This window comes from Candidatus Chloroploca sp. Khr17, from assembly GCF_004138165.1.
In the GTDB taxonomy this organism is placed as follows: Bacteria; Chloroflexota; Chloroflexia; order Chloroflexales; family Chloroflexaceae; genus Chloroploca.
The window spans coordinates 115,344-158,208 of record NZ_RYFF01000008.1 but is presented as its reverse complement, the minus strand read 5'-3'; the positions used below and the strand labels follow the sequence as shown (position 1 = coordinate 158,208).

Annotated in this window: 39 protein-coding genes, 1 other RNA gene and 1 pseudogene (1 of these 41 running past the window's edge); 16 read left to right on the top strand and 25 right to left on the bottom strand. The window is 56.3% G+C overall.

Annotated elements, in window-relative coordinates; all coding sequences use genetic code 11:
• The 7 genes from EKD05_RS27140 to EKD05_RS07380 form a co-directional block, all read right to left on the bottom strand.
• Nucleotides 1–150, bottom strand: a 150-nt coding sequence (locus tag EKD05_RS27140; protein ID WP_165360632.1) for a helix-turn-helix domain-containing protein, incomplete at its 3' end; no start/stop codon positions are given.
• 291 nt (nucleotides 151–441) lie between these two features.
• Nucleotides 442–1,488: a glycosyltransferase family 4 protein gene (locus EKD05_RS07405; protein ID WP_129671796.1), complete on the bottom strand. Its 1,047-nt coding sequence runs from the start codon at nucleotides 1,486–1,488 to the stop codon at nucleotides 442–444.
• Nucleotides 1,488–1,862, bottom strand: coding sequence for a 6-carboxytetrahydropterin synthase (locus tag EKD05_RS07400; RefSeq protein WP_129671795.1), 375 nt, complete (start codon nucleotides 1,860–1,862; stop codon nucleotides 1,488–1,490). The genes EKD05_RS07405 and EKD05_RS07400 overlap by 1 nt, the downstream gene beginning before the upstream one ends.
• Before the next feature lie 166 nt (nucleotides 1,863–2,028).
• The gene (locus tag EKD05_RS07395) at nucleotides 2,029–3,048 is read right to left on the bottom strand and encodes a zinc-binding dehydrogenase (protein WP_240695678.1); all 1,020 of its coding nucleotides are present in this window, start codon (nucleotides 3,046–3,048) and stop codon (nucleotides 2,029–2,031) included.
• Complete coding sequence (locus tag EKD05_RS07390; RefSeq protein ID WP_129671794.1) at nucleotides 3,045–3,740, bottom strand: RibD family protein; 696 nt, start codon at nucleotides 3,738–3,740, stop codon at nucleotides 3,045–3,047. The genes EKD05_RS07395 and EKD05_RS07390 overlap by 4 nt, the downstream gene beginning before the upstream one ends.
• The gene (gene folB, locus EKD05_RS07385) at nucleotides 3,737–4,108 is read right to left on the bottom strand and encodes a dihydroneopterin aldolase (RefSeq protein ID WP_129671793.1); all 372 of its coding nucleotides are present in this window, start codon (nucleotides 4,106–4,108) and stop codon (nucleotides 3,737–3,739) included. Before folB ends, EKD05_RS07390 begins: the two co-directional genes overlap by 4 nt.
• Nucleotides 4,108–4,962, bottom strand: coding sequence for a class I SAM-dependent methyltransferase (locus EKD05_RS07380; RefSeq protein WP_129671792.1), 855 nt, complete (start codon nucleotides 4,960–4,962; stop codon nucleotides 4,108–4,110). Before EKD05_RS07380 ends, folB begins: the two co-directional genes overlap by 1 nt.
• 108 nt (nucleotides 4,963–5,070) lie before the next feature.
• On the opposite strand from EKD05_RS07380, the gene EKD05_RS25685 reads away from it, so the two are divergent.
• Nucleotides 5,071–5,223 (top strand): hypothetical protein, encoded by a 153-nt coding sequence (locus tag EKD05_RS25685; protein ID WP_165360631.1) that lies wholly within the window; start codon nucleotides 5,071–5,073, stop codon nucleotides 5,221–5,223.
• 15 nt (nucleotides 5,224–5,238) lie between these two features.
• Here EKD05_RS25685 and EKD05_RS07375 read toward each other — a convergent pair whose 3' ends face one another.
• Complete coding sequence (locus EKD05_RS07375) at nucleotides 5,239–5,424, bottom strand: hypothetical protein (RefSeq protein WP_240695677.1); 186 nt, start codon at nucleotides 5,422–5,424, stop codon at nucleotides 5,239–5,241.
• Between the two features lie 328 nt (nucleotides 5,425–5,752).
• Between EKD05_RS07375 and EKD05_RS07370 the strand changes: the two genes are divergently transcribed.
• On the top strand, nucleotides 5,753–6,706 hold the full coding sequence (locus tag EKD05_RS07370) for an oxidoreductase (protein ID WP_129671791.1): 954 nt from the start codon (nucleotides 5,753–5,755) through the stop codon (nucleotides 6,704–6,706).
• A gap of 350 nt (nucleotides 6,707–7,056) precedes the next feature.
• On the opposite strand, the gene ssrA is transcribed toward EKD05_RS07370, so the two are convergent.
• Nucleotides 7,057–7,416: a transfer-messenger RNA gene (gene ssrA / locus EKD05_RS07365) on the bottom strand.
• A 383-nt stretch (nucleotides 7,417–7,799) separates the two neighbouring features.
• Complete coding sequence (locus EKD05_RS07360; protein WP_129671790.1) at nucleotides 7,800–8,801, bottom strand: energy-coupling factor ABC transporter permease; 1,002 nt, start codon at nucleotides 8,799–8,801, stop codon at nucleotides 7,800–7,802.
• Between the two features lie 257 nt (nucleotides 8,802–9,058).
• Between EKD05_RS07360 and EKD05_RS07355 the strand changes: the two genes are divergently transcribed.
• The 7 genes and pseudogenes from EKD05_RS07355 (at nucleotide 9,059) to EKD05_RS07325 (ending at nucleotide 16,574) form a co-directional block, all read left to right on the top strand.
• Nucleotides 9,059–10,825 (top strand): hypothetical protein, encoded by a 1,767-nt coding sequence (locus EKD05_RS07355; protein WP_165360630.1) that lies wholly within the window; start codon nucleotides 9,059–9,061, stop codon nucleotides 10,823–10,825.
• A gap of 50 nt (nucleotides 10,826–10,875) precedes the next feature.
• Nucleotides 10,876–12,051 (top strand): MFS transporter, encoded by a 1,176-nt coding sequence (locus EKD05_RS07350; protein ID WP_129671789.1) that lies wholly within the window; start codon nucleotides 10,876–10,878, stop codon nucleotides 12,049–12,051.
• Nucleotides 12,052–12,138: 87 nt separating this feature from the next.
• A complete protein-coding gene (gene cphA / locus EKD05_RS07345) occupies nucleotides 12,139–14,823 on the top strand; it encodes a cyanophycin synthetase (protein ID WP_129671788.1) in 2,685 nt (894 codons plus the stop codon).
• A 59-nt stretch (nucleotides 14,824–14,882) separates the two neighbouring features.
• Nucleotides 14,883–15,230 carry a Uma2 family endonuclease gene (locus EKD05_RS07340; protein WP_129671787.1) on the top strand — a complete coding sequence of 116 codons (348 nt, stop codon included), beginning with the start codon at nucleotides 14,883–14,885 and terminating at the stop codon, nucleotides 15,228–15,230.
• Between the two features lie 235 nt (nucleotides 15,231–15,465).
• Nucleotides 15,466–15,804 (top strand): DUF433 domain-containing protein, encoded by a 339-nt coding sequence (locus tag EKD05_RS07335; RefSeq protein ID WP_129671786.1) that lies wholly within the window; start codon nucleotides 15,466–15,468, stop codon nucleotides 15,802–15,804.
• Nucleotides 15,804–16,146: pseudogene (locus EKD05_RS27135) on the top strand (DUF5615 family PIN-like protein). Before EKD05_RS07335 ends, EKD05_RS27135 begins: the two are co-directional and overlap by 1 nt.
• Before the next feature lie 62 nt (nucleotides 16,147–16,208).
• Complete coding sequence (locus tag EKD05_RS07325) at nucleotides 16,209–16,574, top strand: hypothetical protein (protein WP_129671785.1); 366 nt, start codon at nucleotides 16,209–16,211, stop codon at nucleotides 16,572–16,574.
• A gap of 193 nt (nucleotides 16,575–16,767) precedes the next feature.
• Here EKD05_RS07325 and EKD05_RS07320 read toward each other — a convergent pair whose 3' ends face one another.
• The 8 genes from EKD05_RS07320 to EKD05_RS07290 form a co-directional block, all read right to left on the bottom strand.
• Nucleotides 16,768–18,543: an AIPR family protein gene (locus EKD05_RS07320; RefSeq protein WP_129671784.1), complete on the bottom strand. Its 1,776-nt coding sequence runs from the start codon at nucleotides 18,541–18,543 to the stop codon at nucleotides 16,768–16,770.
• On the bottom strand, nucleotides 18,536–19,552 hold the full coding sequence (locus EKD05_RS07315; protein ID WP_165360629.1) for a PD-(D/E)XK motif protein: 1,017 nt from the start codon (nucleotides 19,550–19,552) through the stop codon (nucleotides 18,536–18,538). Before EKD05_RS07315 ends, EKD05_RS07320 begins: the two co-directional genes overlap by 8 nt.
• On the bottom strand, nucleotides 19,542–22,310 hold the full coding sequence (locus EKD05_RS07310) for a Z1 domain-containing protein (RefSeq protein ID WP_129671782.1): 2,769 nt from the start codon (nucleotides 22,308–22,310) through the stop codon (nucleotides 19,542–19,544). The genes EKD05_RS07315 and EKD05_RS07310 overlap by 11 nt, the downstream gene beginning before the upstream one ends.
• Nucleotides 22,307–23,836 carry an ATP-binding protein gene (locus EKD05_RS07305; RefSeq protein WP_129671781.1) on the bottom strand — a complete coding sequence of 510 codons (1,530 nt, stop codon included), beginning with the start codon at nucleotides 23,834–23,836 and terminating at the stop codon, nucleotides 22,307–22,309. Before EKD05_RS07305 ends, EKD05_RS07310 begins: the two co-directional genes overlap by 4 nt.
• Before the next feature lie 93 nt (nucleotides 23,837–23,929).
• Entirely contained in the window at nucleotides 23,930–25,141 is a 1,212-nt protein-coding gene (locus EKD05_RS07300; RefSeq protein ID WP_205703874.1) for a DNA cytosine methyltransferase, read from the bottom strand.
• 144 nt (nucleotides 25,142–25,285) lie between these two features.
• Nucleotides 25,286–25,432, bottom strand: coding sequence for a hypothetical protein (locus EKD05_RS25680; protein WP_165360628.1), 147 nt, complete (start codon nucleotides 25,430–25,432; stop codon nucleotides 25,286–25,288).
• A gap of 101 nt (nucleotides 25,433–25,533) precedes the next feature.
• Complete coding sequence (locus tag EKD05_RS07295; RefSeq protein ID WP_129671780.1) at nucleotides 25,534–26,007, bottom strand: DUF3368 domain-containing protein; 474 nt, start codon at nucleotides 26,005–26,007, stop codon at nucleotides 25,534–25,536.
• Nucleotides 26,007–26,258, bottom strand: a complete 252-nt coding sequence (locus EKD05_RS07290; protein WP_129671779.1) for a UPF0175 family protein — start codon at nucleotides 26,256–26,258, stop codon at nucleotides 26,007–26,009. Before EKD05_RS07290 ends, EKD05_RS07295 begins: the two co-directional genes overlap by 1 nt.
• A 779-nt stretch (nucleotides 26,259–27,037) precedes the next feature.
• Between EKD05_RS07290 and EKD05_RS07285 the strand changes: the two genes are divergently transcribed.
• Nucleotides 27,038–28,021 carry an aldo/keto reductase gene (locus EKD05_RS07285; protein ID WP_129671778.1) on the top strand — a complete coding sequence of 328 codons (984 nt, stop codon included), beginning with the start codon at nucleotides 27,038–27,040 and terminating at the stop codon, nucleotides 28,019–28,021.
• 152 nt (nucleotides 28,022–28,173) lie between these two features.
• On the opposite strand, the gene EKD05_RS07280 is transcribed toward EKD05_RS07285, so the two are convergent.
• From EKD05_RS07280 to EKD05_RS07265, 4 genes are all read right to left on the bottom strand, one after another.
• Nucleotides 28,174–29,682: a c-type cytochrome gene (locus tag EKD05_RS07280; RefSeq protein ID WP_129671777.1), complete on the bottom strand. Its 1,509-nt coding sequence runs from the start codon at nucleotides 29,680–29,682 to the stop codon at nucleotides 28,174–28,176.
• A 153-nt stretch (nucleotides 29,683–29,835) separates the two neighbouring features.
• Complete coding sequence (locus EKD05_RS07275) at nucleotides 29,836–30,348, bottom strand: ubiquinol-cytochrome c reductase iron-sulfur subunit (protein WP_129671776.1); 513 nt, start codon at nucleotides 30,346–30,348, stop codon at nucleotides 29,836–29,838.
• Between the two features lie 9 nt (nucleotides 30,349–30,357).
• Nucleotides 30,358–31,695 carry a cytochrome b N-terminal domain-containing protein gene (locus EKD05_RS07270; RefSeq protein ID WP_129671775.1) on the bottom strand — a complete coding sequence of 446 codons (1,338 nt, stop codon included), beginning with the start codon at nucleotides 31,693–31,695 and terminating at the stop codon, nucleotides 30,358–30,360.
• Between the two features lie 120 nt (nucleotides 31,696–31,815).
• Nucleotides 31,816–32,568, bottom strand: coding sequence for a cyclopropane-fatty-acyl-phospholipid synthase family protein (locus EKD05_RS07265; protein WP_129671774.1), 753 nt, complete (start codon nucleotides 32,566–32,568; stop codon nucleotides 31,816–31,818).
• A 228-nt stretch (nucleotides 32,569–32,796) separates the two neighbouring features.
• Between EKD05_RS07265 and EKD05_RS07260 the strand changes: the two genes are divergently transcribed.
• Nucleotides 32,797–35,193, top strand: coding sequence for a YbaY family lipoprotein (locus EKD05_RS07260; protein ID WP_129671773.1), 2,397 nt, complete (start codon nucleotides 32,797–32,799; stop codon nucleotides 35,191–35,193).
• Between the two features lie 171 nt (nucleotides 35,194–35,364).
• The gene (locus EKD05_RS07255) at nucleotides 35,365–36,360 is read left to right on the top strand and encodes an MDR family oxidoreductase (RefSeq protein ID WP_129671772.1); all 996 of its coding nucleotides are present in this window, start codon (nucleotides 35,365–35,367) and stop codon (nucleotides 36,358–36,360) included.
• A gap of 135 nt (nucleotides 36,361–36,495) precedes the next feature.
• On the opposite strand, the gene pgk is transcribed toward EKD05_RS07255, so the two are convergent.
• From pgk to EKD05_RS07245, 3 genes are all read right to left on the bottom strand, one after another.
• On the bottom strand, nucleotides 36,496–37,698 hold the full coding sequence (gene pgk, locus EKD05_RS07250) for a phosphoglycerate kinase (RefSeq protein ID WP_129671771.1): 1,203 nt from the start codon (nucleotides 37,696–37,698) through the stop codon (nucleotides 36,496–36,498).
• A gap of 224 nt (nucleotides 37,699–37,922) precedes the next feature.
• The gene (locus EKD05_RS25675) at nucleotides 37,923–38,066 is read right to left on the bottom strand and encodes a hypothetical protein (RefSeq protein ID WP_165360627.1); all 144 of its coding nucleotides are present in this window, start codon (nucleotides 38,064–38,066) and stop codon (nucleotides 37,923–37,925) included.
• Nucleotides 38,067–38,140: 74 nt separating this feature from the next.
• A complete protein-coding gene (locus EKD05_RS07245; RefSeq protein WP_240695676.1) occupies nucleotides 38,141–38,809 on the bottom strand; it encodes an HAD hydrolase-like protein in 669 nt (222 codons plus the stop codon).
• Between the two features lie 227 nt (nucleotides 38,810–39,036).
• Between EKD05_RS07245 and EKD05_RS07240 the strand changes: the two genes are divergently transcribed.
• The 4 genes from EKD05_RS07240 to EKD05_RS07225 all read left to right on the top strand — a co-directional run.
• Complete coding sequence (locus tag EKD05_RS07240) at nucleotides 39,037–40,014, top strand: MoxR family ATPase (protein WP_165360626.1); 978 nt, start codon at nucleotides 39,037–39,039, stop codon at nucleotides 40,012–40,014.
• A gap of 1 nt (nucleotide 40,015) precedes the next feature.
• Nucleotides 40,016–41,443: a VWA domain-containing protein gene (locus EKD05_RS07235; RefSeq protein ID WP_129671769.1), complete on the top strand. Its 1,428-nt coding sequence runs from the start codon at nucleotides 40,016–40,018 to the stop codon at nucleotides 41,441–41,443.
• A 30-nt stretch (nucleotides 41,444–41,473) separates the two neighbouring features.
• Nucleotides 41,474–41,875 (top strand): hypothetical protein, encoded by a 402-nt coding sequence (locus tag EKD05_RS07230; RefSeq protein WP_129671768.1) that lies wholly within the window; start codon nucleotides 41,474–41,476, stop codon nucleotides 41,873–41,875.
• Nucleotides 41,876–42,127: 252 nt separating this feature from the next.
• Nucleotides 42,128–42,865: the 5' portion of a glycosyl hydrolase family 18 protein gene (locus EKD05_RS07225; RefSeq protein WP_240695675.1), read on the top strand. The gene runs 528 nt beyond the window's last position; only the first 738 of its 1,266 coding nucleotides appear in the window; the start codon lies at nucleotides 42,128–42,130; its stop codon lies off the right edge, out of view.

The following is a 42,865-nucleotide window of genomic DNA, read 5'->3' as shown; positions in this document are numbered from 1 at the left end:
CAGCCGAAGAGACGCGCCACGTTCCTCGTACGCCCGCTTGCGCTCGGCAAGCGTCTCGTTATACACCCAGCGGCACTTCTCAAGCTGCTGCTCAAGGATACGCCGTTGGCCGTTCGTGAGGTAGATGCGGTATTTGAAACTCTTTCGCATAGGTTAAGCATAGCACGTCCTTGTTTAAAACGCAAATTTGTGCTAGTCTGGACTAAAGCCGCTCAAGCGGGTGAAGCCCTTCTCTCCCAGGGCTAAAGCTCCTGGGGTTTACGCCCTCTTTTTCTAAATGCGTGCAAGCTGTGCTTGCACGCATTTAGAAGGTATGTATTTTTCAGGGAGGGCAGGCCCTCCCTGCGACCCTCCCAGCGCCCCCCGGCCCTGTAGGGGCACCCCTTGCGGGTGCCTTGGCGGGGTTCATACACGGAAGATGCAATCGCCCTGCGACCCTCCCTACCGCTGTCGCGCTGCGTGCAACGCTTCCAACACCCGTGCCGCCGTGTCGTCCCAGGTCGGCAGTTCGGCGGCACGGTTTCGGGCTGCCGCCGCCATCTGCATGCGCTGCGCCGGGTTGTTCAAGAGTTGGCGCAGTGCCGCGACCAGGTGGGTCAGGTTCCCTGATGCGGTCAGGATGCCTGCCTCGGGGCCGACCAGATGGGGGACGGGGCCGACGGCATAGCCGATAATCGGGAGCCCCTGGGCCAATGCTTCGGCAAAGACCAACCCGTAGCCTTCGTAGCGCGACGGCAATACGAACAGGTCGGCCCGGCGATAGGCCTCAACCAGTGCGGCGTCGCTAATCGGGCCGTGGACGACGATCGACGCGGTAGGTGCGCGCGCAATGGCAGCCTGAACCGTGCGGGTATAGGCCGGGTCTGCATCAGTCTCGCCGATCAACTCCAACCGCGCCCCCGCTGGTGCGGCCTGGCTCCACGCTCGTACCAGGTCGAGAATGCCTTTGCGCGGGATCCACTGCGCAACGCAGACCGCCGTCAGAGGGTGTTTGCTGGAACCCTCGCCTGGCGCGGCTGCTGGCGATGTGAGCCGATCGTAGCCGCCGGGCGCAACCGTGATCCGATCTGAGGCAACCCCTCGATCTTCAAGGATGTGCCGCCCATGCTCGCTGACGGTGATCAACCGGTCGGCCCGTAACAGTGGTGCCTCCAATTCAAGATCGCCAACCGTCGTACTGTCAACACCAGCGACACTGGGGAGTTCGTGGACCAGTGCCACCAGGGGGCGGACGGCGCGCCAGCGATCGGCCCAGTGGGCGCAGAGGCCGCGTGCCAGAGCATCAATCAGCAGCAGATCGTAGGCGCTCGGGTCGAAGCCGCCAAGTTTCGGGGCCGCAATGAGCTGCGCCGCGAGATCGGCACCACTCGGAACCAGCTCAGTGATGGTAACGCCGGCCTTCTGCAAGCGGGCGAAGACTTCACGGTGGTAGAGGTAGCCACCGGTCATACGTTGGGTGTCACCGACGGTCAGGCATGCAACATGCATCAGAGCTGATCCTCATAGGCGGCATAGGCATCGGGGTTTTCCCAGATCCGTACCGTAAGGGTGACGATTGGGCTGCCCTGCAAGGCCTGGGCCAGCCGCTGCCAGCAATAGTGGGCCAGGTTTTCGGCTGTTGTATTGATCTGCTCTAGCCCAGGCACATCGGCCAGGTCGCGGTAATGCAGGTCGTTGACGATGGCATCAAGCGCCGCTTGCAGGCGCGTGATATCGATCAGGGTACCGTCTGGTTGTAAGCGCGGCCCACGGATCGCCACCTCAATGCGGTAGGTGTGGCCGTGCATCCGTGTCGCCGGGCCAAAGTCGCCGATCAGGCGGTGGGCTGCTTCAAAACGGGCGCTTACGCCAATTTCAAACATCGTTGCCTCTCATACATAGTCTGTGAACGAAGTTTCCCGGTAGCGCCGCCGACCACGAATACTGATCACGAAGAAACGAAGATGGGCGTTGCGGTGCGGTATTCGTTTCTTCGTGCCCCCATTCGTGGACGGCCAACGACACCAGAAAACTTCCGTGACACACTACTCAATTATACGTGATAACGACCTGCACGACCTGTTCGGGTTGTTCGTCGATCAGCCGGTAGGCCTCGGCGATTTGGGTGAATGGTAGGTGGTGGCTGATGAGCGGTGCCAGTTGGAGTTGCGGCAACCAGGCGAGCACCGCCTCCCAGCGCCGATCATGATCCCAGCGCGCTGTCACTGCGGGACTGAGTTGGCCTACCTGTGACGAGCGCAGGGTGATCCGTCCGCGGTGAAAATGCCCGCCCAGGTCGAGTTGCACTGGTTTGCGTCCGTACCATGAACCGACGACCACGGTGCCTTCGGGCATCACGCAAGCGATGGCCGTCTGGAGTGCCACCGGTGAGCCACTGACCTCGATCACCAGATCCGCACCCCGGCCCCCATTCAGAGCGCAGATCTGCTCGGGAAGAGTCGGCACCGGAGCCAGCGCGGCATCGGCACCCACCTGCAACGCCAGCGCGCGTCGCGCCGGGACAGGTTCAACCGCAATAACTTTGGCCGCACCGGCTTGTTTGAGCAACTGCACGACGAGCAACCCGACGACACCTTGCCCAAAGACGAGCGCGGTTTCGCCAAGATTGATCCGTGCATCGTGAACCAGATTGAGCGCGGTTTCGGTATTGGCGGCGAAAACCCCCAGTTCCGGTGTAAGTTGGGCCGGTAAGCGCCGGCAGAGATCCGCCCCGATGCAGACGTGGCTCTGGTGCGGATGCAGGGCGAAGACACGATCTCCCGTTGCGAGCGACGTCACCGCTGAACCGACCGCCGTGATTTCGGCGACACAGGCATAGCCGAACTTGATCGGGAAGCCAAAACCGCCCACCAGGGTCGGCAGGTCAAGCGGCAAAACCGGGTCGACTTCGCCCCGGTAGACCAGCATCTCTGTACCGTGGCTAATCGCCGACGCATGCACAACGGCCTGCACCTGGCCCGGGCCGGGCGACGCGAGTGCCTCATCACGGAACTCCACCTGGCGAGGTGCGCTGAACCAGGCGGCGCGAGCCGTGGCTGGGGTCATCATGGTGAACCGGTTTCTGTTTCAGCGCTGGCTTGCCGGTAGTGTATCTGGCCTTGGATGATCAGATCAACCCCAGCGTGCGTCAGCGTGACTCCTTCCAGCAGACATGCGTCATCCAGGTGCTCAATGCCCAGGTCGCCAACTGCTGCGATCCCCGTGCCGAGGATCTTCGGGGCCACCGTGATCGCCAGGCGATCGGCGAGGCGGTGGCGCAACAGGCTGGTGATCAACTGTGCGCCGCCCTCAACCATCAGCGTAGCAATGCCTCGTTCGGCCAGGATCGCGAGCAGGTGCGCCAGATCGATCCGCCCATCAGCCAGTGCCGGCGTCTCGACCAAGGTGGCACCGCGCTCGGCAAGCTGCGCACGGCGTTCCTGCGGTGCGGCGCTGGTATAGGCGATCAGCGTGCCGACAGCGGCCCCGTCGCGCAGAACGGCCGCGTTGTCTGGCAGCCGCAAGCGACTATCAACAATCACGCGTAACGGATCGGTTCCGGGCACCAGGCGTACCGTCAGGCGAGGATCGTCGGCCAGCACCGTACCGACCCCGACCATCAGCGCATCGCTCGCCGCCCGTAGTTCATGGCTGAACCGCAGCGACTCAGCGCCGCTGATCCACTGCGAGCTGCCGCTACGCGTCGCCAACCGCCCATCGAGGGTCTGCGCATAACTCAGCGTGACAAGTGGGCGGCTCATCCGCGCCGCCGTACAATCTCGACGACCGAACCGTCGAGGATCGTATCTTCGAGGCGCACCCAGGGTTTCGTGACCTGCACCTGAACAGCCTGGACGCGAGGATGGTCAGCGAGCACAGCGGCAGCAATTCGCTCAGCGACAGCTTCGGTCAACTGCAGCGGTTCACCTTCGACAATCTGGCGCGTGCGCTGGTGAACCTGGCTATAATCAACTGTCTGCTGCAAATCGTCGGTGCGCCCGGCAGCCTGGAGATCGAGCAAAAGGGTCAGATCGACAATGAACTGCTGTCCGAGGCTCCGTTCCTCGGGTCGAGTCCCGTGGTAGCCGACAAAACGCATGCCGCGAAGATGGATTTTATCGAGTTCCATTATTCAGCCACCAATCCGTACATCAACGGAAGCTTGGGCACGTCATCAGGTGGATAATACCGGCGCTGATCATCGCGCCGCATCCGCGCAAAAGGCTTCTCGCCATTGACATAACAGAACTCTTGCAACTGGCGAATACGCAGACCCGCAGCGGCGAAGGCACTGACGACCTCGCCAATACCCCAACGATAGAGATGGCACTGGTGCGGATTGACAAAGTCGCGCACACCCTCGGCGAAACCACCGGGGCTGAGCCCGCCGGCGGCTGCCCCGACATAGTCGCCGACACCATCAAGCGTCAGCATCTGTCCCCCGTGGGGATAGTTATAACGTAGCCGCCATTCAGGATCGAACATATTCGACGTCGGATGAAACTCAACCAGCACAAACCTCCCCTGCGGTGCCAGGATCGCCGCCACACCGTTAGCGAAGGTCGGCAGATCGCGGAGCCAGCAGATCGCCCCATACCCACAGTAGATCCGATCGAAGGCGATGCCCGCACGGGCAGCCTCACTCAAATAGGCATACACATCAGCCTGCACAAAAGTGGCCTGTAAGCCGGTCGCCTCAGCCAGCGAGCGAGCATACATGATTGCGGCATCGCTCAGATCGACGCCGGTAACAGTCGCCCCAAGACGATTGAAGCTCAAACTCTCGTGGCCGGTATTGCACAACAGATGCAGCAGACTACAGCCCGTCATCTCACCGAGCAAGGCCAATTCTTCCGGAAAGACCGTCAAACCACCCGTGCGCAGATAGTCCGACAACCCTGGGCGATGGCTAGCATGGGCTTCAACCGCCGCATTCCATGAATGGCGATTCTGTGCTGCTGCAACGTCAGGATCTACCGTCACGCATTCTCCTAGTCTTCGATATTGGCGATGAGAGTGAGTATAACTTTATTGTACCACTGTCGAGAAGGCTTGCTGAAGCTGTACGTTACCCCTGGCAAAGCGCCAAGCGTGACGGCTGAGGTCGAAGCCCACCTCCGTGAAGCCCTCTCCAAGCCCTCTGGCTTCGCCTCCTACGGCGAGATCCAGGAGTGGCTCTGGCTGAACCAGGGTATTCGGCTGGCCTACTCCTTCGTTACTCGCTCCCAGCTTGTTGAGCGGTGAACGATACCAGCGGTATCACGGTGATAAATGTGCTAAAAGGTATTCACGCAACACCTGGCGGCTAATCCAGAGCGGTGTTCCCGCCTGCTCGTAGGCGGTAATCGTTGTTCTGGCGAGGTCATAGAATGGTGAGGAGTCTACGCTGGCATAGACCAGGATATTAGTATCCAAGAAGATTGGTTCAGCAACCACGGTCGTCATAGAGTTCCTCGCGTCGAAGGGGCAGATTGTCAGGCCAGGTGGGGAGATGGATGCTGGGCAATGGCTGTATCGGTGGGGCTTGCACTGCGTCGGCTGACTGCCGGATCACCTGCATGGTCAAATCATTGAGCAAGTACAGCTTCTCCTGGAGCGAGAGGCATTGTACTAATGCCCGAGCTTGCGTCAGTTGGTCTGTGCTCATCATTACCGGTGCCCTCTTTACTCATGCTATACTACCAATACGAAGAAGCCACAATGCAAGGTGGTCAGGGGTTTCGGCTCTGCTGAACCCCCTGACCACCTTATCTCTCTATAGGAGTTGTCAACGATGAGTCAGAAATGGACCCAACTGGATATTCCCGATCTTACCGGGAAAGTTGTTGTCATCACTGGGGCCAACAGTGGCCTGGGCTTTGAGTCGGCGCGCACGCTGGCGTCGAAGGGTGCGACGATCGTGATGGCGGTGCGTACGTCGGCCAAGGGCGAACAGGCTCGTGCCGCGATTCTCAAGGCCTATCCGAACGCGGTCATTGAGGTGATGCGGCTCGATATGGGCGACCTGAGTTCGGTGCGTGCGTTTGCCGATGCCTTTGTGGCGAAGTATGAGCGCCTCGATATTCTGTTGAACAATGCAGGTCTGATGGCGATCCCGCGTCAAGAGACGGTCGATGGTTTTGAGATGCAGCTGGGGGTTAATCATCTCGGTCATTTCGCGCTGACCGGGCGGCTGATCGATGTGCTTGTGAAGACTCCAAAGGCGCGGATTCATAATGTCTCTAGTAGCGCCAACTTTACCGGGCGGATCAACTTCGACGATTTGATGGGCAAACGCAACTACGGGCGTTGGGAGGCCTATGGGCAGAGTAAGCTCGCGAATATCTTTTTTACGTTTGAGCTGCAAAAACGGTTAAGCGCAGCCGGGTTCGATACGATTACCAACACATCGCATCCAGGCCTGGTGATGGGGAACCTGCAAGAGAATAGTGTTGCGCAGTCGGGGACACAACTGGAGGCGCTGCTCTATCGGGTGATTCAGCCCATCCTGGCTCAGGATATTGGCATGGGCGTATTGCCGATGCTCTATGGCATGACCGCACCCGACGCGAAGGGTGGCGTCTTCTACGGCCCCGAGACGTTCAATATACGGGGCTACCCTGCCGAGCAAAAAGCCAACAAGGCCGCCTATGATGCGGCAGCCCTCACGCGTTTCTGGGAGGTCTCTGAGCAACTGACGGGGGTACGCTACGCCGTGCTGGAGAAGGTGGCGACGACGGAGCTCTAAAAGTTCCTTCCGCCACCTCGCGCTGGGGGGCTACCGCTATGAACCCGATGCCGTGGGGCTGAAGCCCTCGGCTAGGTGCAGCGAAGCCCGCCTGCGCGGGCGAGACCGGATTCATTTCTGGAAGACCATCAGCCCGACGGTGCTCCGGTCAGGTGGACGTTGCACCAGCCCTAGCATCAGCCCTATCGGGCAATCGCAGAGATTGGTGTGATGGTATGATGATAGATGATGCTGTGAACGGTGGCGAAATCGTGAACAAAAACCAACACGCAGCACAGGCTTCGAGATGATGGAGAGGAAATTCTCCGCTCGAACTGTGCTGCGCGTCTGGTAGTCACAACGGACTCTGGTGGTGGAGATGGGGGGATTCGAACCCCCGTCCAGAAAGCTACGCCGCAGATATCCTACAAGCTTAGCCATTTGTTTAGAGCTCGCCCGCGCCTGCACAAGTAGCAAAGCAGTCTTTGGGCAAACCCGCTTATCTTTTCCCCAGGCCAGCAGGTGGTCACCCAGGAAGCACTCGACTTGTTGACGCCGGGTCACTGACCATCGAGTGAGTCAGTGAGGGCGCGCTACCTATTTTTAGGCAGCGAGGGCCATGCGGCCCGAGTAGTTGTTGTTGCCAGTTATTGGCATTGCCCTTTTTACGTGACTGGGCGTCACGGCTTGCAATCTACGACCTTCACCCCCTGTCGATACCAGTCATCCCCGTCTCTAGCCTATGTATTATAACGCACCTGGCGCAAACGTCAATGAGTCTTGCGAAGGAGTTTAGGGTGCTTGCCTCTTGCGTTGGAGCGTGCTACCAGGCCTACAGATTGCCCACATCCCCCCCTCCTGTCGGCGTAAACGCCTCGGCTACCCAGGGCGAAGCCGGCCTGCGCCGGCTGAATCAGGCCACGAAAGTGGCCTTTGCCAACCAAAAGCCGAGCCGTTCACGGCGACGGCAGCTTCTGCCATCACCCCACCCAGCGCTGGGGCGAGCTGGGACAAGGGCGCGAAGAGCGTCTTTGCTTGGCACCTCTGACGTCAGCAAGGTTGCGCCTTCGCGCCTTTGCGTCAAAAAAACCGTCTGGTGGGCAAAGCATAGCCTTTAGACTACATCTTGCCCGCGCTGGCGACGGCCAGTGCCAGTGAGCCAGAGCAACCCAACAAGCAGAGCAGGGATCAACAGGACACCAATCGTTCCCGCAAGAATCGTTGAGAGCGGACTATCAATCCCCGGAATTGTGTAGTCAGGCAGGATCGCAAAAGGTGCATCCAGAGCATACTCAAGAAAGCCCTGATCTTCGGCGACGCGCTCGAGGCCATCAGGATGCGGCGAGGCCAGAGGGGCCAAAATAGTTAGGGTCAGGGCAAGCACGATACCACCCAGCGCAACCTTTGATGGACGCATCCCTCCTGCGATCTGGATCTCCTCGCCCATCGGAGAAGCGAGCCCTGGCACGTGCTGCGGCCAGAACGCAGTCAAAAGCAGCAGGGTGAGCATGGTGATGCTCCCTTCGAGAATACCGATCGCGGCGTGAACCCCCAGCATTGCCGGAAAGACAAGGGCCGCCTCAACAACGCCCGACAGCGCCAACTGCAACGACGTCAACGCTGCCGCTGCCATCACCGAGACCCAGCCAGCCACAAAACCAGCCAGCGAAATACCCCAGGCATGCTGTTGTGTACGCTGCAGCAGTGGCTTCGCAACGCCATAGCCAAGCAACGCCGTCACAACCCCCATGTTAAAGATGTTCGCACCCAGAACCAGGATTCCGCCATCCTGAAAGAGGAGCGCCTGGAGCGCAACCACAGCAGCAACGACCAGCATACCCGCCCACGGACCGAGCAGCATCGCCGCCATTGCGCCCCCCAGTAGATGCCCCGACGTACCGTGCAAGACCGTCACATTCAGCATCTGACCAGCAAAAATACATGCCGCCAGGATCCCCATCATCGCCACATCCGGCTGCTCTTCACGCACCCGATACACCGCGTACCCCACCGTCCCCGCAGCAATGACCCACCACGCAAGAGCCACCGGCACCGTCAGCAAGCCATCGGGCAAGTGCAACCCGAGCACCATCGCCCCGTGCAACGACTGCAGCATGACCCCCTCCTCCTTGAGTAAGACCAGTTATCTTTGAGGTGTCCGCATCCGTGACATTAGTAGATGGTAGAACGCGAACAGGCACTGTATGGCAAAGTATAGTCTACTTTTGCTCAATTTGCACGAAGTTGCCTGCAAACGGGATGGTGTGCTCGGTAGCAAACACAGAGGCAAGCACAATCGAGACAGCTTGCGACAGGCAAGCCCCTGTGGTACACTGCACCTCGGTTTGGTCTGCAAGACGGGAGGCTTTTTGCGTGACACCGGACGATCAGCAGTCACCCGATTCGCAGTTTTCCGATCAATCCCAGAGTAAGCGTATCAGTCGTGATACGCTCCTTTTGCTTGGAGCACTTTCGTTTCTGATTCTGGCGGTGGCGTTGACTTTCCTCTTTACACCGGGTGGTCAGCCTGGCGATGAGGCAGGGGTACCCACCGAAGAGCTTACGACGACCCCTGATCCTGCGTATCCAGTTGTTTCACCAACGCCTGATCAGGGCGCTTATCCTTCTCCTGGTCAACCAACAGCGCCTGTCGCTGGCTTTGATCCTGCCTATCCCTATCCCATGCCTGTCGTACCAACTGGTGATCCTGCGCTCGAGACGACGGCAACGCCCGATGCTGCGGTTGGCGTTGACCCTCCCTCGCTGATCCCGACTGATGCGGCGTATCCAGGCCCGGATCTTGAGGAACCTACCCCTCTCGCCGGATATCCGGGGCCGGCTGGTGGGCAGCCTACGCCACTGCCAGGGTATCCGGGGCCAACTGGTGAGGGGACGCCGCCTCCCATGCCAACGCTTGCATTGACGCCGATTGTGCCAACCGCTGTGCCGCCACCCCCGGTGGTGCAGCCGACGGTCGTCCGCCCAACAGTGGTGCAGCCGACCGCTGCACCGCCACCCACGGCCATTATCCCGCCTACGTCTGAACCCTTCCCCCCCGGCGAAGTGACAGCGACACCAGAGTCCCCTGTCGATCCGCCTGCGCCGACGGCACTGCCGTTGCCAACCGAGACGCCGGGGCCGCCACCGCCACCGCCCTTCGATGTGGTCAGTGGCAATGTGCGCTGGTCACGCGCTGAGAGTCCGATTGTTTTGGAACGGGATCTTCAGGTTGCGCCCGGGAGCGAACTGGTCATTGAGCCGGGGGTTGAGGTGCGGCTTGCGCCAGGCGTCTCGATCTTTGTTGATGGTGGGCAACTGCTTGCCCTTGGTCAACCCAATCAGCCGGTGCGTTTTGTTGGTGCAACGGGCGCGCGCTGGAGCGGGATCTTTGGGCAACCGAATAGTTTTGTGGTGCTCGAACATACCGAGGTGCGCGGGGGCGGGCTTGGCGGCACCGTGATGGCGCTTGAGCGGAGCGAGTTGGCGGTGCGTGCGAGCCGCTTCACCGATAACGGTGGAGCGATTCTGCTGACTGATACCCGCCTCGAGATGCGCGATAGTGAGGTGACGGGCAATGATATGCCGTTTGGCCCGGCCCTTGAGGCGAGTTTTGGGCGGGGTAATTTTGTGACCTTGAGCAATAATCGCTTTGGGGGCAATCGTCTGAGTGAAGGCGCTCCACAGGTGCGTCTCAGCAATCGTAGTACCTTCGAGACGCTGAACCTCGCAATTGAGGGCAATCTGATCCGTGGTGGTGCACCGAATCTGCAACTGACGACCAATGGCCCACTAGTTGGGACAGTCGGGTGCAATGCGCTGATTGGTGATGCGCAAGGCTTTGGTCTGCGCACCCAGACGCCCCAGGTTGATCCCAATGGCGTGCCGCCGATGCGCCTGCGTGTTGAGAATAACTATATTGATGAGCACGTGCCACCGATTATTCCTGTCTATCTGCGCTATGGCCTCGGACGTGGGGCGACCAGCGAGGTTCTGCTCGATATGCGCAATAACTGGTGGGGGAGTGAGACCGGCCCCTATGAACCAGAAGCCAACCCGCTTGGGCGTGGCGACTCGGTTGGGGTCAATATTCTCTACGCACCCTGGTTGACGGCCCCACCGTCGTGCGTGCCGTCGCAGTAGGAGCACAAGAGCCGAGCATGCAACAGCACACTAGCTCAGGCAACGCAGCTATGCTTACATTGAGGCGACGTGCGCTGCATTTTGTCGTCCTGATGGGCATCGTCAGCCTGTTTGCTGATATGGTCTATGAGGGTGGGCGGAGTATTAGCGGCCCCTACATGGCGCTGCTAGGGGCAAGTGGCACGGTCGTTGGGCTCATGGCTGGCGTTGGTGAGCTGATTGCCTATGGGTTGCGGATCGTTTTTGGCTATCTGAGCGACCATACCCGGCGCTACTGGGCCTTTACCATTGCCGGCTATGGCCTCACAGCGCTCGCCGTGCCAGCACTGGCGCTCGCCGGGAGTTGGCAGATCGCCGTCTTGCTCTTGACCCTGGAACGGGTAAGCAAGGCGCTACGCAGCCCGGCGAAAGACACCCTCCTCGCCTACGCAACCAAGACGATTGGTCATGGCAAGGGCTTTGGGCTGCATGAGGCGCTTGATCAGATTGGGGCTGTGGCTGCTCCGCTGCTGCTCGCAGCTGTCTTGGCCTGGCAGGGAAGCTACGAACTCGCGTTTGCCTTGCTCCTCATCCCCGGCGGATTGAGTATTCTGGCGTTGCTAGTGGCGCGAGCACGCTTTCCCCAACCCGAGGATCTTGCTGGCACAACACCTGCGCTGAAGCCCCAAGGCTTCGAACGAACTTTCTGGCTCTACCTGATCGCAGTTGGCCTAATTGCCGCCGGATTTGCTGATTTCCCGCTCATCGCTTTCCACCTCCAACGCACCGAACTCGTTGCCTCAGCATTGATCCCGGTGCTCTATGCGCTGGCGATGGCGGTTGATGCCGGGGCTGCGCTGCTCTTTGGCCTGCTGTTCGACCAGATTGGTTACAAGGCGTTGACTCTGGCGGCATTGCTCTCGCTAGGCTTTGCCCCGATGGTTTTCAGCAGTAGCCTGGCATTAGTCGTCCTGGGCATGGTGCTCTGGGGCATTGGGCTTGGTGCCCAAGAGTCCATCCTTCGTGCAGCAGTGGCAACGATGGTTCCAGCCGAACGGCGCGGTACCGCCTACGGCCTCTTCAATGCAAGCTATGGGATGGCCTGGTTTCTGGGAAGCGCGATCCTTGGGTTGCTCTATGATCGCGCCCTGCCCATGATGATTGCGGTCTCGGTCGGATTGCAGGTGGTGGCGCTCGGGTTGCTGATCGTCGTGATGCGTTGGCAGCACCACGAACGTATTGCATAACCTCGGCGAATCTATGCGATAATACGAACAATGTGGCAGCACCGCTGCCACATCACTGTATGAGCCCAATCCCCTGCGGAGGCGTGTATGCGGGTGCTTGAAACGCAGATTTTTCGTGGCCCAAATCCTTATGGCTATCGTCCGGTCATTCGTCTGACTCTCGATCTTGAGGAGTTGGAAGAATATCCTTCGGATCGCATTCCTGGTTTTACTGATCGCCTGATTGAGTTGATCCCGTCACTGCAAGAGCACGGCTGCTCGTATGGCGAACCGGGTGGTTTTGTGCTGCGCCTGCGCGAGGGGACGTGGATCGGCCATATTGTTGAGCATATCGCGCTTGAGTTGCAGTGCCTCGCGGGGACCGAGGTGACCTATGGCAAGACCCGGTCGGTGCCTGATCAGCCTGGGGTCTACTTTGTGATCTATTCGTACCGTGAAGAGCGGGTCGGCCGCGAGGCCGGCAATCTTGCGCTGCGCCTGGTGCGTTCGCTCTTGCCCGCGCATCTGCCGAGTGCGTTGCAGGGCGACGAGCGGGCTAGCTTTGATTTTGTCCGTGAACGCGATGATCTGATCCGCCGCGCCCAGGATCTGATCCTCGGGCCGACCACGGCGTCGCTCGTTGATGAGGCCCGTAAACGAGGCATTCCTGCGATTCGCCTTGATGACCAGAGCCTGGTGCAGCTTGGGTATGGCAAGCATCAGCAGCGTATTCGTGCGGCGGTGACTGGGCAAACATCGTATATTGCGGTCGAGACGGCCAGCGATAAAGAGTTGACGATCCGCTTGCTGGGCGATGTTGGCCTTCCGGTGCCGCGCCATCGCCGCGTCAGAAGTGCCGAAGATGCCGCCGCCGCTGCCGCAGCGCTCGACTTTCCACTAGTCGTCAAGCCCCTCGATGTCAGCCATGGTCGCGGCGTTTCACTCAATCTCAATACGGTTGAAGAGGTTGTGCGTGCTTTTGAAGTCGCATGCGAATATAGTTCTGATGTTCTGGTCGAGACCTTTCTGCACGGCAATGACTATCGTGTGCTGGTGATCAACGGCGAGGTGGTGGCCGTCGCCGAACGTGTGCCGGCGCATGTGATTGGTGATGGCAAGCATACGCTTGCCGAGTTGATCGAACTGGTCAACCGCGATCCACGCCGAGGCTTTGGGCACGAAAAAGTCTTGACGAAAATCAAGCTCAATCATCAGAGCGATCAGCTGCTGGAGCGGGCCGGCTATACGCTTGAGACGGTGTTAGCGTCGGGTGAGCGTTTTGCCCTCGCGGCGACCGCCAATCTCTCGACCGGTGGCACGGCAATTGACCGGACAACCGAGATTCACTACGAGACCCGCGAGATTGCGCGGCGGGCAGCGTTGATTGTCGGGCTTGATGTAGCGGGCATTGATGTGATTACGCCTGATATTTCGCAGCCACTGCGCGAAGTCGGCGGCGGTATCGTGGAAGTCAATGCAGGCCCCGGTTTTCGCATGCACCTGCAACCCTCCGAGGGAACGCCGCGCAATGTGGCCCGTTTTGTCGTTGATATGCTCTTTCCGCCGGGGCAGCCGACGCGCATCCCGATCCTCAGCATTACCGGCACCAACGGCAAAACAACGACGGCCCGGATGGTTGCGCATATCCTCAAGATGCACGGGCAGCGGGTTGGCCTCACCACCACCGATGGCATCTATATTGATGGTGAACTCTACCTCAAAGGCGATCTCACTGGCCCGTGGAGTGCGCGGATGGTGTTGAAAGACCCGACGATCGAGGCGGCAGTGCTTGAGACGGCGCGGGGCGGCATCCTGCGCGAAGGGCTTGGTTTTGAGCGTTGCGATGTGGGCGCGGTGCTCAATGTCTCGAACGATCATCTTGGTCTACGTGGTATCCATACCGTCGAACAGATCGCCGAGATCAAGGGTCTGGTGATCGAGGTCGTGCGTGACGATGGCGCGAGTGTGCTCAATGCCGATGATCCGCTGGTGGCGGCGATGGCCGACCGCGCCGAAGGGCGGCTGATCTACTTTAGCATGCACGGCGGCGAGAGTGCGAGCGATCTGGTCAAAAACCATATCGCCAACGGAGGCACCGCCGTGGTCTTGCAACCTGGCGTGCGCGGCGATATGATCGCCATCTATGATGCCGAACAATACATCCCGTTGCTCTGGACGCACCTGATCCCCGCGACGCTCGAAGGCAAAGCGCTGCACAATGTTGCCAACGCGCTCGCCGCAACCGCGATTGCCTATGCGCACGGCGTGACGATCGAGAATATTCGCCAGGGCCTACGCACCTTCAACACCAGTTTCTACCAGGCCCCCGGGCGGCTCAACATCTTCGACGAGCACCCCTTCCGCGTGCTCGTGGACTACGGGCACAACCCAGCGGCCTTCGCGGCGATGCGCGAACTGGTCGAACGCCTACGCCCGTCTTATCCACGGGTCATTGGCGTCGTGAGTTCGCCTGGTGATCGGCGCGACCAGGATATCGCCGAAGCGGGAGGCATTCTTGGCACCATGTTTGATCTGCTGATCCTCAAAGAAGATGACGATCGCCGTGGCCGTGCCCCCGGTGAAGTCATCGGCATCCTGCGCGAGGCCGCGCTCGCCGCTGGCATGCCCGCCGCGCAGATTGTTGACGTGCCCAATGAACTTGAAGCGGTGCGGTACGCGATGAGCCGGGCCGAACCAGGTGAACTCGTGATCGTCTTTGCTGACAACATCACCGGGGTGTGGAAGGAAGTAATTTATCATCCTCGCGGGGCAAGTGAGGGCCGGATAGGGTAAAAGAAGCCTCTATGTAGATATATTGCAACCATGGAGGCTCGCGAGCAGGAGTACCGTATATGACCGCACAACCGCGACCATATATCACCGAAGAAGCCTATCTTGAGCAAGAGCGACGTAGTACCACGAAAAGTGAATATTATGACGGACAGATGTATGCGATGACGGGTGCCAAAGAACCGCATAACCTGATTGCGAGTAATGTTCTTGCTTCCTTGCATAGACAACTTCGGCGCAAGCCATGTCGCGCCTACCCAAGCGATATGCGGGTAAAAGTCCTGCGGACAGGCTTACATACGTATCCTGATGTTGTTGTTTGCGGACAGCCCGAATTTGTTGACGAAAAACGTGATGCTCTGACAAACCCTACCATTATTGCATGTACACTTTCACGAATGTTTACTTGAAGATACCTATGAAAAAGTAGAGCTTGAAGAAGATGCAGATAATCTTCCCCTTGATCCTCCAGCGGAGTAATATAGCAGTCCTAGACAATTTGTGTCTGAGGAGTGCCGGCTTTAGCCGGCTAAAGCCGGCACTCCTGTTTACAACCCAGATAGGGTTGCTATAGCGGCTCGCAGCAGACGTCGCTGGCGCGTCCCTGACTACATGCGTAATTGCTTATTTGGACAGGAGGTAGTTATGACGCTGGTTATGATGGCTCAACCTGTTCCCCTCACGATGAATGCTGATGGGGTCGTGCGTGTCGCCAATACCCGTATCACGCTCGATACGATCGTTGCGGCCTTTCGCGAGGGGGCAACCCCCGAAACCATCGCGCAGCAATATCCCTCGCTCGCACTTGCCGACGTCTACGCCGTTATCAGCTATTATTTGAACCATCTTCCCGAGGTGCATGCCTATCTCCACCAACGCGAACAGGTGGCTGTGCAGATCCGCCAGGAGAATGAAGTCCAGTTTGATCCGCAGGGCGTGCGGGATCGCCTCCTGGCACGTCGCACCACCACGGATCATCCATGATGCTGCGTCTGGCTGCCGATGAGAACTTCAATAACGATAGCGTGCGGGGAATCATCCGCCAGAGTCCCCACGTCGATATCGTACGCGTGCAAGATCCTGGCCTGACTGGCGCTGATGACCCAACCGTACTGGAGTGGGCCGCGCAGAGCCAGCGTATCGTCCTGACTCATGATGTGGCACTATGCTTATGAGCGGGTTCGCGCTGGTCAAACTATGCCCGGCGTTTTCGAGGTCAGTCGGAACATACCCCTTGGCCAAGTGATCGCAGACATTGTGCTGCTGGTCGAATGTAGCCTGGAAGGGGAGTGGGAGGGTCAGATACGGTATTTGCCGCTACGCTAACTGTGTAACCATGTACCATTTCCTGTCATTTCGATTGACTCGCGTGATGAGGAGGCATCGGCATGAATCAAATGACGCCCTATGATGCGGTCTTACTGCTGGCCAGGCAACTTGCGCCGACCGAGCAAGCGCGCTTAGCTGCCGCGCTTATTGGGGTGCCATCCGAGCCAACGCAGACCGATGCACCAGCGCGACGGCCAAGTCTCACCCCCGAGGTGCAACAGTTGCTTGTGGGGAAAACAGCCAACGATTTCGATGTGCCACCCAATGGCACGCCCGAGGATGCACGTGCGCTGGTGCGCTCATGGGCCGAAGAAGATCCCGATGCCACGGAAGAAGAGGGTGAGTCGTGGGAGGATGTGCTGCGTTCGCTCGACGCCAACCGTTGCTCGGCCCGCCGCTTGTTTCCTGAAATGTTGACCACTTGACGCGGCTCGCACCAGCCGAGCATTGGCAGAAGATCACAGGATAGATCAGTCGACCATGCACGATTCTTCGCGGGTGACGGTCAGCGTGGCATGTATCTTTGCCTTCCCCCGGGGCGTGCGCGTCTGCCATTCGGCCTCTGAAGCATGATCCGCCAGTGAAGTCGCCATCGGCGGTTTGCTATCCGGTTTCCTTTTAAGGTGCCAAGCAAGAAACCTCAAATATTTCAGTTGGGATACCCTGAATAGCCTTCCAGCAGGACTCCTTCTTGCACCATTCTGTAACATTACGACCATCAGGTGGATGTGTGATTACTTGATGAACTTCTCTCGAAATCATGTGAATCGCCTGTTGAAGCGACGGTGTAAGGCTTTGCTGCTTCCAGATCTTATCTAGATCTACTTTTTGCTGCGCTTTATAGCTCAGATATGCCAGGGTATAGGTCACAATATTCGCACGATAACCGCCAAACTTCTCACTCTGGACAATCTTCTCTGCAGTTTTGAACAAAATAGCTTTGGCGATGAGGTGAGTAAAATAGGTTTCGTCTGGCTCAGGGCGTCTCTTCTCTGTCAAGCCAACTGTAAACTTGGCAAAGTTTTTTTGGGCACCCAAACTGACGATATGAGGAAGCTGATCCCAAGTATGTTCAAATTTTGCAAGATCAGTTTTGGTAAATTTTTGAGCATTCGGATGTGTAAGAGTGAAAGCTTTTTGCTTGGCCGGGGTGGATTCGCGATTCTTGGCATCGGCGTACTGTCCTCGTGCACGTTCATAAAACCACCGAGTTTGACGCTGAGTGCCATTAACGGTAGGTGCCCAAATGGTGCGAGAGAGCTCTTCAACCCGAATGTGAAATGGGTCGTTGGCGGAGAAATCAGCTTCACTGACCTTATTTTGGTTGTTGGCGTAGCGGGAAATCAGGGGCACGATTTCATCCATACGATCGCGATCTACCACCGTTAACTTAGTCTGAACGTAAATTCCCGAGATATCTGCTTTGTCTTTGCGAACGGCTTGATAGAGAGAAGCCGTAGTTTGTCCACCGTTGACGATCTGAAGATCACAAATTTCGACAATCCCTTGTCCACCATTGTGTAAATCGACAAGTTTCACGGTCTCAGCAGTTGCAGAAATTCCGTTGTTGTAGGCGAGAAACCGATGGGGTTCTTTCAAAATTGTTTGACGGATGCCTTTATTGACATTGCCTTTTGCCTGTAAGAAGGAACGAACATTGCGTTCCAATAGTCTTGAGCCATATTCAGCGTAGATTTTACAGAGAATTTCACCGGGAATGATGGCAACATAAGCGCGATAGTCTGCTTGGGATTCTGGCATAGCAAGGCAGGGAATGATAAAATTATATTGATTTAAAAAATTAATTTTGATTGCTTCTCGTTGTTGCCCTGACGTAATGCAGCGATAGGTTCGACGAAGATCCCAGATGTTGTAGGAATAGTTGACTCCGTTTACTTCTTGACTTTTCTTAGTTTGTAGTGTGGTTAGCCCGTCGGTGAAGAGGAATAGGCGCACATGGCTGAGCTGGCTCCGCTGGCTGTAAATCAACTGTGCCATGTCAAAGCTAGGAGAGGCTTCTTCGATTGACTGATGATATCCTTTGTAGACTTTGCTTAGGAAATTAATCAGTTGCTTGAAAGCACTTTCAACCGTATCTTTACGCACAGTAGTAGGAGAAGGATTCTGGATATAAATAGAGATGAATAAATCGAGCCGACCTTCTTCTTCTTGGAGATTGTAGCCGTTGACTTTAATGCCACGAGCACTGTGATAGCAGACGTGACCATCTTCAAGTTCGCCTGCTTCGGTCAAATACTCAATCATGATGCGGGTAAAGGCTTCCTCTCGAAAGGAACTGCCCTCTTCTTCGGTCTGATTGCCCTCTGCATCGATGATGACTTCCTGATGGAGGTTTTCGACAAATCGGGCAAGTTCCAGATCATCATTACTCATGGCTGGGCTGATCTCCTATTAGTGCAATGATCTCTGTTTCTGGAATGGAAAAGCGTTTGCACTCAGCAACGCTAATGGTATAGCGCACATCTCCTACACCATTACGAAGATCAGATTCAATAATTTTAGGAAAGTCTGTCCCAACTTTGAAGTAGTTGTATTCTCGAATGGTGTAGCCGATATTCTCATAGCGAGTCGTATGAACATCTAGGTAGCCGATTTCAAATAGGAGATTTTCTAACTCATCTCTAGCGATCGCATCCCCGGAAACAAGCGATCGCACACTAGCGACCATTTCAGGTAAAGTCTCCCCCTGCCCTTGGCGCACATCCAGCGATAGATGAAGCAGCACGATCGCTCCTGCCCCCGTATCATCCAGTTGTCGTTCGCTGGCAATCGCTAATTTTTGATGTTGTTTGGCGCTGGTTGTTTTTACTTCAGCCGCACAACCAGCAAATTGAAAATCTTGTTGAGTACCTTTTGGCCCAGTCCAACATCGAACCCCTTTGAGTAATTCCAGATGGGGAAATACTAATTGTCTTAAAAACCACAGTTCCCCATAAAGCCCTTGCTGAGCAATTTCACTCAATCCCTCTGGATGATGCTTTTCCAGAAAAGTTTGCCATCGTTTTAGACGAGTGATAAAAGTTGAAATGGCGGCTTGCCCGTCTGCCACGGCAGTAAGACAATCCACAATGTCTTGAACTAATGTTGTAAAAATGTCCTTGTATTTGACATTAGTCAAAACTAGTTGGAGAGTAACGTACTCTTCCCCATCTTGCGGCAAAACTATTCGGTTCACTGTAAAACTGTTAGAAGTTGGATAAATCGTTTTTCGATCAAAAAATATACTATTAAAACGTAGCATTAATAGACGATTATTCAAAGGTTTTTCAATTGCAAGGTAAACATCGTAATTTACATCTGGTAAAATACGACGAGTCAAATAACCAGAAAAAACATTGTTTCCGTCATGTTCTAAGAGGTTCCAGACATCTTCAATCTTCATAGCTATCCAGAAACTCCTGTTCCCAATAAACATTATTCACTTTGTACTCCACGAACCTAGCGGAATTGCTACTGGGAAAACTGATACCAAAACCAATGATAGGGATTTCAGCATTGATAGCCTTTGGATCTAATGGATAAAGCAAGAGCAAGCCATTCCTTGGATTACGCTTCTCTCGAATTATTTTGCCGTCAGGTGTTTTACTTTTGCTCTCTGGTTTTCCAGCTTCTTGTCTACGCTCTCTTGTAATGTTGATAATCTCCTCTTGAGCAGATGGAGAGAAATCTAACATTTCGTCTGGTGGGTTCAATAACCGAGATTTTGGTAGTCGATATTCTGATAATGAAGGATCAGCATCATTCTTCCGATATACTAAGCCAACTTCTAATCCAGCTATCGTATGCTTATTGTCAGCTTTGTTCTTTGAGATTAAGGCAATCGTCCAAGACACCAGTTCGTTTTGCTTAAGTTGAGCCTGAATATAATCAACTAAGCTTCTAGTGTTTGCTAGGCGTGCGTTCGGATGAGATTGATAATTTTTCAAAAAATTAACTATTTTGTTACCAGAAACCTGTTTCCAAATAAAGTTGTTTTTCTCAATAGAGTACATTCCTAATCCTGAGATTAAATCTTCTGTAGCTTTCAGATTTCTATGAATGATGTCCTCATCTTTATAAAACAAGTATGTCTCACTGATTGTTCCTGCAAAAGAGAGTTGCATCACTGTACCATTTCTCATTTTGTTGGCTCCAGTGATGATCAATCCAGAGGGGTGAGTTCTTACCTTCAAGCCGAATTCTTCTGGAGTAGCACTCATGTTTGCCATATAGTCGAACTCTTTACGAAGTTCTTCACTCGCAACCGTGATGTGTTGATACCACTCCACTAATTCATCGGTTGTGTAAAGACGACAGAGGTCGAGATAGCCGGGACGGTAGCCAAACCATCGTCCCATCTGCATCAGGGTATCGTACATTTTGGATGCTCTCAGGTAGTAACTGACGCTCAGTCCTTCAAGAGTTAATCCACGAGATAGCTTATCCCCGCCAATCGCAATCACATTTAACCCATTTGGACTCCCCCAATAGTCCAAGATGTCTTTCGCTGTACCATTAATCTTCTTGACTTGAATTCTTGCAGCGACCTGATGTAAGAGAGGGCTGATATCATCCCATGCAGGAATTGGTACTGCTGGTTGTAGATCAGTACCAGCAATTGCTCTACTAGTCGGGATAAAGTCGTTATTCCAGAGATATTCAAACTCACTCAAAATTTGATTCAGTGTACTTCCTTCGCTGTAACGCAATCGTCGTTGTAAAGAAGTTAGTTCATCTTTAACTAATTGGTTAACCAATTCCTGTACGGCTGTGAAACGAGTAACATGTACAAGCATTGAATTATGGGCTGTTGTCTGCCCTCGCCAAAACCTAACAGCGCAAGAAAGGATAAATGCTCGAATAGCTTCTTTCAAAGACGTTGGCAGATAAGGTGGAACATGTTCCTTCTTATGACCTGTCGGCATCCACTCATCTTGATCCTCAACAATTCGGACGATATCCAAGCCAGAAACGCTTTCCAAATCTACTGCTGAATCGGAATCTAGACCGAAAACCTGAACAGGACCGACATAGTTAGAAGGGGCAGGCAAGTTAACGATGAAGTGCCGAGGAAATAGGTCTTCGCCATGCTCACTTGTTCTGACTTGCGGATGGATGAAAATATTTGCAAAAGGAGTTGCCGTATAGCCGACATAGGCCGTCTTTTCAAAACTGTGTAAGAGTTGCCGAATCAGCTTGTTGATTGCAGTAGCTTCCTGCTCTTCACGGGGAATACCAGTGTCATCCAACCTTACTTCTTTCGTGTTGACAGATGCATTATCGGCTTCATCATCAATGATGAGCAAAGGAGAATTTCTGACGACTTTTCTTCCCAACTGTGGATCTGCATTTGCCCAATTCGATGCCCATTTCACTAGATTATTGAGGACAGTCTTGTTCTTCTTGACTATCATCAAAATCGGATCAGCGCCGCCTGGAGCAGCGCCACACTGATCCGCGATTTTCTTGCTAAAATCTCCTTTCTCCGCGCTACTCGTTACAGGAAGTGCCCTTAGCTGCTTACCAGTAGGGATTAGACCCGCACCGATAAAACGATTTCCCGTATCAAAGGCTCTATTATTCTGAGAGTCCCAACCCAGAAACCCTTCATCAAGACGTAGCTGCGTCTGACTACGAAGACTGTTGTGCAATCCAGCTAGAACAATGATTAGTTTGTATCCTGCATCCACTGCCTTGCAAATCAGTCCGGTGTAATTGGATGTTTTTCCAGATTGCACTTGCCCAACTACCATTCCGCGACGGCTCCAGTCTCCGGGTCTTTGTGGTTCTTCCAGTCTTTCTAGAATTGAATCTGTAAGTTGCTCTAGGCGATCCACAGTAGCAGGCGACCATCCCTTTTCTTCTTCCAGGTAACGGCGATAGCGATCCCAGAAATCCCAGTTAATTTCAGCTTTTTGATCGGGCAACCAAGAAATATGATCTTGCTTATCTTCTAGGATTGTCCCTTGTGCCATCCAAATGCTGTATAAGGTTTCAAGATCTCTAATTAATACTTCCTCTTCTACTCCTTCCGCCAGACCCTGACCCCCCAACATTGATAAAGCCATCCGAACCTTTTCTCGGATCAACTCTGGTGGAGGAGTCTGTTCACCCTTTAGTAGTAGTTGCACTAGATTACGGGCAGTTTCGTAAGGAGTCATGCTAGATTTCCTCGAATAAGCTGATCTGATAGGGTTTTGACTAAGGTTTCAAAGTGTTGAAAGGGTTCCATTGTCAAGATGCGATCGCGGGCTTGCTCCTGAGTCATGCCACTTTTCCTGAGCGACCGATAAATTTCAACCATGACTTCTAAAACCTGGTCTGATGGGGTTCCATCAAAAGGCTGTGCTTGTTTCTCCGGTTCAGTAGCGTTATCGATCCAAATTTGCTGGATTGGCACTGTTGCTTCGAGCAATCGCAGCAACGCTCGAATGACAGGCTGGCAGGTGTCTGGCAGGTTCAGTACCTCCTGCACGAGAGGATGTTCCTGATTTACAGCATAAAAAACCTTGCCTCGCCTGAGCTTCTTGTCCCACGGGAAGACATATTTTTCAGCATTTTCCCGCGCTATAACCTTGCCTCGGTGGCGGTAAATCTCGGTGGCTCTGTAGCGCGTCAGTCTAGCAATCCGTTTCAAATCTGCTTTCAGCGATGCAGGTGGACGAGCCCTAGACTTTTTAACATCAATATTCCAATCATTATCCATCGAATTCGGCAGGTCTACCTGAATCCGTGCTAGTTTGCAGTGTTCGTCCTTGCGATATCCCCCCAAGCCTAACCAATCACCAGCAACCAGCAGGCGTTCATTGCGATACACATAGAAACCCTGTTGAGCATTCCAACCATTTGTTCCAGCCGCTTTGTTGTAGGTGTCCGAGTCGATTTTGGAATGGTGCGGCAGGACATAAGGCTGGACCTGAACCATTTTATCTTTGAAAGTGAGTAGTTCGAGGGGCAGAATCTGAGTCGCTTGAGCATCGGGTAAAAATGGGTTCCAGGGTTCAATAGAGTGGTGGTTGATCCATATTTTGAGGCGATCACGCTTTTCTAAAAAACGATGAAATACCATTGCCAGGTGATTTTCCACAACTTCAACCGTTTCAAGAAAATCATCTTGAGCTTTCTGGTCGTCTGTTTTTGCTGTACCTACAATCCGATCCAGGCATTCCCACAGTATGATAGTGCCATAAGGCATACCCTCCAAATCATTCAATTTCTGGATTGAACCCTCCGCAGGAGTGTGAAGCAGCCTCCACTCGTCAACCTGATTTACATAATCTAAATCCCACCGTCTAATAGCAACCGCATGATTTGCTGAGCGTGAGGCAACCGTTAATCGTCGGCATTGGGAGAATGAGGCTGTTTTGAGTCCCAAACCAAATCGTCCCAAATCGTCTGCTTCTCTTTCCTCCAAGGGACTTTGACTACCTGGACGCATGGCACTGATCAGTTGATCTTCTGTCATGCCATGTCCATCATCCCGAATGGAGATATGAGAGTTAGCGCCATCCCAACAAAAACTCAGCCAGATATTGCGTGCTTTAGCCGTGATACTATTATCGATGAGATCGGCGATCGCCGTCTGAACATTGTAGCCAAAAGCACGTAAAGACTCTATCATTGCTGAAGCACGAGGTTCAGCAATGTCATACATGGATTCAGATATATCGCTGGCGTTGAACCTCATAATTGGATGCTGAACTGGTTTGATCTAGATTATAACTTCACTGCCTACAGAGAGCGTAGCTTTCAATTGAAGATGCCTCCAAAACAAGTAAAATCAGCTAATTTTTTGTTCCTTCCGGTAGGAATGGATCAAGTGAACGAGCGGTTTGGCAACTGCCTCTGCAAGAAGAGGCGGTACAGAGTTACCTACTAATTCAAACATTCGGGTCATCGGGGCATAAAAGACAAAATCATCAGGAAAGCTCTGAATCCTAGCAGCTTCACGAACAGATATACTGCGATTTTGTAAAGGGTGAATGTATGCTAGTCCGTCTTTTCTCATGTGAGCAGTCAAAGTCCAAGCTGGCTTATTCGAGATTAATCGCTTATATTTATCATCAAAAATATCAACTCGATAGCGCATCATTTCTTCGGGTATATCTCGATATTTTCCACCCTGATCTAACATTTCAAAAATCATGATGTCTTTGTCATTATGAGAACGACAAAGATGATTCCATACCCCTTCACCTTCTTTCTTTCGTTTCCTCATTTCTTGTTGATATGGCGAATGAGGTGAACATTTGTAAGGCTGCTCCGCATCTTTCTGTTTTGGTCCAGAAGATTTTGTTTTGAGTGGCATAACAAACGGTTCTAAATCAGGCAGATCGGAGATCGCTTCACTAACTGATATAGGCTGTTTATCTTGTTTAGTTGGAAAAGGTGGATCAACTTCTAAATCAGAACGAACTCCTATGATAAATAACCTCATTCTCTTTTGAGGTACACCAAAATCAGAAGCGTCTAAAACTCGATAAGCAACGTTGTAACCAGGGTAGTCATTGTGTGTATTGCCTCTAAAATCATTAGAGATTCTTGCAAGAGTCTCTTCCTTATTTGCTAAGTTATCAACGTTCTCCATGACAAAACATAACGGCTTGTAATAAGCGACAAACCTTACAAATTCCGTATACAAAAAATTTCTATGGTCAGATTCTATATCCCTACCAAGCTTTCTCATTTTGCCAATGCCAACCCGTGAGAAAACTTGACATGGTGGTCCACCCACTAAAATATCCACTGAACCAGGATTCAGGCCCAATTGATCAAGATTACGAACACCACGGATATCTTGAGGAGGTAATTTTAATGCAGCGCTAGGGAAATTTTTATGATGAGTATCGATCGCATAGCGATTTTGGTCAATTCCACCTAGAATCTGACACCCACCATTCTTAAACCCTAAACTCATTCCCCCTGCACCACAAAAAATATCGAGTACGGTAGGTTCGACTTTTTGGCTGGAGCTTTCCTGGGCCATCTGCATTGTTTACTCAATTCACCTTGCGGGGTCTTTTGAATGATACACGAGAACCCCCTAGACTTCAGTCCCCGTAGTGGCTTTGCCGATCAAGGCAGCATATTTGTTACGCTAGCCGGATTTTTGGTATCCTCTTCCATAATCAATGCATCAGCCTGTTAGCTGGGCGGTGATGACGGGCCGCTCGTCAATCCGCTCCGCTAGTGAGGGTTTGGCGTCGGGGCTGACCAGCCGGTCGCGGAGATATGGCAAGAGTCCGATCCCGAGTTTGGCAAGCGAACGAAGTAACCAAAGCACCGAACACCAGGAGGGGTAGGCTACGACAAACAGCGTGCGTTTCACCACGTCCCAACAAGAACTTCTCTCCAGGTGATGCAGTTGATGAGAATACGGCCGTATCATTCACCAGCAAGTTGTAACACTTTCTGCAATAACGCTTCGTGGTAACGCAAAGGCGAGGCTTGTAACGCCTGGATATAGGAACTGATCTCACTCACCAAACCTTTCCGTTTGGCCTGTAACAGCACTCCCAACGTGCCAATACATTGAATCCAGTTCGCTTCGGCAACTAACCGGGCGCGTCGGTCATCAACAAGCAATAAATCGGCCCCTAGCAACTTGTACAAGGCCATTGCTTCAATTTCTCCCTGTCCCAATCCACCTGCGGACAAAACAAACTGTCTGGTATCCACTGGCACAATCCGACCCTGGAGAAAATGTGCCAGTGCTATCCCTTGTGGTTTGTGGGGCACCGCTATCTCGTCATAAACAGCCTGGGGGACGTTGATTGTTTCATACAGGCTAACCAAAATGTCCAGAGCAGAACAGGTAGCCAGAGCCACCAGAGCGGAACTATCGGCAATGATCAACATCACACATTCGCCAGTTGTTGGAATTCGGCCTCTAATTCATCGGGGGTCTGGGTTCGCACATAAGCCCCTTCTCGCTGCATCAGATCGAGAAACTGATAGCGGCTGACACCTGCCAGTTCACATGCTGCGCCGATAGACAATTCACCAGATTGATACAATCCCAGGGCGGCGTACAATCGTATCTTGGCTGCAACCCGGTCAGGGGATTCAGCCACAAATTGTTTCGTCCGAAAAGAGATTGTCACTTCCATCAGTTCGCTCCAGTAGAAGTCCAACGTCTCTCATGAAGTTGAAGTTCTAATCTTCTTGCCAACCACCATTATACATAATGTGGCGCGGGGCGGATGCCTTCTACTGAACCGCGATTATGCATGTAAACCTGATTATACACTTCCTGAAAACCCTTGTCTAGGTTTCCAGAGTGCTCGGGCAGGGCTGATGCAAAGTCAGCTCTCCAGGGTCACCGTCGCCGTAAACGGCTCGGCTACCGTCTGCGAAGCCGGCCTTCGCCGGCTGGATGAGGCCGCGCAGGCGGCCTTCGCGACCCATAGCCGAGGGCTTGAGCCCGACGGTGCTCTGGTCAGGTAGACTTTGCATCAGCCCTGAGTGCTCGGGCAGGGCACCCGCCAGGGGTGCCCCTCCAGACCGGGGGCCGGATCCGGTGTACGGGCACCCCTTGCGGGTGCCCTGGCGGGGTGCATACACGGAAGATGCAACAGCCCTGAGCGCTCGGGTAGGGCTACGCTGAAAATGGGGGAACGTGGTTCCCCCACGCCCCCGTTGTCCTTCGCAGTAGTGCGCCGACAGGCGCATCGCGTGCTGATGCAAAGTGCGTACGAATCATTTGGGTGTCAAAATGAGTAGTACCACTCGCAAGGAGCGCCCTCTGGGTGCGCAGACGTTCCGTTATGCGCAGATGAGGGTGCCGACTGTCCCCACCCTGATGTTCGTTCCCGTCCACGCGATCTCATCCCATAGACGGTGTTATAGTACTTCTATCGGATCCGCACTTTGTTGTGAGGCACATGTGATGCAGCTCCGTACCCTTGGGGCCACTGGGTTAGCCGTGACGCCATTGGGCCTTGGGTTGGCCGCGCTTGGGCGCCCGGGCTATCTCAATCTTGGCCATGCCGAGGATCTTGAGGCGAACTATGCTGTGGCGGTGATGCGACAGCGTACCCATGCGGTGCTCGATGCGGCCTGGGCCGCGGGGGTGCGCTATTTCGATGCGGCCCGTTCCTATGGGCGCGCCGAGGCTTTTTTGGGCGGGTGGTTGCACGAGTGCCAGTTTGATCCGGCAGCGGTGACGGTTGGCTCGAAGTGGGGCTATACCTATACGGCTGATTGGCAGGTTCAGGCCGAGGCTCACGAGGTGAAGGCGCATGAGCTTGATGTTTTTGAGCGCCAATTGATCGAGAGTCAGGTTCTGCTCTCGCCCTACTTCAATCTCTATCAGATCCATTCGGCAACCCTCGAAAGTGGGGTGCTCGCGAACCTTCCGGTGCTCGTGGCGCTTGGGCACCTCAAGGCTGCTGGGGTGGCGATCGGGCTGTCGGTGAGCGGGCCGCGTCAGGCCGAGGTGATCCGTCGGGCGCTGGCGGTGACGATCGATGGGGTGCGCCTCTTTGATTGTGTCCAGGCGACCTGGAATCTGCTCGAGACCTCGTCCGGGCCGGCGCTTGCCGAGACGCACGCTGCCGGGGTGGGCGTGATTGTCAAAGAGGCGCTCGCCAATGGGCGGCTGACCGAGCGCAATGCTGATCCTGCGCTCGCGCTGCTCGATCAGGTCTGTGCCGAGTGTGGCGCGACCCGCGATGCGTTGGCGCTCGCCGCAGCAATGGCGCAGCCCTGGGCGGATGTGGTGCTCAGCGGGGCCGCTTCGGTGGCCCATCTGCAGGCTAATCTGCGGGCATGTGATGTCACCGATGCTGAGGCTGCCGCCTCAGCCCTGGCCTCCCTGGTCGAGCCGCCCGATGCGTATTGGGCGACTCGTGCCAGGTTGGCCTGGAATTAGTAGTCTGTAACCTAAGTTTTCCGGGAGCGCCGCCGACCACGAAGAACCCTCACGAATATACGAAGACAGGCTTTGTGACGCAATTATTCGTTTCTTCGTGGCCCCAATTCGTGGACGGCTGAGGACGCCAGAAAACTTAGGTTACAGACTAATTAGCTGCCCCCTTGCCAGACCGGGTTGCCATCTGGGGTGCGTAAGTCGAGCCGTTCACCCGTGGTCAGGTTTTCGATCCAGTTGAGTTCCATATGGCCTTCGCCTTCAAATCCCTCAAGGTTAATGCGATCACCAGGCCGCAACGCAATGGCGTTGGGTTCCCACCACCAGGGCGGCCCGAGCATAGCTTCGAGGTTGGTTCGGCTGGCCTCGTCGTAGAAGGTCAGGGCGTTGCCTTCGACGCTGACGACGGTACCACGATAGGTGGTGCTTGGCGCACTCTGCTGTGGCGTTTGCCCATTCTGGCCCTGTTGTCCCTGGCCGCGGCCCTGCCCCTGCCCCTGCCCCTGCCCCTGCCCCTGGCCTCTGGGCTGGATGGGATTCGCGGGGTCGGGCGTTGCTTGCAACCACGGAGGCCCGCCGCCACCCTGTTGCGTGCCGCGTGGATTGGCGACAACGGGGGCGTTCTCCTCCAACGAACGAATATAGCTCACGAGCGCGGCAATCTCGACCGAGGTGAGCCGCTCGCCAAAGGCGGGCATGGCCGAATTGGGGCGGTGCCCGCCCTCGGTGATCGCCTGCGTGATCGCCGCATCGTCCTGACGACTGAGGAATTGCTGGCTGTTGATCGCCGGGCCAAGGCCGCCTGTCCCATTGTCACCGTGACAACTGGTACAAGTTGAGACAAAGAGCCGCTCGCCAAGCGCGAGGATCGCCTCGGGATCGTCAAGATCGATCATCTGCGGGGCGGGCATCTCGAGCGCAATGCCTTGGGCTTCAAGTTGATCCCAGTGTTGCAGGAAGGCAACCAGGGCTTCAAGCTCGCTCGCTTCGAGCAGCGTGCCCCACGCGGCCATCATCGTCCCGGGCACACCCTCGACAATCGTTCGCGTCAGACTCGCCGCATCCTGCGCCCGCACCTCTGGCGTGTTCAAGGCGACACCAAGCGTCGAGCCTTCCCCATTGGCCCCGTGGCAGGTCACACACGTATTGGCATAGAGCTGAAAGCCCTCTGACCAGAGCTGGCCTTCAGGGCCGAGCGCGCTGATCTGGGCAAGCTGGGCCTCGGTGACATCGGGAACCGCCAGGCTTGCCGGGATCATGCCCCGTTGGGCGGCTAGTTCGCGGATCTGACCCCAATCGGCATACCGGATCTGGGCCACAAGCTGATCAATCTGATAATCAGTCAATATCCCGCCCTCGTCCTGGTGCCAGGCGGCCATAGGCGTATTGTAGAGCCCACGGGCAATGATCTTAAAGAGCGCATCGTACTCCATCGTACGCAACGCCTCGCTATCGAGCGGTGGGATCGAGCCAAGCCCCTCACCTGAGGCACCGTGACAGACGGCGCAGTTTTCGACATAGATCACCGCCGCGTCACTAACCGCCTGTTGCCGCAGGTTCGCCTGCGCGTCAGCCAAGCGGTTCTCTTCACGCGACGCATAGACCCCGAGGCCGACTACCAGGCCCAATAAAGCAACAAAACCTATAATCAAATAGCGTTGCATATGCTTCTTTCTTTTTGCTGAGCGTACAACCTGGGTGCGCGGGCGTCCCGCCCGCTGGAGGGAGGAGTCCGGCTCCCTCCCCCAGCGGGGGAGGGCTGGGGAGGGGGCAATGAGCGGACTACTTATGTATAGTTCTTGCGAAGGGCTGAAGACCTACGCCCCAGGCGGATAGACAACCTGCGTCGCATCAAACGCATCCCGCTGGCGTGGCTCGGCGGTGTCAACGATGACGTTGCCATCGACAATCGTGATCGCAAAGGTGTCAAGTGCTCGTGGCGCTGGCGGATTCTCTACATCGCCCTCCTGGTCAAAATTGGAACCATGGCACGGGCAGGCAAACCGGTTCTCGGCGGCTTGCCAACTGACGGCGCAGCCGAGGTGGGTACAGCGGCGATAGACGGCCAGAAAGCCGCCGTCGGCCAGGCGCACCAGGAAGAACCGCCCATCGGGAAATTCGGTGACTGAACCAGACGGGAAACTCTCGACCAGTCCGGCTTGCACGACTCCCCCAAATTCACCATCAACGCGACGTGGCCCCAAAAACTGAACGGTCATCACTCCAGTCTGCAACAGACCCATCAGACCGAGGGCCCCCAGGCCAAGACTCAGGAAATTGCGTCGACTCATCGTTGTCTCAGGCGTAGCATTTGTAGGCTGCGTTGTCATCGTACCTCCTCACCAGGGCCAGACGAGGGCCATATTGGGGCCGCGAAAAAAGATACCAATCAGGGTCAGCACCACAAGGGCGCTCATCGTAAAGCTAAAGAGGCCAACCAAAGCTTCGTTGTGGCGGGTGCGCAGCACGCGCCGGATCAGCCAGTAGACGCCGGCAAGACCAGCGAGGGTCAGGCTGAGTGGGATCAGACCATTAGAGACAAGGGTGGGGAGACCGGGCAAGAGTGTAGGCAGATCGAGCCACCATTCATCAATGATCACGAGCAGCGGCGTGAGCAGAAGACTGAGCGCGACGCCCAGCCAGGCGGCTTTGCGGCCACGCGCCGAGCGCCCACCGATGCCGATGGCGCTATCGTCGCGATCCCAGAAGGGCACAGTGGCTAGCCCGAGCAACCCGATGGTCGACAAAGCGAGCGCTGCCAGGGGATGCATATGCAGCAACAACTCTTGCACGCCCAGGAAATACCAGGCCGCCTTGGCCGGATTCGGCGGATGCGCCGGATTTGCCATTGCCTCTAGTGGGGCCGGGATAAGCATCGCAAAGAGCATAATGGCCGTAAGGGTGACCAGCGCGATGCCGAGCTCGATGCCAACGAGATGCGGGATTGTCGTCAACTTCTCGACGGGGCCGGTCTGGTCGGGCAGCGCCACACCACCATCTTTGCGCACCCGCCAGAAATGGTACGACAGTGCCAGCATCAAAACGACCGGCAGCACGGCAACGTGCAGCGCGTAGAAATTCCGCAGCGCTGCCTGCCCAACCTCGCGCCCACCGAGCAGAAAATTAGCCACCAGCACCCCGACCACCGGGACATAATCAAGCAAGCCGGTGCCTACCGTGATCGCCCAGAACGCCAACTGATCCCAGGGCAGCAGATAGCCGGTAAAATTGAAGGCGAGCACGATCAGCAGCAGAAAGAGCCCGAAGATCCAGTTGCCGCGGCGATCACGGAAAAAGCCCCCGGTCAGGAAGACCCGCACAAGATGGAGCAGCACCGTAATGACGAGCAGATTGGCCGACCAGTGGTGCAGATTGCGGATCAACGCACCAAACGGCACCACGGTCTCAAGCGTCTGGATCGAAGTGTAGGCCCGCTCGACACTCGCATCATAGCGAAACATCAGCAGCACCCCGGTGATCACCAGAATTACCGTCAAGAACGCCGAAATCCCACCCAGCCCCCAGGTATGCGTGAAGCGCAACGCCGGTACGGGGACACGGGTGGGATGCAGGTGTAAAATCAGATTGTTGGCAACCGCACGCATACGGCTGCGATCATCGCTAGGCGGACGAGCACGAAACCGCAGACGGTCAAATGCATTGCTCAACCATGACATACGCTACTCTCCCACTGTCGATCCAGGCGACATCGTTGCTTACCTGGATCTACAATAGCAAGAGAGTATGGAGGAGTTGAGGAGAACTGGTAGAAAAGTACGCTAGATGTTACTGTGCCCTCACGCTGCTTGCATCAGGTAAAAGACATAGCCATACGAGGACGCATACCGCCGATAGAGTTCGATCTCGGCCTGTTCAAGATCGAGGATGCGCTGAGCCTCGGGGTTGTCATGGTATTGCGTGCGCAGCAGGGCAATCCGTGCGGCCATCGGGTGGTAGTAGTTGGTCCACCAGGCTTCTTCGGGCAGCACGAAATGGCCTAGCGACCGGTAGCCTGCCGCTTCCAAACAGTCCAGGTTTGCGTCGAGCGTTGCCATGCCCGGATAGGCCTCTTGCCAGAATTGGCGTGCTTCGGCGGGTGGATCAGTTTGCAACCACGCGAGCTCGCTGACGACGATGGAGCCACCTGGTTTGAGGTGACGCCGCCAGGCCGTAAGGCCCTCGGCGAACCCGATGATATAGATCGCGCCTTCAGACCAGATCAGCTCAAACGGCTCCTGAAAGGGCAACTCAAACATCGAGGCTTGCACAGGGACGATGCGTTCGGCAACACCCGCCACGGCGGCACGGCAGGCTAGTTCGTCGAGGAAAAGCTGATAGGTGTCAACTGCAGTGATATGCGCCTGGGTGGCCCTGGCAAGGGCAAGCGTCTGTGTCCCCGGGCCACACCCAACATCAAGAATGCGTGCGTTAGTGGGGAGATCCGGCAGCATCGCGAGCGCTTGCAGGGTTGCTTCATCGCTGCCTGGCGCTTCGCGGGGCAGATCGCGGTGGATCTTCCAGAAGACGTCGTGTTCAAGTGACGTGCTCATCAGCTACTCCTTTGCTCGTAGTACTCTTTGCGCCTTTGCGCCTTTGCGTCAAATCATCAGCCCTGACTTGACACACAGGGCGATTGCATCTGCCGTGCATGCACCCCACCAGGGCACCCGCAAGGGCACCCGCAAGGGGTGCCCCTACTTCTTGTCTGTGAACGATGGTAGATCTGGTGTAAGATGATGGTTATGCTGCTATTTGATTGAATCAGTTAAGGATAACACATGATGGCTGCCTCTTTATCCTGGGTAGCTCGGATGGGCCTGATGATGGCTCTGTTTGCCTTGCTTGGCGCGTGCGCCGCTGCGCCTGCACCGCTGCCGACCGCTACGTTACCTTCGCCGACCGAGCCTCCGGCGGCGGTGCCAGTGACGGCCCATCCCTATGAGCTTGGCGCAACCGATGTGCAGGTCGAAATTGGTTTCGGTGCAACTGAATTGCTCGAACTCCGTGGTACCGTGGCTGCGCCCACGAGCCCTGGAAGCTACCCGCTGGCGCTGGTGTTGCACGGGAGTCACGCGGTCTGTCCGACGCCGCCCGATCAAGAGGAAGAGCCGTTTAGCTGTCCACAGGCGGTGCAGCAACGCAATGATCCCGGGTTTGCGTATCTGCTTGAGGCGCTGGCCGAGCGCGGTTTTATCGCGCTTGCACCTGATCTCAATATGGCTTTCCGCAGCGCATTCGATGATGAAGGCAATGTCCTCGAGACGCCACGGGTGCAGTTGATTTTGGAACGCCAGTTGGAAGCGTTGGGAAGCGGGCCTCAGGCATTTGCGCTGGCGAATGGGGTTGAGGCCGATCTGACCCAGCGGTATCTGATTGGTCATTCACGAGGGGGCATGGCTGCCTATGGGGTGGGCCAGGCCTGGTCGAATGACCCTGCGCTCCAGGTACGCGGTCTGTTGTTGTTAGCGCCAACGCTTGAGACGCCACTCTTTGCGCCGGTTCCTTTTACGACCGCACCGGCGCTAGATCTTCCTCTGGTCGTGGTTTTGCCCTCGTGCGATGGCGATGTTGCGAGCCTGGATGGTCAGCACTATGTGGAAGGCGCACGCATTGATCCGCAGCGCCAGCACCCTGCCATGAGCGTCCTCTTGCCCGGGGCCAATCACAATTTCTTCAATGATGTCCTGACCGTCGATGATTCGCGTTCGGCATTTGGTTTTTGTGACCCTGAGACTCCACGCATGCCGCGCGCCGATCAGCGGGGCTTTCTTGAGGCGTTTGCCCCTGACTTGCTTGAGGCCTGGCGTACCGACACGCTCTTTGCGCTGGAAGTCGTTGATCCCGCGCAACCAGTGCCTGCAACGCTGGCCGGTGTGCCAACGCAGAGCTTCGTTGTCTACCCGGCGGTGCAGCGCCGTCCGGTGTTGTCGGCGTTGCGTAGCACGGAACTTGACGTTGGGCCACTGGGTGGCGCGGTGACGGTGCAAGCTGGCACGCTCGATTTTTGTCCTTATCAGGGTTTTGGCGTCGGTATCCCGTGTCGTCCGCTGGTGATTACCCCGGGCGGCACGGCGCAGATCCATTTCACCTGGACGACCGCTGAGGCCCGCGTACGGGTTGACCTTCCCCCCACCGCAGGGGATACCCGGGACGCAACCGCCTTGCAACTACGTCTGGCCCTTGACCCCACTGATCCGCAACTTGCGCCTGGTGAAGCGCAGCGCGTGCGGATTGTGCTCCAGGATCAAGCCGGGGCCACCGCGGAACAGACCGTGACGGTGCCCTTTCCGTCGGGCTCGCTGATCGCCAGTCGCTGGACGGATCCAGTCTATCCTGGCAGCTTCCGCCTGCCGCTGGATCAATTCGCTGGCATTGATCGGGCTCAACTCGCGGCGATCGAACTCTATCCCGAAAGCGCGGGCGGCGCGCTCTTCCTGGCTGATCTCGAACTCATTGCTGCTACCGAAGCAATTGAACTCGTCGCTTTGCCGGAACCCTTTGGCACGCTGGAGGTTCAACTCACTGGCGCGAACACAGACCCATTCCCGTCTGAAAGTCAGCTCTTTGTGCGCTTGCGCCTGGCTGGTATTGCCGAAGGGCAACCTGATCTCGTCGTCGTTCAGACCTATGATCTCAGTGACCAGAGCTTACCGCTTGAGGTGGCGGTTCCTTACAACCGTGCAACGCTTGATGAACGAGGCGACTATCAACTTGAAGCCGGGATCTTTACGCCCGATGGTACCCAATACAACACTCCTCAACCTGTGCTCGCGATCAGTAGTGGCGCGATCCAGGATCCCCTGGAGTTGATCGTGGAACAGGTCGTTATTGTTGAAGAACCAACGCCAACACCCGACGCAACCCTGCGGGTCATCATCCGTGCCCCGTCAGGGCAGCCCTTCGCGCCAGGGCTTGATCTCTCGGTGGTGCTGGTTGAACGCGAAACGGGAGCTCCGCTTGCCACAGCGACCACAGTAACCACGGAAGCGACGACCGAGACCTTCGAGCTTGAACTGGCCTATAACAGTGCCGACGTGAAGCCCGATGCAATATATGCACTCAGCGTCCAGGCCTTCCAGGATGGCTTTCTGCTCATTGCGTCAAATGACGACCTGGAACCGATTGATCTCAACGCCGATGTCGTCGAACTCCAACTGAACGCCGTTCAGCCCTAAATCCCGTGTCGTAGCAGGTCAAAAACGCCAGCTTTGCTGGCGTTTTTGACCTGCTACGACACAATGCTTGGGTGCCGCAGGCTATATTTGGCAAAGCCCCGCCCCTCCTTTATAATCGTGAACATCAGAGTGGTGAAGAAGTAGCAAGCGCAAGCCAAAGAAGGTAGAACGATGAGCAATGAATCTTTTCGTGCCCTGGTCGTCGAGGAAGACGCTGGCACGCGCCGCGTTGAGTTGCGTGACGTGCGGGTGGCCGATCTGCCTCCGGGTGAAGTCCTGGTGAAAGTTGCCTATTCCACCTTGAATTACAAAGATGGGCTGGCGGTGACTGGCAAGGGCAAGATTTTGCGGGTCAATCCGATGGCCCCGGGGATTGATTTTGCCGGTACCGTGGTCGAGTCGCAGTCATCCGCGTATAAGCCTGGTGACGAGGTGGTGCTGACGGGGTGGGGCGTTGGCGAACGCCACTGGGGTGGCTTCAGTCAGTTCAACCGGGTCAAGGCCGGCTGGCTGGTGCCCTTGCCCAAAGGGCTGACGCTGCAACAGGCAATGGCAATCGGCACGGCCGGTTTCACGGCGATGCTCTGTGTGCTGGCGCTGGAACGCCACGGTTTGACCAACGATGGCCGCGAGGTGGTGGTCACCGGGGCCGCTGGCGGCGTGGGTAGCGTGGCCGTTGCGCTGCTGGCCCGTGCTGGCTACAAGGTGGTGGCTTCGACCGGGCGCCCCGAAGAGGCGGATTACCTCCGTGACCTGGGGGCCGCTGACATTCTTGACCGTTCGTTCTTTACCAAGCCTGGCCGCCCGCTCGAAAGCGAGCGCTGGGCTGGCGCAGTGGATACCGTTGGTGGCCCAACCCTCGGCGGCATCTTCCGCACCGTTGCCTCGCATGGTGTCGTTGCGGCCTGTGGCAACGCGGGCGGCGTTGAATTCACCTCCTCGGTCTTCCCCTTTATTCTGCGGAGCGTCAAGCTCGTCGGGGTCGAGTCGGTCATGGTGCCCTTGCCCGAACGCCTCGCCGCATGGGAACGCCTCGCCCGTGATTTGCCGACCGACGTGCTTGATCGCATGACCAGCGTGATTCCGCTTGCAGCCGTGCCAGAGTATAGCGAAACGATCACCCAGGCCCAGGTGCGTGGGCGCATTGTGGTTGATGTGCAGGCGTAACCCATTGCTGGTACATCCGTGAAGAAGCCGCAAAGCCAGCAAAAGCTGGCTTTGCGGCTTCTTCACGACTATCCTTTGCTGGTGCTGCACGTATTCGTATATTCGTGCCCTATTCGTGGTCGGCTAATCTGCATCTCACCGATCCTGTAGCGCCGCGATCCCAGGCAAGCTCTTGCCTTCGAGCAATTCGAGCGAAGCACCGCCTCCGGTCGAGACGTGCGACATCTGGGCGGCGAGGCCGGCCTGCTCGACCGCAGCGACCGAGTCGCCGCCACCAACAATCGTGATGGCACCACCAGCGGCGGCTTCGGCCATTGTACTGGCAATCGCCCGCGTTCCACCCGCAAACGGGTCAAGCTCGAAGACCCCCATGGGGCCGTTCCAGATGACCAGTTGCGCGGCGGCGACTTCACTGCGATACTGCTTGGTTGTCTCGGGGCCAATATCGAGCATGCGCCAGCCTGCGGGGATGGCATCAACGCTGACTATTTGTGTGTTGGCCTCGGCGCTGAACGCATCGGCAATCACGGCATCAACGGGCAGCAACAGACGCACATTGGCCGCCCGAGCTTTGGCGATCAAGGCACGCGCAGTTTCAACGCTCTCAGGCTCGATGAGCGAATCGCCCATCTCTTTGCCTTCGGCCAGCAGGAACGTATTGGCCATGCCCCCACCGATCAGCAGGGCATCAACTTTGCCAAGAAGGTTGTCAATGACACCGATCTTATCGCTGATCTTGGCCCCGCCAATGATCGTTACAAAGGGGCGTTTTGGTTGTTCCAGCGCCCCGCCGATATACTCCAGTTCCTTCTCCATCAGGAAGCCGGCGACAGCGGGCAGGTGGTGCGCCACCCCTTCGGTTGAAGCGTTCGCACGATGGGCGGCCCCAAAGGCGTCGTTGACAAACACATCACCCAGGCGGGCGAGTTCGGCGGCCATCCCGGCGTCATTCGCCTCTTCACGTGGGTCAAACCGCGTATTCTCCAGCATCAAGACCGTCCCAGGCTGTAGCGCCGCAGCGGCAGCCTCGGCGGCCTCGCCCGTCGTAACTTCGGTTTTGCGCACCTCGTGGGCCTCGGGCAACAACTCAAAGAGGCGCTCCACGACTGGGCGCATGCTATACTTTGCATTGACCTTGCCTTTAGGTCGCCCCAGGTGTGACATCAACACCACCCCATTGGCCCCGTGCTCTAACAAGTAACGAATTGTCGGCAACGCGGCGCGGATGCGGGTATCATCAGTGACATTGCCTTCACTATCCTGTGGCACATTAAAGTCGACGCGCACCAGCGCACGCTTGCCACTCCACTCGATATCGCGGATTGTCTTTTTATTCATCAGCCAAGCTCCTTCTGCGGTGTCTGCCAACCTGCGATATTGTAGCATATTTGCGATGGCTTTCGCGGGCGCACGCCCTATGCGCACAGAGTGATTGCATCTTCTTCCACCAACGTGAACGGCTCGGCTCCTGAGGAGCAAAGGTCACCTTCGTAGCCTGATCCCGCCGGCCCAGACCGACTTCGCGTTCCATAGTCGAGGCGTTATGGCCTGTGCGCAGTACATCAGGTAGTGCCGACTTCAGTCGGCTTCCGGCTTTGCCGACTGAAGTCGGCACTACGGTAGGCCCGATGAAAATTTTCCTCTTCATTCCGCCGCCGGTGAGGACGGATGCGGGCGATGCGCAGGGTGCCTATCGCAGCAATCATAGCCCATCACATCATCACACCCATCATAGTTAAGCCTGATGAAAGCGTTTCCCTCCCCCACGGAGGGCCGCTAGCTAGCGGTCTTTTTTGTTGCACAGCATCTCGCGAAGATCGGCGACGCTGTGGGCCAGTGCGTGAGGGTTGGCTTCGGTGAGTTCGGCTAGGGTGCCGTAGCCGTAGGTGACGGCAATACATCGCAGGTTGTGCGTGCGTGCGCCTTCGATGTCATAGACCGTGTCGCCAATCATGAGGCTCGCGCTGCGTTCGGTTGGGCTGAGCAGCTCGAGCACCGCGCCAATGACTTCGGCTTTGGTGCCAATGCGATCGTCGGGGGTCGAGCCGATGATGCCAGCAAAGAAGCGCGTTAGGCCAAAATGATCGAGAATGCCCTGCGCCGGCACAATGAATTTCGAGGTTGCAACATAGAGCCGGATGCCGCTTGCTTGCAATTCGGCGAGCAACTCGGGGATGCCTGCGTAGAGCTGGTTCTCGTACATGCCAATGGATAGATAGCGCTGGCGGTAGATGGTGATGGCCTCTTCCGCGAGCGTGTCATCGCCAAGGTACGCCCGTAAACTCGCTCGCAGGGGTGGCCCGATCCAACTGCGCAGCGTCTCTTCGTTGGGAAGAGGCTTGCCCAGGGTGTTGAGCGTATGGCGAAAGGTACGGGTAATGCCCTCGTAGGGGTCGGTCAGGGTGCCGTCGAGGTCAAAGAGTAGCGCTGTGGGCCGTGGCTGGTTCATAACGATTACTTCCTGGAAATGGAGCGAGGACTGATCGCGATCCAGCTCACCTATCGTCTGGACTGGTCATCATGCTCACTATACCACCCGTTTTTCCAGGTGACAATCCTGTCGTTCCGATATGCATCGTGGTATACTGAAAGTGTTCCCCCTCGATTCCTAGCTCTTCCATGCTCGCCAGGGTTGCCCTGCGAGTGGTGATCCTCAACAGAAAGGCGGCGTTGCGCATGCTCAATTCGATTACCGATGTGCGTGAGATCCTCGCGACCCAGCAGTATATTGCTTCCGACGAGATTTGTACGGCGATGTTTCTGGCTGATAAACTCGGCAAGCCGTTGCTCGCCGAAGGCCCCGCCGGGGTCGGCAAGACCGAACTTGCCAAGAGTTGGGCGCTCGCGAATGGCCGCGAGTTGATCCGTTTGCAGTGCTACGAGGGTCTCGATGAGACCAAGGCGCTCTATGAGTGGGAGTATGCCAAGCAGTTGCTCTATACGCAGTTGCTACGTGAGAAGCTGAGCGATCTGCTCGGTGATTCGCGAACCCTGCGCGAGGCCGCCGATCGTCTGGCGAACGAAGAGGATGTCTTCTTCTCCGAGCGCTTTCTGCTGCCGCGTCCGCTGCTCCGCGCTATTACCAGCGATGAGCCAGTGGTGCTGCTCATTGATGAGATCGACCGCGCTGATGCGGAGTTTGAGGCTTTTCTGCTGGAGGTGCTGAGCGATTTCCAGGTAAGTGTGCCGGAACTGGGCACGCTCAAGGCGAAGCATCAGCCGACTGTTCTGCTCACCTCAAATAATACCCGCGAGTTGAGCGAGGCGCTCAAGCGGCGCTGCCTCTATATTCATATTGATTATCCTGACCTCGAAGCCGAATTGCGCGTGATCCAGTTGAAGGTGCCCGGCCTTTCGCCTAAACTCGCCCGCCAGGCGATTGAATATGTGCAAAAACTTCGCAAAATGGATCTGAAAAAACACCCGAGTGTCAGTGAGACGATTGACTGGGCGCGGGCGCTGCTTGAGCTCAACAGTCGTCAAATCGACAAGAGTACGCTTGATACGACGCTGAGTGTGCTGCTGAAGTATGAGAGCGATATTCAGCGGGCCAAACGTGCGCTGCAAGGCGGTGAGCGTGGTGACCGCCCCGAGCGTGGTGACCGCCCGGATCGCCCGCGCAACCGTTATCCTGGTGGTGAATGGAATAACTAAGATGGATCGACGTATCACTGAATTTATTGCCGCCTTGCGAGCCGCCGGTATTCGGGTCAGCCTTGCTGAAACGGCTGATGCGATGCGGGCGATTGAGCAGGCAGGGATTACCGATCGGCGCCTCTTTGAACTGGTTATGCAGACGAGCCTGATCAAGGATGCGAAAGATTTTACGACCTTCCGCGAGCTCTTTCCCCTCTATTTTGGCAAAGAAGCGCCCCCGCCGATGCAGCAACCCGGTGGCGGTCAGCTTTCTGAGCAAGAGCGCGAACAGTTGATGGAGCAACTCGCCCAGATGCTGGCGCAGATGAGTCCGGAACAACTGGCACAACTCTTTCGCTCGATGATGACGGGTCAGCCCCTTTCGGCCCAAGAGATGGGTCAGTTGATGGATGGCATTGCGCCGCCGCATGTCTCAAATCCACGGTATCGCGATTGGATGACGCGGCAGGCGTTGCGTGAGTTGAATTTCAACCAGTTGAACAAGGCGCTCCGCGAGTTACTCGACGCCCTGCGTGCCCAGGGCATGTCCGAAGAGGCGCTGCAGGCGATCGAGCAGGCTGCTCGTGAGAACCAGGCGGCGCTCGCGGAGCAGATCGGCCAGCAGGTTGCCCAGCAGATGGCCGAGCAGGCGCGTGGCGAAGGGCAGGCGATTCCGCGTCAACGCTCCGAAAGCGAGTTGCTCGACCGGCCCTTTGATCAGTTGAATGAACGCGATGCAGAAGATATGCGCAAGATTGTCAATCGCCTCGCAGCGCGTTTGCGTACCCGCCTTGCTTTGCGTCAGCGTCGGGGCAAGACGGGCACGCTTGATGCCAAGACGACGATCCGTGCCAATCAGCGTTTTGGTGGGGTGCCGATGGTTGTCCGGCACCGCAAACGCCATCTCAAACCAAAACTGGTTGTGCTGTGTGATCGCAGTGTCTCGACCGAGCGCGTGATGACTTTTATGCTGCTGATGGTCTACTCACTTCACGATCAACTGAGTCGCACCCGCTCCTTCGCCTTCATTGATCGCCTGCACGATATGAGCCGTTACTTTAACGAGGCACGCCCCGAAACCGCGCTGGCCCAGGTAATGGACGAGATCCGCCCGACCCGGAGCTACAGCACCGATCTTGGCTTTGCGCTCGGTGAGTTTGTCCGCGATCACCTGAGTTGTGTTGATCAACGCACGACCGTGATTCTGCTCGGTGATGGGCGCAATAATGAAAATGATCCCGGGCTTGCCGCGTTTGCCCAGATCTGCCGCCGTGCCCGACGGGTGGTCTGGTTTGCGACCGAAGAACAGCGGAAGTGGGGCGTCTATGATCCGGGCTCATTGAGCAGCGACATCTATAAGTATGCCCCGATGTGCGATGCGATGCACGAGGTGACCAACCTGCGCCAACTTGCTGATGCGATTGACCGCCTCTTTGTCCGGGCGTAGCTTACCATTTTTGTGATTAGGATCTCACGCATGTTTTTTTTGGTGACTGAGGTGCATAACTTTGGTGGTTTTTTTGGTGGTGATACGGTCGCGTTGAGCGGCAAAGTCTGGCACGATGCTGAGGCTGCCGAGCAGACCTTGACGATTGACGAGGCGGCCCTGGTCAACCTCACGGATCGGCACCTGGTGGCGGCGGGGATGTTGCTCGACCTGACCTTTGCCGGTGCGCGGGTCGAAGCCGCGGTTGTACGGGGCGCTTCTGAGCATGCGACGTTGCGACGCGCCCTGGGCGAGCCTGAACTTCCACCCTTGCTGACCGGACTCGCCCTCTTGAGTTGCCGTTGTGCGGCGTGCAAACTCTGGGTTACGCCCGTGCGACGCGACGACACTGAGCTCTGCCCCCTCTGCGGGCGAGGGGTTGCGCTGCGCTAGCCTTTCGCGTGCTGGCGCTCTAAAAACCCACCCTTGTACTGGCGAAAACGGCTAGCTTCGCTGGCCGTTTTCGCCAGTACAAGCGAGATTCCTGGGGGCCGCAGGCCCCCAAACCCCAGCCGGAGGCTTACACTCTTGCGCATGGGGCCGCGCCCCGCTCGGGTGCGTCGCACGGCGCACCCGAGCGGGGCAACAAACCCTTGACACCTGCAAGACGCGACTCGTATAATGCAGGCGAAGGGAAAGAAGCTTATGCGTCGTCGTGTGTCGTTTGTTTCGTTGCTCCTGGGCCTTCTCTATCTGACCGCCCTTGGCCTGGCAGGTGTTTTGATCTGGCAAACCCTGATGTTGGCGCGTGCCTTGCCCGAGGTGCAGGCGGCGGCGGCCGAGGCGGCGCTGGCAACTTCGACCCCGGCGCCGACGGCGGTGCCGCTGATCGTCTTGCCAACCCCGGTGCCGCCAACCCCGATGCCCACGGTCGAAGTGCCTGATCCTGGCCCGGTCAATTATCATCCGAAGAGTGGACGCTATATTGTGGCCTGGTTGCCGCCTCTCTTTGAAGGTGGCGCACGTGACTCCTTCTTTGCGAATGCCGATATTATTGACGATATTAGCCCGTTCTGGTACTCCACTGATGCCAGTGGCCGCCTCTTTGGGACACGCAATGATGAGTTGGTGCGCATTGCTCACGAGCACAATATCCGCATCATTCCGTCGATCCATAATGTGACGGCAACGCCTGGTGTGGTCGACGGGGTTCTGCGCAATCCGGCCATCCGCGCCCGTCATGTCCAGCATATTGTTGATGAAGTGCTGGCCCGTGGCTATGATGGCATTGATATTGACTACGAAAGTCTCGATCCTTCGCTGCGCGCTGATTATACGGCGTTTATCGTCGAGTTGAGTACGGCCTTACGCCAGCACGACAAGCTCTTGACCGTGGCTGTCCATGCCAAGTCGAGTGATTTCGGTGGCCTTGGTGGCTTTCAG

Bases quoted from the DNA above. Each gene is read 5' to 3' on its own strand.
- EKD05_RS07295 (WP_129671780.1), bottom strand. From the start codon at position 26,007: ATGTTGATCATTGCCGATAGTTCCGCTCTGGTGGCTCTGGCTACCTGT.
- EKD05_RS07285 (WP_129671778.1), top strand. From the start codon at position 27,038: ATGCAGCTCCGTACCCTTGGGGCCACTGGGTTAGCCGTGACGCCATTG.
- folB (WP_129671793.1), bottom strand. From the start codon at position 4,108: ATGGAACTCGATAAAATCCATCTTCGCGGCATGCGTTTTGTCGGCTAC.
- EKD05_RS07235 (WP_129671769.1), top strand. From the start codon at position 40,016: ATGGATCGACGTATCACTGAATTTATTGCCGCCTTGCGAGCCGCCGGT.
- EKD05_RS07375 (WP_240695677.1), bottom strand. From the start codon at position 5,424: ATGACGACCGTGGTTGCTGAACCAATCTTCTTGGATACTAATATCCTG.
- EKD05_RS07390 (WP_129671794.1), bottom strand. From the start codon at position 3,740: ATGAGCCGCCCACTTGTCACGCTGAGTTATGCGCAGACCCTCGATGGG.
- EKD05_RS07240 (WP_165360626.1), top strand. From the start codon at position 39,037: ATGCTCAATTCGATTACCGATGTGCGTGAGATCCTCGCGACCCAGCAG.
- EKD05_RS25675 (WP_165360627.1), bottom strand. From the start codon at position 38,066: ATGATTGCTGCGATAGGCACCCTGCGCATCGCCCGCATCCGTCCTCAC.
- cphA (WP_129671788.1), top strand. From the start codon at position 12,139: ATGCGGGTGCTTGAAACGCAGATTTTTCGTGGCCCAAATCCTTATGGC.
- EKD05_RS07255 (WP_129671772.1), top strand. From the start codon at position 35,365: ATGAGCAATGAATCTTTTCGTGCCCTGGTCGTCGAGGAAGACGCTGGC.
- EKD05_RS07325 (WP_129671785.1), top strand. From the start codon at position 16,209: ATGAATCAAATGACGCCCTATGATGCGGTCTTACTGCTGGCCAGGCAA.
- pgk (WP_129671771.1), bottom strand. From the start codon at position 37,698: ATGAATAAAAAGACAATCCGCGATATCGAGTGGAGTGGCAAGCGTGCG.
- EKD05_RS07245 (WP_240695676.1), bottom strand. From the start codon at position 38,809: ATGAACCAGCCACGGCCCACAGCGCTACTCTTTGACCTCGACGGCACC.
- EKD05_RS07335 (WP_129671786.1), top strand. From the start codon at position 15,466: ATGACGCTGGTTATGATGGCTCAACCTGTTCCCCTCACGATGAATGCT.
- EKD05_RS07310 (WP_129671782.1), bottom strand. From the start codon at position 22,310: ATGACTCCTTACGAAACTGCCCGTAATCTAGTGCAACTACTACTAAAG.
- EKD05_RS07275 (WP_129671776.1), bottom strand. From the start codon at position 30,348: ATGACAACGCAGCCTACAAATGCTACGCCTGAGACAACGATGAGTCGA.
- EKD05_RS07270 (WP_129671775.1), bottom strand. From the start codon at position 31,695: ATGTCATGGTTGAGCAATGCATTTGACCGTCTGCGGTTTCGTGCTCGT.
- EKD05_RS07370 (WP_129671791.1), top strand. From the start codon at position 5,753: ATGAGTCAGAAATGGACCCAACTGGATATTCCCGATCTTACCGGGAAA.
- EKD05_RS07265 (WP_129671774.1), bottom strand. From the start codon at position 32,568: ATGAGCACGTCACTTGAACACGACGTCTTCTGGAAGATCCACCGCGAT.
- EKD05_RS07405 (WP_129671796.1), bottom strand. From the start codon at position 1,488: ATGCATGTTGCATGCCTGACCGTCGGTGACACCCAACGTATGACCGGT.
- EKD05_RS07260 (WP_129671773.1), top strand. From the start codon at position 32,797: ATGATGGCTGCCTCTTTATCCTGGGTAGCTCGGATGGGCCTGATGATG.
- EKD05_RS07305 (WP_129671781.1), bottom strand. From the start codon at position 23,836: ATGAGGTTCAACGCCAGCGATATATCTGAATCCATGTATGACATTGCT.
- EKD05_RS07320 (WP_129671784.1), bottom strand. From the start codon at position 18,543: ATGAGTAATGATGATCTGGAACTTGCCCGATTTGTCGAAAACCTCCAT.
- EKD05_RS07340 (WP_129671787.1), top strand. From the start codon at position 14,883: ATGACCGCACAACCGCGACCATATATCACCGAAGAAGCCTATCTTGAG.
- EKD05_RS07400 (WP_129671795.1), bottom strand. From the start codon at position 1,862: ATGTTTGAAATTGGCGTAAGCGCCCGTTTTGAAGCAGCCCACCGCCTG.
- EKD05_RS07230 (WP_129671768.1), top strand. From the start codon at position 41,474: ATGTTTTTTTTGGTGACTGAGGTGCATAACTTTGGTGGTTTTTTTGGT.
- EKD05_RS07290 (WP_129671779.1), bottom strand. From the start codon at position 26,258: ATGGAAGTGACAATCTCTTTTCGGACGAAACAATTTGTGGCTGAATCC.
- EKD05_RS07315 (WP_165360629.1), bottom strand. From the start codon at position 19,552: ATGAAGATTGAAGATGTCTGGAACCTCTTAGAACATGACGGAAACAAT.
- EKD05_RS07360 (WP_129671790.1), bottom strand. From the start codon at position 8,801: ATGCTGCAGTCGTTGCACGGGGCGATGGTGCTCGGGTTGCACTTGCCC.
- EKD05_RS07395 (WP_240695678.1), bottom strand. From the start codon at position 3,048: ATGATGACCCCAGCCACGGCTCGCGCCGCCTGGTTCAGCGCACCTCGC.
- EKD05_RS07280 (WP_129671777.1), bottom strand. From the start codon at position 29,682: ATGCAACGCTATTTGATTATAGGTTTTGTTGCTTTATTGGGCCTGGTA.
- EKD05_RS07300 (WP_205703874.1), bottom strand. From the start codon at position 25,141: ATGCAGATGGCCCAGGAAAGCTCCAGCCAAAAAGTCGAACCTACCGTA.
- EKD05_RS07350 (WP_129671789.1), top strand. From the start codon at position 10,876: ATGCTTACATTGAGGCGACGTGCGCTGCATTTTGTCGTCCTGATGGGC.